This is a genomic window from Odoribacter sp. N54.MGS-14, from assembly GCF_000980295.1.
Taxonomy (GTDB): domain Bacteria; phylum Bacteroidota; class Bacteroidia; order Bacteroidales; family Marinifilaceae; genus Odoribacter; species Odoribacter splanchnicus.
Genome location: NZ_LARL01000007.1, coordinates 1 through 57,671, shown reverse-complemented (window position 1 = coordinate 57,671; position 57,671 = coordinate 1). Strand labels below are relative to the sequence as shown.

Below are 57,671 nucleotides of genomic sequence, written 5' to 3'. Positions count from 1 at the left end.
GGCAGTTGAATCCGGTCGCTATCTGGCTATTTGGGGGAGTTCTTCCCGGGATTGCCGTTTAAAACAATCTTTTACGCTTCGGCAAGCCGTGACGGGTGAAGAGGTGCATCGGGTTTTATTACCCGTACGACAACTCGAAGAGTTGTATTGAGTTCGACGGAGAAACGGGCCTGCCGTTTTTGGTTTTTCGTTTACTTTATTACCTTTGCTGTGATAATGAACGTTTTATTAGTTGAATAACATAATTTTATAACATTCCCGAATCGGAAAATTATTCTGTTTCTTTATCGGATTATTCCTTGGGTTTTCATCGTTTATTCTAATAAACCGTCTGATTATCAGTTTCCTTTCAGGGCTTCACAATAACGATGAATTCCGTGTATTACGATTTCAATTTCCTCGTCATCCAATACCTCCAGTATTTTGGATATCGTTTCATTAATCGAATCTGTTGCTTCTGCAAGCCGGGACTCCCCTGCTGCCGAGAGGGTGATCACTTTCCTCCGTTTGTCCTTTTCATCCTGATAGATATCCACCAAGCCGGCTTGGACTAACTTTTTTATATTTCTACTCATCGTAGAATGTTCGACATGAAGAAAATCTGCTAATTCCTGAATAGAAAGACTTATATTGTTCTTTATATGATAGAGGATATGCCGCTGACTGAATGATAAGCCCGCACGATGTTTGAATAAACCCAATTCCTTGACCAGTTCATAGTTCAGTTGGCGGAGTATATCGATATAGTTTTGCATCATGTCGTTAATAAAGGTATTTTTATATATGTATCAAACATGGATCTTCTCTCTGCAAATATATGTATTATGCATATAAATCCAAATAAAGTTTGAAAATTTAACACAAATAATTTAAAAAATCCAAATTTTCCGGCTCAATTGCGCGAAAGTACCCGGAATCGGTTGCGTTTACCGAAAAGAATAAACACATCGTTGGCGTTGACCACAAAGTCATCGGATACTTCTTCGAGAAGTTCCATGCGTAAATACCCCTTTTCTTCATCCCGGTCATAATGTTTTATAGCGATTAATTTGAGCGAGAAATCTTTTTCCAGTTTGATGTCTCCCAGTCGTCGTCCGACAAAAGCAGGGGGAAGCTTCATTTCATAAATATAATAATCCGGTGATACCTGATAAGAATAGATTAATGTAGTTAATTCGGTTTTTGTTGCGAAAAAATCGGCATATTCTTTTTCGAGTTGAATGATTTCCGTTATACCCATTGCTTCCAGAACCGTTTTATGTAAGGTAGAAATAGCCCGGACAATAATACGTTTAGCTCCGTTTTGTTTAAGAATAGCCACGGTCAGTATAGAAGCTCCTGCATCCTTACCTAACGAAACGATATTCAGGTCTGCATCTTTCAACGGTAAATTGCGGGCAGCCTGTTCGTTGTTGAGGTTCAGGCAGATCGTATTTTTAATACTATCTTTATATGCATTCACTTTATCTATATCTTTATCGACCCCGATAACTTCATATCCCATGGCCGTCAACCGTTGAGCCAGCGCCATCCCGAAATTCCCTAAACCGATGATAATACATTTCATAACAAAAAACAATAAGCAATAGGCTAAAGGCTATAAGCTATAAGCTAAAGGCTATAAGCAATAGGCTAAAAGTAAAAATGAATAACAATAACGTCTACGTATATTTTAAAAATGAGTTCCTTTTCTTTTCCCCCTTTTAGCTTCCTCCTTTTCTTCTCCTTGTCCCTCGTTTCTTGCCTTTTTCTTTTCGCTTTTCGCCTATAGCTTTTCGCCTATAGCCTTTGGCCTTTAGCTTATAGCCTTTCGCCTTTTTAAACAATCACATTCTCCTCCGCATAAGTATAACTTTGTGAACTTTGCCGGGGAATAAGTCCTGAAAGTAAAGTGATCAATCCCACTCTACCTACGAACATCGTCAGGCTGATGATGATTTTTCCGGCCGTATTCAACTGGGAGGTAAAGTCGAGGCTAAGGCCTACGGTACTTATCGCCGACGTTACTTCGAATAAAATTTGGGTGACCGATCCCTCCGGTACCCAAAAAGCCACCAGGCAGGTGGCGGTTCCGATCCACAGGATAGATAATAATATGATTGCATGAGCCCGTCGCACGTTTTCCGATGGGAGTTGACGTTTAAAAATTTCGATTTTTTCTTTGCCTCTCAGCGTATTGATGATATTCTTCAACGCAATAGTAATCGTTGTTGTTTTTATCCCCCCGCCGGTAGATAAGGGCGAAGCGCCGATCCACATCAATAGGAGAGTCAGGAACAAAGTCGACGGCAGGAGAGAAGTCAGATCGACTGTATTAAAACCCGCAGTGCGGGGAGTCACTGCACTGAAGAAAGACACCGCCAGCTTTCCTCTTAATGGAAGCCCTCTCAGGCAATTGTTGTTTTCAGACAACCAGAAGAGTAAAGTTCCTCCCACAAGGAGCAGTAAAGTTGCCGTAATGACAATACGGGTAGTGGTATTCACAATTCTTACATGCGACGGCATACGCTTCGAAGAGCCGGTAAGCCGGTAAAAAAGGTTTCTGACTTTATGATTTACCAGTTTACCGTAATTGAACAGGATGGGAAACCCGATCCCTCCCAATATAATCAGGGTGGCTATCCAGCACTGTAAGCCGTATAAATCCCGGATACCCGGATGGTACAAATTGCCCGTTAAAGTTGAAAAGCCGGCATTGCAAAAGGCCGATACGGCATGGAAAATAGCAAAAAATATCTTATTCGGTATAAGGGAGGGGGAGAGATCCCGGATCTCCCACCACAAGATCCAGGCTCCGATAGCTTCCACGATAATCGTCGTGAAAAGTGTGTAGAAAAGAGTTCGGAAAATATTGTTCATCGATTCCTCGCTCAGGATATTTTTTAAAGCCATTTGATCGTTAAAAGAGGTTTGGGTGAAAAAAGACAAAGCGATAAAACTGGTGAAAGTCATGACCCCGATCCCTCCGATTTGGATCAGCAAAAGGAGAACCACCTGACCTGTTGTAGTAAAAGTGGTGGCCGTATCGACAACCGTCAGGCCCGTAATACACACGGCACTCGTAGAAGTGAACAGGGCATCGATAAAACTCAGCGATCCATGATGCGCTTTCGGTAACATAAGCAGGAAAGTACCTGTCAGGATGATGGCCAGGAAACTGTAGACAAACGTCATTTCAGGTCTTATATGCCGTTGTAATCCCGTAACTACCACTTTCGAGAGATGGATGATGCTTATAAACAACAAGAGAATATGGGTCAGGATATGATCTGTTTTTTGTAACCAGTTGTCGGTGGGAAAATGAGCCGGTGTTTGGGTCAGGATAACGAATAACAAAAGTGCTAATACGATAATCTCTATCCAATATCCTTTCTCTTGCCAGATCTCTTTGGGATCCAGAAAGATCGTTGCGATACTGCCGAAAAAGAAAATCCGGATGATGATATTGAATCCCTCTGTAACGTATCTTTTCCCTGCCTCACTGATCGCATAACCGTATTCGTAGGCCATCAGTACGATCGTTGCCACTGAAGCGAGGATAAATAAAATACGGATCAGCTGGACGGTCGCTTTTTTCAGGATACGTCGGAGATTGTTGAGTTTATATCTGAATTCGGTAGAAAACATATATACTGGGATTTAATATAAAATGAACGGGATTATATCAGAAAGGTTTTCTTCCGGAATTGTTTTTCTTTGTCAAAATTTGAATGAGTATATATTATTACGTCATTCTTTCTGCTTTTAATCTATAGCTCTGTTTTTTTTGTTCTTACGGTATGGGGGAAAAACAGATCGTTTTATTGAATTCTGTTGCATTTAATTACCGGGTGCGTTTTTCAAGATCCTGATCAACTTTTTGAATAATGCCATAAAATTTACTGAACAGGAAAGTATCTCGATGGGATACTGCCTGTCCGATAACCGGGAACTTTATTTTTAGGTCAAAAACCGGTATTCGGCCGTTTGGTCAGACTCGATCCTTTTGTTCAGGGGATAGGTTTGGGATTGGCCATCTGTGAAATGATCGTCCGGAAAATGAAGGCCGGATCGGTGATGACTCCCAACCCGGCAAAGATGTCGAATTTTGGTTTACCTTACCGTATAAACCTGTCCAACCCTCCTGAAAATAGGCTTATTTCATAAATACAAAATATACGGCCATTACCAGACATACTCCCGCTGCCAGGTGATTCCATTTTAATGTTTCTCCCTGAAAAAAGATCATCGTGAAAATGGCAAAAATGATAAGGGTAATCACTTCCTGGATCACTTTCAGCTGAACAAGTGTAAACGGTCCACCATTGCCTTGAAAACCGATACGGTTGCCTGGGATTTGGAGCGAATACTCGAAAAAAGCCATTCCCCACGATATCAGGATAACACCGATGAGCGGCCAGTTGTTGATCACTTTCATCTCTTGCAACTTTAAATGTCCGTACCACGCAAAAGTCATAAAGATGTTCGAACAAACCAGTAATAAGACGGTATATAACCCTTTCATAGATTCAGGTAAAAATTAAAACTAAAAGATAATGAATTGAAATCGTTTCAAGCGCCGCAAAATTATATCTTTTCTGATTTACTTATTCTTTTTTCTCATCTGTTTTTCATTTTTGTTTTCTATCTTTGTTGAAGGGTCGATTGTTGCGGCTTGCTCTTTCCACCCTTTTACATTTTTACCTTTTACTTTAAAGTTATGTCGAATACGGTTCATAGTATCGAAATCCGGAATCTCTGGAAGAAATACGATTTTTTTTGGGAGAATCTCAATCCCGATGTGAATATATTGATTGGAATCAATGGAAGCGGTAAGACGACCTTATTCAATATCATCGATTCCATCATGATGGCTGATGTAAAACGATTGAGAATTTACGGTGTCGGGGTAAAGATTACCATCGACGATTATACCGTCGATTTCCAACAGAAAATGACTGCAGGAGAGTTGAAAACTGCATTGAGAAACGTAAAATATCAAAAAATCAGTACTTTCGACGTTCCGTTCCGGGACCGGCCGAAAGCCGGTAAAGAGTATAGCCAGTTATATAACGAGCTGCATACTATTGTATACGATATCGGCGGGTCCAATCCTTCTTTCTCGGATTATCGGTTGAAAGCGACTAATTTCCCTGAAGAAGCCGGCCGGATTAATCAACGCATCAAAACACTTTTTGAGACGGTCGACCGGCTTTTTGCCAAAACACAGAAGACCATTCAAATCGATCCGCATACCAATCATCTGATCTTTATCGACGATGGAGAAGTGATACCGCTTTACAAACTATCATCCGGGGAAAAGCAGTTGTTGCTGATTCTGATGCGTGTATTCCTGATGGAAGAACAGCCTTACATCCTCTTGATGGACGAACCTGAAATATCTTTACACATTGAATGGCAATATAAATTATTCGAAGAAATCCGCCATCTGAATCCCAATTGTCAGATCATCACTTCCACCCATTCTCCCAGCCTGTTCGGCGATGGTTGGGGAGATAAGCTGGTATTTGTGGAAGACTTGATAAAGGTAAAAAGCTAAAAGCCAGAGGCTATAAGCGATAAGCTAAAGGGTGGAAAGTTAAAGTAGAGAAGATATGATACCGTTATTAAAAGATAAAAGTTATTCTTTTGCTGTTGAAATTGTACGCCTGGTTCAGTACTTACAGCAGGAAAAGAAGGAGTATGTGCTAAGTAAACAAATTTTGAAAAGTGGTACGTCTATCGGGGCATTGATTCATGAAGCCGTTTTTGCTCAAAGTGATTCGGATTATTTAAATAAGTTGGCAGTGAGCTTAAAAGAAGCGAATGAAACGTTGTATTGGTTGAATTTATTACGGGATACCGATTATATTCATATTGATTTATATGAAAAATTAGCTGAAATTGTTAAAGAATTAATAGCACTTTTAGCTTCGTGTGTAAAAACTTTGAATAACAGACTAAAGTCAAAAAATAGTTAATAGTACTCAGCCTATAGCTCTTTGCTTTTAGCTTTTAGCCTATAGCTTTTTGCTTATTTTTTAACTTTTTACTTTATATTTTATGTTTGGTGCTCGTGCTGAGAATCCCTCTCGTGCTTCGCATTTTGCTAATGCGGCACGGCGTTTTGCTCTGGATGCGAAAATGTTTCGCTGTAGGGCGGCTGTACATGTTGAAAACAAAGACGATATTGCTTTCTGGGGAGCTGTACTGAAACATTTCCGGCCGGACGATAAGTTTCACTTCATTTCCGGTTCACGGAACGAATATGGACGGGAGACTTGTGGAGTTACCCAATGTTTGAAATATTTTGATTTCCTGAGTCCCGATTTCTTCATTTGTATCGACAGCGACTATCGTTATTTGTTGAGGGAAAGAAAGATTGATGTCAAACATTTCGTGCTTCAAACTTACACCTACTCTTTTGAAAACCACCACTGCTTTGCCGATGGCCTTGACGATGTGTGCAGCAGAGTCACCCACTTAAAAAATACGGTATTCGATTTCCGTCGGTTTCTGAGTGACTTTTCAGCCATCCTGTACGATCTTTTCATATGGCATCTTTACTTTCAGAATGCCGATCCCGTGCTTTTCAGCCAGTTCGAATTCGATGCTTACATCAGCTTGTCCAATTCCAAAGCTTTTCCTTTGGTATACGACAACGGGGCCCGGGCGTTGGATGAACTACGGATGAGAGTCGAAAGAAAAATCAATTACCTCGGACGTAAATATCCCCATGCCGATCTGGCTATTGTTCGTGAAAAATACCGCGAATTGGGATTAAAACCCGATAACGTGTATTTCTTTATTCGCGGTCACAACCTGTACGATTTGATTTCGATCGTATGTAAAGAAGTTTGTAAGGCTATGCTGCGCACAGCAAAGAAAAACAAAGTTGTCACCCACGATATGGTCAGTGAGTTGTATCGCAGACGTAACAATCTCGACTACGAATTGCGACAGAACATAAAATACGGAGCTTATTTCCCGATCCGTAAACTAGAGCAGGATATTCGGGAGTTTTTGGGAGAAAATTGACCGGTGCTTTGATAGCACTATTAGTTTTCCTATTTTTGGATGAAAATCTGTAAATACGAACCATGAGTGAATTCGATATAAGAAACACCGATTTAAAAGAAACCGAAAAAGAGTTCGAGAGGGCTTTAAGGCCGTTGAATTTCGGCGATTTCCAAGGTCAGAAAAAGATTGTCGAGAATCTCGAAATCTTCGTGCGGGCTGCAAAGATGAGGGGCGAATCGCTGGACCATGTCATCCTTCACGGGCCTCCCGGACTGGGGAAAACGACTTTATCCGCCATTATTGCCAACGAATTGGGGGTAGGCATCAAAATTACTTCCGGACCGGTACTCGATAAACCCGGAGATTTAGCCGGACTATTGACCAACCTGGAAGAGAACGACGTGCTCTTCATCGATGAAATACATCGTTTGAGTCCTGTGGTCGAAGAATACCTGTATTCTGCTATGGAAGACTACCGCATCGATATTATGATCGATAAAGGACCTGCAGCCCGTTCGGTACAGATACAAATCAATCCGTTTACCTTGATCGGCGCTACTACCCGTAGTGGGTTACTGACCGCTCCCTTGCGGGCTCGGTTCGGTATTAATTGCCATCTGGAATATTACGATACCGACATCCTTTCCGGAATCATTTCCCGTTCTGCCGCTATCCTGAATGTGGGGATTACCGGTCAGGCTGCTATGGAAATCGCTTCCCGGAGCCGGGGTACACCCCGTATCGCCAATGCATTGCTGCGCAGAGTGCGCGATTTTGCAATGGTCAAAGGTAATGGAAGCATCGATCGTGACATCACCCGTTATGCACTCGAAGCATTGAATATCGATAAATACGGGCTGGATGAAATGGACAATAAAATCCTGCTCACCATTATTGAAAAATTTAAGGGAGGACCGGTGGGCCTGACGACGATTGCTACTGCTGTCGGCGAAGATGCCGGTACCCTGGAAGAAGTGTATGAGCCCTTCCTGATCAAAGAAGGGTTTATCAAGCGTACTCCGCGCGGTAGGGAAGTGACCGACTTGGCTTATAAACATTTGGGGAAAACCCGTAGAAATGACGGTGGGGAACAAATGACACTTTTTTAAGGGCATAAGGGAAAAAACAAAGGGAGAAAACTAATATTTTAACATTTGTTTTAGAGACCTGCCACAGAGCGAATTTAACAAATCGACCTTCCCTCTAGTAAAGTGTTAAAATCGGCTAGTGTTATGAAGTAACGTTATAGGTTAAAGTGTGTTAAGTGTGCAAAGTGTTAAATTTGAAGTGTTAAATTTGTGGGTATGAGAAAAAAACAGATTATCATACTAGGTGTGGTTTTAGGTCTGTCATTGTTGGGATTGATCTTTACACAGGCGAGGTATTTTCAAACGGCTTTTCAGTTGAAAAAAGCACATTTTGATTATCTCGTCAATAAATCTATCGACCAGGTAACGACTTATTTAGAAGAGAAGGATAAGCAGCAGATGGCCGAAGAAAAGAAAAACGAAATCCACCATCTGGGGAAAAATGGAGTCGTCCATGAAATGCCCCGGGCTCTGGATTTACGTCCTGGGCTCAATGTAAAGAATGATATGAATATTGTCATCGATTACAGCCGCTTCCCCATCGGTTACGACGAAAGGATAGAGAATGTATGGGAACTGTTCGGACAGAAAGGCAATCGGAATCTCCAGAATTCTATCCAGAAATCCCGCCAGGAAATCAAAAACAGTCTGGGAAAAGAATATGATCTCGTGGTTAAAAAGATTCCCGAAATGCCCGAAAAATCGATCGAAGAACGATTGGATGGCAGCGATCTCAAAGAGATTATCGGTGAACGTTTAAGGAATAACGGTGTCAAAATTCCTTTCGAGTATGCGGTAAAAGAGAAAGGGGAATTTATCCTCATGTCACAAAACTTCTTCAATCAGCATTCCGATTACACCTACAACCGGAAAATGAGTTTTGGACAACAGCAGGAACCGGCCACCCTCTTTCTGATTTTTCCCGATCAGTCACATGATCTGTTGTCTTCTGTCGTCTTGTTATTGCCCAGTTTGATCATCACCATTTTGTTGGTGTTGTGTTTCGGATTCTGTATCGTAGTCATCGTTAAACAGAAAAAATTATCTGCGATCAAGAACGACTTCATCAATAATATGACACACGAATTTAAAACCCCGATAGCGACCATTTCTTTGGCTGCACAAATGCTTAAAGACGGGGCTGTGAACAATTCCCCCTCTACCATCGACCATATTGCCGGGATTATCCGCGATGAAAGTAAACGGCTCACTTTCCAGGTAGAAAAAGTGCTCCAGACCGCTTTGTTTACCGAAACCCGGATGAAACTGAAACTAAAAAATGTCAATCTCAACGAGGTTGTTGAAAATCTTGTGACAAAATTTAGCCTGCGTGTAGAAGATAAAGGAGGACAACTCTATAGTTATTTAGAGGCTGACCAGGATGAAGTTTATGCTGATGAGGTACACATCACGAACGTAGTATCCAATTTATTGGATAATGCGATAAAATATTGTACTAAAGTTCCGGAGATCAGTGTTTACACCCGGAATAAAGGTCAGGAAATAATTATTAGTGTGATAGACAATGGCATAGGAATTGCTGCGAAAGAGCAAAAGCTGATTTTCGAACGTTTTTATCGGGTTTCGACCGGTAATTTACATGACGTAAAAGGATTCGGCCTCGGATTATCCTATGTAAAAACTATCGTGGAAGCACACGGAGGGCGTATCGAAGTGGAAAGCGCTGAAGGAAAAGGAAGCCGATTTGATATTATTTTACCATTAACCTCAAAAAAACAAAAAGTAAAGAGAACTTTATTTTTCTAAAAGCGTATATTTTTCAGAGAATTTATTTAAAAACTAAATAGTTATGGAGGAGAAAATAAAAATTTTATTAGCAGAAGATGATACGAATCTGGGTATGCTCCTGAAAGAATATCTGAGGGCAAAAGGATTCGAGACTGTTTTATGCGAAGATGGGGAGGTAGCTTATGAAGCCTTTCTGAATCAGCCTTTCGATATATGTATCCTGGATGTGATGATGCCTAAAAAAGATGGCTTTACCCTGGCTAAGGAAATTCGCCAGATCAACAGCGAAATTCCAATCATTTTCCTGACGGCTAAAAATATGAAGGAAGATGTCCTGGAAGGCTTCAAATTAGGGGCTGACGACTATATGAGCAAACCTTTCAGCATGGAGGAGTTATTACTCAGAATCGAAGCCGTACTGCGTCGTTCTACCGGACTCAAACCTGAAGATGAACAGGAAATCTTCAAAATCGGTAAATTGACCTTCAACTCTAAAAAACAGACCCTGTTCGATGGAGAAGAAGAACAAAAACTGACGACAAAAGAGTCTGAGCTCTTGAAATTATTATGCCAGAATGTCAACAAAGTGCTCGAAAGAAATTATGCACTCAAAAACATCTGGGCCGACGACAATTATTTCAATGCCAGAAGTATGGATGTTTACATCACCAAATTACGTAAACACCTTAAAAAGGATCCTTCTGTTGAAATCATCAACGTTCACGGTAAAGGATATAAGCTTATTCTCTAAAAAAGAAATATTTTCTTTGCGGGTATTCGGAAGAATACCCGTTTTTTATTTGCTTTCCTTAAGGATAAAACTTTAACTTTGTATTTCAGAATAATCACATCGTTGTAACAGTTTGCACGTTGCGACTCTAATAACAAATCGATAGAAATGAAAATAGCTATTGCCTGTGACCATGCCGGTTACGAATACAAAGAAAAATTAGTGGCATTCCTTCGCCAGAAAGGTTATGAAGTAAAAGATTTCGGTACACATTCTGCTGAAAGTATGGATTATCCCGATACTGCCCATCCGATGGCTGCTGCTGTTGAATCCGGCGAGTTCGAGAGAGGAATCGCGCTCTGTGGGAGTGGGAATGGGATTTGTATGACTGTCAATAAACATCAGGGTATCCGGGGTGCACTCTGTTGGACGACCGAAATCGCCTGGTTGGCACGCCTCCATAACAATGCCAACGTATGTTGTATCCCTGCCCGTTTTATCTCCTTCGACGATGCTCAGGATATCGTCGAGCGTTTTCTGTCTACCGAATTTGAAGGTGGAAGACACCAGAGAAGAATCGAGAAAATTCCCCTAAAATAAGGATTTATATTCTGTTTGAAATAAACAACTAGCGGCTGTCTATCGGATGAGGCAGCCGTTTCTTTTTCATAAGGGTATTGTTTTTTGCCCGGTTAATTATATTTTTGTGATGGATAACGGTAGATAAATGAACGGTTTAATCGAAGATATAAAACAAGGTGACAGGGCAGCTTTCCGGGAGTTGTTTGAAGATTATTATCCGATATTGTGTGTATTTGCTATGAAATATATACGGGATGAGGAACAATGCAAAGACGTTGCTCAGGAAACCTTGCTGACCTATTGGCAGAATCGGGCCGACTTTGAGGATATCTTTAAAGTAAAAGGATACCTTTATCGGGTTGCACGGAATCGTTGCCTCAATATGATCAGACGCGAACAGGTCGATGAACATTTTGTCAAAGAAGCTTTGACAGAATCTGAAGCGTATTTCGAAAATGAGGTTATCCGGCAAGAAACTTATCTTTTGGTGAGGAAAGCGGTCGGAGCTTTACCGGTACAGATGCGTAAAATTATTGAGCTGGCCATGCAGGGAAAAAAGAATGCTGAAATCGCTGCCGAATTGTCTATATCCGAGGGGACCGTCCATACCCTCAAGAAAACTGCCTATAAAAAACTTCGTGACCGGTTGCAGGAACATTTCTATCTTTTACTTTTCTGGATTTAAAGCGTTGGCATATTTCTTACAGGAGTATCTTAAAGAATCAATTTTTTTTCTGTATATGAGAGTTTGATATTTGAATAGACATGTTTTATTTGTTTATCATAAAAATTGAAGGTGGTGATTTTATTTGATTTTTTAGGATTTGATTTTAAATATTCGGCATTTGTAAAATGGTGACAGGGCTAAAAAGAATGGTTTTAATCCTTCCGGTGAATGGAAGTAAAGCACTGGTGATTACGGAAGAGAGTGGTTAAATAAAGGTTAAAGCTCCCTATTTTGATCCGATCACAATCGCAGTTTATTAAATTCGCTCATCTTAAACTAAAATTATAGTAATATGATGAAATTCTCTTTCCTTGCTATTCTTATAATGGCTCTCATGTCATGTAATAATGCATCTAAAACTACTGTACGGGTTCATCTCGACAAACCCCAAGGTGAAATCAAACCTCAGTTGATAACCAAGGATTCTACTTACGTGATGGCTTTGGATTCGACGAATACTGCCCTTTTTGTGATGGCTGAAAACCTTAAGCCGGGTTACGCTACCGTTGTATTGGGTAGAATGCAGGTGCCGGTTTATGTTGAACCGGGCAAAAGTTTCGACGTTTCTGTAAAATTCGAAGGTCGTCGTATGATTCCTGCATTCACCGGTGAAGGCGCTAAAAAAAATGAATACCTGAATAGTCCGGCTTTACGGTTTAGCCCCGATTATAAGTTGGAAGAAGCTGAATTTTTGGCCTCTTTAGACGAACAAATAAAGAAATTGAATGAAAATTTGGATACCCTGGGATTCGACCCGCAGTTCAATCAGTTAGAGAAAAAAAGATTGGCTTATATGGTTTATGGACCGCTTCCTATTTATCCCCTTTATCATCCCTACTATGCACAGGCTCCTGATTTCAAGCCTACCGATGCTTTCTACAATAAATTGGTTTCTGCAATTACCGAAGATGAAGCTTTGATTGGTATGAATTGGTATCAGGAGGCGTTGATCGGTCGGGTTCAGGCGATGGCTGCTAAAGATCTGGAAGATCGCGATAATCTGACTTTCACGAAAAAACAATTGGATTACGTTGAACAAAACTTCAAAAATCCTGCAGTTGTTGAATATTTGGTCGATCAAATCGTTACCGCTTATGTGAAAGATTCCGGTGTCGATCATTTGGCTGAAGTTGCTCCGGTATATAGTGCTAAAGTTACCGATCCTGCAAAAAAAGCTAAATTCGACGAATTGTGTGCAAAATGGGCTAGAATTGCTGTTGGACAGCCTTCACCGTCTTTCAAATATCTCGACATCAATGGCAAAGAGGTTAGCTTAGCCGATTTGGCCGGAAAATATGTCTATATCGACACTTGGGCTACCTGGTGTGGACCTTGCCGGGGTGAATTGCCTCACTTGAAAACTTTAGAAGAAAAATACGGAAAAAAGAATATTTATTTCGTAAGTATTTCTTGTGACCGCGACAAAGCAGCCTGGGAAAAGATGGTAAAAGAAGATAAATTAGGAGGTATCCAGTTGCACAACGGTGGCGACAATACTTTTATGGATGCTTATATGATTACCGGAATTCCTCGTTTTATCCTTTTGGATAAAGAAGGAAAAATCATCAATGCAAAGATGACCCGTCCTTCAAATCCTGAAACAGCTAAAACTTTCGACGCTCTGGAAGGAATCTAATCAGCCGTTTTTCAAATCGGTTGTCCTCGAATGAATACCCCCTGAAAGTTTTATTACAAGCTTTTAGGGGGTATTTATATGTCAAAATAAATGAGTTGGTGTATTTTATAAACTCATTCTATTTATCTTTTAAGTTACTACCATTGACTTATCTTCTACATTTTTGTAACTGTTCAAACCTCTGTAATTATTTAAAAACCTACATTACCATGGATTAGTGTCACTTCGTTCCGGATCCGTATCTCCTTTTAGGTTGGCAAGCCTTGGATTGTGGTTGGTAATCTCGATCCGGAATGTAGTTTCGTCAACCGGTATCGAAGATGTGCCGATCTGCACGGCGCTGATCGGTCATCTCCGGCTACGTTAATCTTTTCCCGGCTTTGCCGGAAAATTCTGTGTATATCGGTGGAAAATATCTTCCAGCTGATAAACTTCTGTATGCAATGCGATAATCGGACAGCGGCGAACGGCAGCCTCGAAAAACAAGGCTTCCCGTGGATCTTTCCCTTGGGGGGAAGTTAAACGCCAGCAGTTCGGAGCCTGTTGTGAGGTGTGAGTGAACAGTTCGCTTTTACTTAGCCAGTGTGTATCGCTTCCCGGGCTGAATTCAACGCGAAGTACCATCCCTTCGTCTGCATGTGTACAGATCTCTCCGATCGGTCGGTCCGCAACGATTTTTCCCTGGTTAATGATTATTACCCGGTCACAAATCGCTTCTACCTCCTGCATAATATGGGTCGATAACAACACCGTCTTCTTTTTTCCGGTTTCTTTGATCAAATGCCTGATCTCTTCCAGTTGGTTCGGATCGAGTCCCGTCATCGGTTCGTCCAGGATCAGAATCTCGGGATCGTGCACCAAAGCTTGCGCTAATCCCACTCTCTGCCTGTATCCCTTCGATAATTGTCCTATTTTTTTTTGAATTTCCGGCTCGAGTCCGGTTCGCTCTATGATCGCATTCACCTTCGCTACAGGCCGGCCGACACGATAAAGCCGGGCCACGTGAAGCAGATATTCCCGGATATACAGATCCGGGTAGAGTGGGTTTTGTTCGGGTAAATAGCCGATAATAGCTTTGATTTTCAGTGGATTTTCACGCAGATTCATCTCCTTGATCCTTACTTCTCCCTGATAGTCGTTCAGACAGCCGGTAATGATTTTCATGGTAGTAGATTTACCGGCTCCATTAGGTCCTAGAAAACCGCATATTTCACCTTCTTCCAGCCTGAAACCGATATCGTCCAGCGCCTTTTGCCGGCCATATGCTTTACTGACATGCTCTAATATTACCGACATATTCTTTTCGATTAAACGCGACTCTGTTTTTATTTAAACCAACTGTTCACATCCTCATAATTCAGAATGTGGATGATCGTTTTGCCGTCTGCAGTGAAATTATGATGTTTACAGGCAAAAAGATTACCGGTCATTTCATTCATTTCCTCACAGCTGAGTGCCGTATTGTAACTGATTGCCGAGGCCTTTGCCAAAGCCAGTACCACCCGTTCTTTCATCTTCTCCCGGATACTGCCCTCCGTGTTTTTATAATGTTCGATCAGTTTGATCAGCACTTCCTTCGCCCGGGTATAAGATAAGTCCGGTGGGGTGGCATGTATGGCATAACCGTTTTTACCGAAAACATTTAATTCGAACCCTAAATATTCCAGGTCTGCAAGAATTTCTCCTACCAGCATAAAATCGCCTGCCGACAACTCCAGTATTTCCGGGAACAGACTCTTCTGCCCCGTTACCTTTTGCGTATTCAGGGTCGTCATATATTTTTCGAATAAGATGCGTTCGTGGGCTCTTTTCTGGTCGATCAGCATCAAACCGCTTTGTACCGGCGTAACGATATACCGGCCTTTCAGTTGGAAATAGCAATTCGTATGCGGTACCACCGGATTGATATTTTCGGTCATTTCCGGTATCGAAGTCTGAATCGATTCCTCCTTTTCCTTTAAGCCGTCGAATAAGATATCCCAGTTGGCCGGTGCTTTTTCCTGGTGAAAACTGCTTGCCGTGCGACTGGGATGTTCGAAATCCGAATCCTGTGGATTAAGCTTACTGCTGCTGTAATTGAAAGGATTATAGTTCGGATTATAGTTGATTCGCGGAACATAGGGGGCTGCTGGCTTCTCCGTAGGAATGAGTTCGATACTTCCAGCCGTATCGAAGTCCAGGGGAGGAGTGATATTGAATTTTCCCAGGGCTTCCTTGATACCTGCCAACAAGATTTGGAAAAAATCCGTCTCATTCTGGAATTTGATCTCCGTTTTCATCGGATGTATATTGATATCGATTAAAGACGGATCCACCGTAAAATAGATGAAATAGGAGGGGATACAATCCACACCGATCAGTCCCGAATAGGCCTCCATCACTGCTTTATGAAAAAACGGATGCTTCATAAAACGGTTATTGACGAAAAAATATTGTTCGCCATAAGTCTTTCGGGCTTGTTCCGGACTGCAAATGAAACCTTTGATATCTACCAGACCCGTGGCACAATCGATATTGATCAGTCTTGAATTGATCGACTTGCCGAAAATATTTACGATCCGCTGACGTAGTCCCGAAGGGGATAAGTTGTAGATCACATTTCCGTTGTTCGACAAACAGAAGCTGATCTCCGGATTCGTCAAAGCTACCCGCAGAAATTCATTGGTAATATTGCGCAATTCCGTCGTATCGGATTTCAGAAACTTCCGGCGGGCAGGGATATTATAAAAGAGGTTCCTGACCGAGATGTTCGTACCTTTCGGACAGCTGACAGACTCCTGATTTTTTAGTTCCGAAGCCGCGATAAAGATAGAGGTGCCCAATTCATCTTCTTCCTGCCGGGTTTTTAATTCCACCTCCGATACCGAAGCGATAGAGGGAAGGGCTTCTCCCCGGAATCCTAAGGTGTTGATACTGAATAAATCCTGTGCCGAAGCGATTTTTGAGGTCGCATGCCGTTCGAAAGCCATCCGGGCATCCATGTTCGACATGCCTTTCCCATCGTCGATCACCTGTATGATCGCTTTCCCGACATTCTTCAACACTACCTGAATATGCTTAGCTCCTGCATCGATCGCATTTTCCATTAATTCCTTGACAACAGAGGCAGGACGTTGTACGACTTCTCCTGCTGCTATCTGATTGGCTACTGAATCGGGTAAAAGATGAACGATATCCATATTGATTGATGTAGTTAAGCTAATGTGCCGTTATATGATAGGACAAAGATAATGGATATTTGTCAAAGTCCCAGAAATCGCAGGATACCGTCCGGATTCTTTACAAACACATAAAAGGCCATGATGAACAACAACGTCAGGATCATAAACAAACGCAGCGCATAATTGCTATTCAGCCCGTTACGGTTCGCCTTCCGTTTTTCATACTCCTGTCTGAATTGCCCTTTTATATTCGGGATATAAGTTTTATCGTCGTCCTTTAAGCCGAGTTCTGCTTTTACCCTGCGCTCCCGTTCTTCCCGTTCTTCTTTGGCAGGATCCCAGTAGCGGGGTTTCAGATTGAATCTTCTGTATTCCGGTTTTTTAAATATCAAAAACATAATTACTACTGATTTTCAAGGTTATGATTTAAATCGTCCGATGGGGTAGAAGCTGCCGATGGCTTCGGACGTCCGCCGAAATGTTGCCCTATCCATTTCGGTACGATAAAAACACCTACGAACAGATAAGGATAATAAGTGATCAGACGCCATACGATGGCCATAGCGATCGCTACACCGGCTCCTCCTCCTATAATAAAGGAACCCAGATATTCTTTAAATACGAATTCGGCAAAACCGCTTCCTCCCGGAGTCGGACTGATCAGCATCATGATCCACATAATCAGTTGCCGGGCAAAAATCAGAAATTGAGTCGCCCAATCCGTATCCTTCAATACAAAAAAGGCCATTAAGATCGCATTCACTACCCAATACCGTGCCGTCCATGAAAAGAAAGTGGCTCCGAAAGTCTTCAGCCAGAAAGAAAACGGCATATGACGCAATTCGTAAGAGTTGCGGATGATATCCGAACCTGCTTCGTTGGCACTGTGCCGCCATTTACGTAAAAGCTTTAATTTGAAACATTTCATCAATAGATATTTCAGCCCCCGGGGATTCTTGAAAAGTCCGTAGCTCAGAATTAAAAGATACACCAGCTTGATCGAATAGCCGCCCACTGCAAACCAGATCAGGCTTTTGCTTACTCCTGAACTCACTCCCGACATCTCCCACAACCCGCTCGAATCCACACAAAGCAAAATAATCGGAAACATCAGAATAAAATAAAGCTCGTCCAGAAAAGAAGTAGCCATGACAATAGCCGAGCTACGTCCTACTTTGATCCCCTCTTTATTGACAAAAAGAATAGCGAGACTGGTACCGCCGATCGCTGAGGGAGTTACCGCCGAGGTAAATTCCCAAAGAAAAATAATCCGGATCGACTTGATCCAGCTCAAACGATCCCCCGAAAGAACCCGGATACGGATAACATACCCCAGATCACGGATAAACATACACATCACTGCTACGAAAAGCCAGAACACCGAGCTCCAGCCGAAAGAAATTTGTTCGAAAGCAGTGAGATCGAATTCCCGGTATAGCATATACGACACAACGCCCAGACCGATAATGACCGGGTAAATGATCTTATAGGGACTGATCTTACGGGTTAGTTTTTTATCTGATTCTTCCATAAAACGAATAATAAGAATTCGATAAAACAATAAAGTCCATAAAGTTAATGGAAAGTTTCCTGATAAGGAATACCTTCGGTCATAAACTTTATGAACTTTACAAACTTTAAGAACTCTGGAGTGGAGAGTATCGGGGTCGAACCGACGACCTCTTGCATGCCATGCAAGCGCTCTAGCCAACTGAGCTAACCCCCCATAATTTTCTTTAACGCTACAAAAATAGAATAATTCCCCAAATCCACCAAATAATCTTCAGAATTTTCTGATAAATCAACTTCCCTTCCTTATCTTCACCTTGATCGGATAATGATCCGAAAGCGTGATATCCTCCCGGGTATAACCCACCGTATATAGTGTCGGGGAATGTAAGACATAATCGATGCGGAAAGAGGGAAACTCTCCGATGTAAGTATTGCCGATGCCCCGGCCTTTTTCAATAAAACTATCCGTTAACTTCCTGCTTAATTGCCTGTAAGTATAGGAGAGAGGAGTATCGTTGAAGTCGCCGCACAATATCACAGGATAAGGGCTTCCGTCGATATGCCGTTGAATTTCCTCCGCCTGATGCGCCCGGTTCTTGTTCGCTATCATTAAGCGTGTCGTGAGATTCTTCACCCCTTCGGGGATATCGTTACCCTTCAGCCCTGAACTGATTTCTTTCATAAATTGCCGCTCCTTCTTGCCCAGCTTGTAGGATTCCAGGTGAACACTGTACAACCGCACCGTATCTTTTCCTAGCTTGAAATCTCCGTAAATACAAGAACTGCTGTAACCAGGGGCGAAAGTCAGGTGTCCTTTGTGCAGAATCGGAAGCCTGGAAAAAATAGCCATATCCTTCTCGATATAATAATAGGGGTAGGTATGCAATTGTTCGATTACCGTTTTCCGTCGGTCCGGATTCCCGTTCATTAGAAATTCCTGCAAGCAGATCACATCCCCGTCGAATTTATTCAGATAATTGAATAATTTTTCCCTCGTGTTCTTCTGATTACTCCAGCCATACACATCGAAATAACGGATATTGTACGACAAGAGCGACAAATCGTACGAAACATCCCCCGTTTCGGTTTTCGCTGTCCCGTAGTAAGTCCTGAAAGTCGGATACCCGATCGCAATCACGACTACGATCTGCCAGGCCCTCCGCTTCCAACGGAAAATCCAGTACAGTAAAAGGATAAAATTGCCGATCAGAAGATAAGGATAAGCCAAACCCAGTAACGAAAAAAAGACAAAGGTATTGGGGTTGATTATAGGGGAAAGATATGCTCCTATTAACCCGAACGCAGCGATCAAACTGACGATATATACAATCTTATCCAATATTTTCAGCATAGTAGGGAAAGCACTTCTGGTTTGATAAAGAACCGGTATCTGGTTTACTTACCTCCATAAAATCAGTTTTTAGCCTTGAAGAGGATTGCTTTTTCTTCCCGGGTCAGGCTTTCGTAACCCGAACGCGAGATTTTATCCAGAATCTCGTTGATCCGTTCTTGCTCATTCTTCTTATGGGCATTGTATTCCCGGTCGTTCATTTCCGAGACATGCTTCTTATACCTCACCCTCATCTTCTTCTTCCGCTGGAAGAGCCGTCCGATCCCTTCGAAAAAATTCACGATCCCTGAAGCAAAGTCCCGGTTTCTTCTCACTCCCACGATAAAGAACCATCCGAACAGGGCTCCGCCTAAATGGGCGATATGTCCCCCCGCATTTCCCGAAGATATACTCATAATATCGATCAGGGCGGTAAACAACGCCAGATAAACCAGTTTCACCGGTCCGAGCAGGAAAATATAGACCTTATGTTGCGGCAGATAAGTACATACCGCAAAGACGATTGCCATCACAGAAGCCGACGAACCGATAGCCCACGAGGTCAGCCGTAGCGCCGGGTGGGGGAAAGGACTGATTTGAGGCTCACTGAAATAAGGGAAAATATTATAGGCCGCAATATACAGCAAACCTCCGAATAGGCCACCCAGAAGATATACACCCGTTAATTTACGTTCCGTAAAATAATTCAGGAAAAAACTCCCGAACCAATAAAGCCATAACATATTGAACAACAGATGTAAAAAATCGAACTGAGTAAACATATAGGTGAAGATCGTCCACGGACGGCTCAATAAATACTCCGGATCTGCCGGCACGCCGATCCATTCCAGCAATGTCGGATAAAATTCTTCTCCTTTCCCCAACAACAACATCATGATATATATCAACTTCAAAGCAAGAAAAATCCCGCAATTGATATAAATCAGACGGGTGAGAGAAGAACCCTTCCGGAAAGAATTTTTGATCCCTTCCCGGATTCCTTCTGAAAAATTTCCGCCGTAATTGTTGTAATACATCATCTCTTAATAGAACCTTCGCCTGTTTTTACTCCAGTATTTGACCATAAAGAAACCGAACAACATCCCTCCCAGATGAGCGAAATGGGCTACATTGTCCGTTGCGCTATTCTGCATGCCCAGGAAAAGCTCCAGCAGACCGTATCCCAATACAAAATACTTTGCTTTGATCGGAATAGGTATAAACATCAGATACAATTCCGTATTCGGAAACAGCATTCCGAATGCCAGCAAGATACCGAATATCGCTCCCGAAGCCCCGATCATCGGGACATTTACTTTCAGTTCTACGATCTGACGGAAGAGTTGTTTTCCTGCTACAATGTATTGTTGCGAATCCGGATTGTTGGTCCAATTATCCACCACCTCCCACACCCACTGGGCCGGATGGCCTAGCTGACGCTCCACAAGCTGCGCTAAAAGCGCAGGAGAAGGCGCATTCTGGAAGGCATAATATTGCTCCATCAGCCGGTGGATTTCCAACCAGCCGACCGCACTATTCAGCAAGCCCGCCCCGATACCGCAGACAAAATAGAAAATCAGAAAACGCTGCGTTCCCCATACCGACTCCAGTATCCGGCCGAACATAAAAAGAGCGAACATATTGAAAAACAAATGCCCGAAAGACCCGTGCATAAACATATGTGTAACATATTGCCATGGGCGCCAAAAGACAGATTGCGGCAAATGAAGTCCTAATAGATGGGCTGTATCCACATGCATCCGGCTATCGATAAACATACTCAGAAAGTACATCACGATGTTCAGAATCAATAAAATTTTGACAGCAGGGGTAATACCGGTAAAAGGACGATAGTTTTGCATCATTGTTCAGTTTTGGATTGTGAATGCTGATCGGTTCGTGGCTTGGGCCTTTGTATAGGTCTCGAATCTCTGCGCTGATCCTGTCTCGGGCCGTTACGGAAAGGCCGTTGTCCTCCCCGTTCTCCGTTTCTTTCATTTTTTTCGTTACGGGGAGTGTTAGAGTTTCCATTTTCACGATTATTATTATTTCGTTGCCTGGAATGACGCTTCTTCTGCTTCTTTTCGTCGAAACGGTTCAGGCTTTCTTCTCCCACGCCGTCCGTATATTTTATATCTGTCGGGGTATTTCCGCTTTCTTCTACCGCTTTTGGAGGAATAATTCCTTTCCGGTTCATCGCGATGATTTCCTTTACCCGTTTCACCGGAATCTGGATAAAAATACCCTTCCCTTCTTTATCCGTACTATAAGACATCATCTGACCGAAGATATCCGTTTTTTGATGGTAAAGCAAACCCTCTCCCGTATTTAAAGTAATATTGGTCGAAGGGAAATCTTTCTGCGCATCGACGTACGCATCCACTTCATAGTTCAGACAACATTTCAGTTTCCCGCACTGTCCGGCCAGCTTCTGAGGATTCAGCGAAATATCCTGATAGCGGGCGGCTGAGGTCGACACCGAAATAAAATTCGTGATAAAAGTCGAACAGCATAATTTGCGTCCGCAGGGACCGATACCCCCGATTCTGCCTGCTTCCTGACGTGTCCCGATCTGTTTCATTTCGATACGGATATGGAAAGTCTCCGCCAACACCTTGATCAGCGTCCGGAAATCCACCCGGTCGTCTGCGATATAATAAAATATAGCTTTTGTTTTATCTCCCTGATACTCCACATCACCGATCTTCATATTCAGTTTCAGGTCGGCTGCGATTTTCCGCGAACGGATCATCGTATCGTGCTCTAAAGCAATGGCTTGTTGCCATTTCTCGATGTCGTGGGGTTTGGCCTTCCGGTATACCTTCTTCAGCGGATTCCGCTCGAGATCCACCCGTTTGATCCGGATTTGTTCCTTTACCAGTTCACCCGATAAAGATACTACCCCGATGTCGTGTCCCAAAGCTGCTTCGACCGCCACGATATCTCCTGCTTTTAAAGCTAGTTTCGACGGATTACTGTAAAACCCTTTCCGTGTATTTTTAAACCTTACTTCTACGATCTCCGGGGCACAATCCGTTGCAGGCAGATCTTCCAGCCAGTCGTATACCGTCAATTTCCCCGCTAGCAAACGATGGTCGATTACCGGCACATCCCGCCGCGGATGCTTCGTATGAAGTTCCTGAATTTCCTCTTCTTCCTCTTCTTTTTTCGGGACTGTAAATTCCCCGGCTTCGATAATTTCTATCTCTTCCGTCTCTTCGATCTCTACGGCTTCCTCCGTCGGTTCCCCCGGTTGTTCACGGGGCTCCCCGGTCGAAGGCCCCGATTGCTCAGGCGTCGCTTTGCCGTTTACTTTTTCTTGCCCGGGCGAAACGAATTCTTCTTCCTGGCTTATATTTTCGTTATTGTGTATATCGTTCATAAATTGATTTTTTCATTATATATTATTGTACGTGAAAACAGTTTCAATTGGGTCTGATATTTTGCATGACTTTTATGCAGAGATCCGTAAAAATGATTTTTGCATTTCCGTTCCGGCTGATGTCGCTATAAGCACGCTCGAACTCGTTACTCAATGGAATGACATTTCCTTCATGTACATAAGGGGCAAAGCGTTGTGAGAAATTTTTCTCCCGTTCCGTCATATAATTCAGTTGCTCCAAACCGAAATTCCGGACAAAATTTTCCCGGATCATCCGTGAGGCATGCGCTAAGAAATTCTTTTGCCTTTCTCTTCCAAGGCTACATATTTCATTGACCCATTCATTCACCGGAAGCATTTTTCTTTCCCAGCACAGCCGCATGAGGCTGATAAATTTTTCCTGGTTGTAAATTTGCTCTTCTGTTTCGTCCAGCAACCGCAGGGCTTTATACCAGTTTCCCGAAGCTACATGGGCATATTCTTCCGCTTTTTGTGCAGCGATTCCTTTTTCAGCTATCAGCTGTCGTTGTATTTGCTCCTGATGCAGGGGAGGAATGTGAATACGCTGCAAACGCGATTGTATCGTATTGATGATCTGTTCCGGATGCTCCGAAACCATCAGAAACAATGTCTTGTCGAACGGCTCCTCGATGATCTTTAACAGTTTGTTCGAGCATTCCGGATTCATCTTTTCCGGCAACCACATCACCAGAATCTTATAATCCGATTCGAATGATTTCAGGTTCAGCTTACGGAGAATATTGGCACTTTCTTCGGTATATATCGCGGCTTGTGCATTATCCTCTACTCCCATTTCCGTATACCATTCTTCCAGACCGAAATAATTCGTCCGCGTCAGCAGACGCCGCCATTCGTTGATATATTCATCACTGACCGGGCTTTTTGTTTTCCGGACAACCGGAAATACAAAGTGCAGATCCGGATGGATGTATTTCTGTATTTTCCTACACGAAGGGCATTCTCCGCAGGCATCTTCTTTTTTATCACCTGTGCAAAAGACATATTGGGCGAATGCCAAAGCCAAAGCCAGAGAACCGTATCCCGTTTCTCCGGCAAATAGTTGGGCATGACTGATCCGCCCCGTCCGGAGAGAGGTGATCAGTCTTTGCTTGATATCTTCATGTCCGATTACATCCTTAAACACTTGTATGAATTTAGGGGTAAATCATTGATTCAGTTTAATGCCTAATTCCTTGAATTGCTCGGCCGAAATCTCCGACGGAGAATCGATCATCACATCCCGGCCCGAATTGTTTTTCGGGAAAGCGATGGTGTCTCGAATGCTGTCCAGGCCTGCAAACATAGAAACCAAACGGTCGAAACCGAAGGCGATACCACCATGAGGAGGAGCGCCGTATTTGAAAGCATTCAACAGGAAACCGAATTGTTTTTCAGCTTGCTCCGGGGTAAATCCCAGACATTTGAACATCCGTTGCTGCAATGCTGTATCATGGATCCGGATAGAACCTCCCCCTACTTCCACGCCGTTGATCACCATGTCGTAGGCATTCGCTCTCACATCTCCCGGCCGTGTTTCCATCAAATCGATATCCTCTGGATTCGGAGAGGTGAACGGATGGTGCATCGCATAAAAACGTTGTGTCTCTTCATCCCATTCCAACAACGGAAAGTCGACGATCCATAACGGTTTGAATACATTTTTATCTCTCAATCCCAGCCGGTTTCCCATTTCCAGACGAAGCTCACACAACTGGGGTAAAGTTTTGTTTTTCGCTCCGCATAAGATTAGGAGCAGATCGCCCGGTTGAGCTTGGCAGGTGTCTAGCCATACTTTCAGCTCTTCGGCCGTATAGAATTTATCTACCGACGATTTTATGCTGCTGTCTTCATTGTATTTGACATACACCAATCCTTTCGCTCCTACCTGCGGACGCTTCACGAAATCGGTCAGCTCGTCCAGCTGCTTACGGGTATACGAAGCACAACCCGGGACACAAATCCCTCCGATATATTCTGCACTGTTGAATACTGCAAAGTCCTTGGTTCGGGCCAGACGGGTCAGGTCTACGAATTTCATACCGAAACGGATATCCGGTTTGTCACAACCATATTGCTCCATCGCTTCATGCCACGTCATCCGCGGAAATGCCGGGATATCGATGCCTCTGATTTCTTTAAAAAGATGGCGGATCATATCTTCGAAAATACCGAGTACATCTTCCCGTTCTACAAACGACATTTCACAATCGATCTGAGTGAATTCAGGTTGACGGTCTGCCCGAAGGTCCTCGTCCCGGAAACATTTCACAATCTGATAGTATCGGTCGAAACCGGCGACCATCAACAGTTGTTTGAAAGTCTGCGGGCTTTGCGGTAATGCATAAAACTGTCCCTGATTCATCCGCGAAGGCACCACAAAATCACGGGCTCCTTCGGGAGTACTCTTGATCAATACCGGCGTCTCTACCTCCATAAATTGCTTGCCATCCAGAAAATTACGTACCAAATGCGCCATCCGGTGACGCAATTCCAGGTTCCTGCGCACCATTTGCCGGCGTAAATCGAGATAACGGTATTTCATCCGGATCTCGTCACCCCCGTCCGTATTGTCTTCAATAGTAAAAGGAGGTATCTCCGAACGGCTCAGAATCTTTACCGTATCTAAGATAATTTCGATCTCTCCTGTAGGTATTTTATTGTTTTTACTGGCTCTCTCCACCACCTTACCTTGAATTTGAATCACAAATTCCCGTCCTAACTGTGCCACTTGTTTTTTTATCTCTTCAGAAGCAGATTCTTCTGCCACCAATTGGGTAATTCCGTATCTGTCGCGGAGATCGATAAATGTCATGGCTCCCAGGTTTCTGATTTTCTGAACCCAGCCACTCAAACAGACATTCTCGTTTACATTTTCAATCCGAAGTGCTCCGCATGTGTGTGTTCTGTACATTATATTTTGTTTTTATAAAGTGATATGTTAACAAGGGGGTATAAGAACCCTATTTACCAATTGGCGAAAATACTAAGAATTTATCAAATAATAGAAAATGAAAGGAAAAAATGCTCCCGATAAATTCGTATCTTTGAAACCCGTTTAAATCGGATTTGCCATGAACTATATTGACATTGTTATTCTCTTGTTTTTACTATACGGCGCTTTCCGTGGATTCTCGAAAGGATTGATTATCGAGGTCGCCACTTTAGCCGGGCTGATATTGGGGGTTTTCATTGCCATACGTTACAGCCCTTTTACCGAAGGGATATTGAAAGACTTCCTGAATATCACGTCCCGTTACTTGTCTTATATCGCTTTGGCCGTTACCTTCCTGTTGGTTGTGATTGTTGTCTATTTGCTGGGGAAGATGTTGACCAGACTGGTCGATATTATTTCGTTGGGGTTGGTCAATAAACTGCTTGGCACCCTCCTCGGTATCGCAAAATATTTCATTATGGTTTGTGTACTTTTAATGATTGTCGATGCTTTGAACGATAAATTCCATTTTATCAGCGAAGAAACCAGGGAGAACAGTTTGTTATTCGATCCTTTTCTTAACTTTGCACAACAGATGTACAACACGATCCGCTTTTGAAACGATATAAAATAGAATACGATGAATTTTGTTGATGAATTAAAATGGAGAGGCATGATTCATGATATCATGCCGGGAACAGAAGAACTATTGGCTAAAGGACAAACTACGGCATACGTAGGTATCGACCCGACTGCCGATTCTCTGCATGTCGGACATCTGGTCTCTGTGATGATGATGAAACACTTTCAGATGGCCGGGCACAAACCGATTTTTATTATCGGTGGAGCTACCGGTATGATCGGCGATCCTAGTGGCAAATCACAGGAAAGAAACTTGTTAGACGAAGAGACTATCCGTAAAAATATGGCCGGGATCAAAGCTCAGTTATCCCGGTTTATCGATTTCAACTCCACTGCTTCCAATGCTGCTATTATGCTGAATAACTACGATTGGATGAAACAATTCTCATTTCTGGATTTCATCCGTGAAATCGGTAAGCATATTACCGTCAATTATATGATGGCTAAAGATTCCGTAAAAAAACGCCTCAGTAGCGAGTCGGCCCAGGGTATGTCGTTTACAGAATTCACCTATCAGCTGGTGCAGGGATACGATTTCCTTCATCTGCGTAAAAACTACGGTTGTATGTTGCAGATGGGAGGTTCCGACCAATGGGGAAATATTACTACCGGAGGCGAATTGATCCGTCGTAAAGAAGGGCTCGACGCCTATGGCTTGACCTGGCCGTTGATGACCAAGAGCGATGGAAAAAAATTCGGGAAAACCGAATCGGGGAATATCTGGTTAGATCCCGAACGTACTTCTCCTTATAAATTTTATCAGTTCTGGTTGAATACCACCGATGAAGATGCCGCACGTTATGTCAAAATCTTCACCATCCTGCCTCCCGCTCGGATCGATGCTTTGATCGCTGAACACCGGGAAGCTCCGCACCTCAGGAAATTGCAGAAAACCCTGGCAAAAGAAATTACTTGCCTGATCCATGGGGAAGAAGCTTACAACCTGGCCCTGGAAGCCTCCCAAATCCTCTTTGGGAATGCAACCTCCGAGACCTTGAGGAAAATCGATGAAAATACTTTCCTGTCCGTATTCGAAGGGGTTCCCCAATACGAAATTGCGGCGGCCGATTTAAAAGCAGGTATCTCCATTGTCGACTTCTTAGCCGATAAAACAGCCATCATGTCTTCCAAAGGAGAAGCCCGCAGAGCTTTGAAATCCAATGCTATCGGTATCAATAAAGAAAAAGTACAGGGTGAAGAAACCATCATCGGTGAATCTCACCTCATCGACGGAAAATATATCCTCGCCCAAAGTGGCAAAAAGAATTATTTTCTCGTAATCGTTAAATAACGGCTCCATAAAATACAAGGCTACAAAAAAGTTTATTCTTTTTTGTTGCCTTGTATTCTTTAGGCAGTTATATACATGTTTATACTTATAAACTTACATTTAGGGTAAATTATGTATATAAACACCTTTTTTATTTCAACTCTCCCCCCCAACTCATCAACTCAGTAACTCATCAACTCAGTAACTCATCAACTCAATAACTCATCAACTCAATAACTCAGTAACTCAATAACTCCCTATCTGAAATGCAATCGGAAGCGTATAAGCCACCCTCACCGCTTTGCCTCTTTGTTTACCGGGTTTCCATTTCGGCATCACCGACACCACTCTCACCGCTTCCTTATCCAAAGAAGCATCTACTCCGCGCACCACTTTGATATTGCTCACACTGCCGTCTTTTTCAACCACAAACTGAACGAATACTTTCCCCTGTACCCCGTTCTCAAGGGCAATTTGAGGATACTTCACATGCTTTGAGAGCCATTTTTGTATATTCTCCGGAAATACCGGCATATCCTCGCTCGGCACGAAAGCGATTACTTCGTCTGTGTCGTATTCCTCATCGTAATTCAAATTATTCAGGTCGAAAGATTCTTTATTATTACTTTCGTCATCTGCATCGATGATATCCAGATCGTCCGACAAAGGATCTATTTCATCCACAATTTCCAGTAAATCGAAAGGCTTCGGGGCTGGGGGAGGAGGTGGGGTAATCTGATGCATCATGGTGATCGGTACCATCTCGATTTCGGTCGGGATTTCAGATACCGTGACGAAATCAGCGGGTTGACGCCCGGAAACTTTCCATTCGAATGCGAATAGAATAGTACCCAGGGCAAGCATAAGACCTATTTCCAAAAAAATATTTTTCTTGTTTTCAAGGTCTGCCTGAGGTGATTTTTTTACTTCCATAATCTTTCATTTTAATGTTTCCAGACTTTTCCGGTTCATTAAAAATAAAAGAATATGTTTAAAAAACAAAATTATGAATGATTGATTTTAAGTATTTGTTAATATTAAAACGTTTTCGTTGAAGTATTGTCTTAATATTAACAAATAGTAAAGAAACCTACTCTTCTGTTTCCGGATTGTTTTCGGTATAATCCTGGTATAAAAAGTCATTATAGGGGAATCGTGCCGAATGGATCTCTTTGACGATACCGTAAAGCTTTTCTTTCAGTTCTTCTATATTCTCCTTTTTAACGGCCGATATATATACGGTTTCACTTCCCTGTCGCGACATCCACATTTGTTTCAGGTCGTTCAGACTATAGTTTTCTCTGGTCACAGGGGTTAAATCGTCTTCTTCCTTCTGTACATAATGAAAAGCGTCGATTTTATTGAAAATGATAATCGTCGGTTTGGGTTCTTTGATCAATTCTGCCAGAGTAGCATTGACCACCTTCATCTGATCTTCGAATTGCGGATGGGAGATATCCACGACATGAAGAATAACGTCTGCCTCGCGCACTTCGTCCAACGTAGATTTGAACGATTCCACCAGGTGATGGGGTAATTTACGAATAAAACCTACCGTGTCCGCCAGCAAAAACGGCACATTTTTAATCGCAATTTTCCGCACGGTCGTATCTAGTGTAGCAAACAATTTGTTTTCTGCAAATACATCCGATTTACTCAGCAGGTTCATCAACGTCGATTTTCCGACATTCGTATAACCTACCAAAGCGACACGCACCAGTTTACCCCGGTTTTTCCGTTGAATGACCTTTTGTTTGTCGATCTTGGTTAGTTCATTTTTCAAACGGCTGATTTTATCCCGGATGATCCGGCGGTCGGTCTCGATTTCCGTTTCTCCCGGTCCTCTTAATCCGATACCTCCTTTTTGTCGCTCCAGATGTGTCCACATTCCGGTCAGACGCGGAAGTAAATACTGGTATTGAGCCAGTTCCACCTGGGTTTTGGCATGTGCCGTACGTGCCCGGCTGGCAAAAATGTCCAGAATCAGGTTCGTCCGGTCCAGCACTTTGATTCCCGGAAAGACAGATTCTATATTTCGTAACTGTGTCGGGCTCAATTCATCGTCGAAAATAACCATATCTACCGGGTTTTCTTCGGTGTAAGCTTTGATTTCTTCCAGTTTCCCTTTGCCGATAAAAGTGGCATGTACCGGTTTATCTAAATTCTGTGTGAAAATTTTTACCGTTTCTGCTCCCGCTGTCTCTGCCAGAAATGACAATTCGTCGAGATATTCGGTCATCTGCTCGTAGGTGATCCCTTCCGATTGAAGGGCTACTCCTACTAATATCGCTTTCTCTGCTTCCTGATCCGTATAATACATATAAAATAATAAAATTTGAAGGCTGCTGCAATAACGTAAAACAGAGGCCTGCTGTTTCGGCATTCACCTTTTTCATGACAAAAGAAAGGGCTGACAAAAGATGACAGCCCTTTATAAATTTGATCGATAATCTGCTAATTGTTCGATAACTGGAAGTTGATCGGCAGAGTGTAGGCTACACGTACAGGTTTACCTCTCTGCTTTCCTGGTTTCCATTTCGGCATCGACTGCACAACACGTACAGCTTCCTTATCCAAAGAGGCATCTACTCCTCTCACTACTTTTACGTCGGTAATAGAACCGTCTCTCTCGATCACGAACTGAATGAAAACTTTCCCCTGAATACCGTTTTCCATGGCCAGAACCGGATATTTTACATTCTTCGCAATCCATTTCGATACATTACCACCCGGGAAGCTCGGCATATCTTCAACTACCTGGAAAATCTCTGACTCTCCGGTATTCTCTTCACCATATTCTCCAAAATCGGCGACATTTTCTATCACCTGGTTCTCCGATTGGTCTTCTGCGTCTAAAATTTCAAGATCATCGTCGATATTGGTGTCATCCTCTACAATATCGATCAAGTCCGTCAATTTCGGGGCTGGAGGAGGAGGTGGTGGAGGTTTTAGCATTTGTTGCGTAATCGGAATAATCTCATCTTCTATCTGTTCTTCAGCGGGAGTCTGAAATGGAGTTACTTGTTCGGTGGAAGATTTCCATTCAAAAGCAAATAACAGCACCGCTAAAGCCAGAGTAAGTCCGATCTCGAAGAAAACGCCTTTCTTCCCTTCCAGATCTGCTTTCGGTGACTTTTTAATTTCCATGATATTAAATTAATGTATTTATGTTGTCTTTTTTCTAGGGGGTAAAAGTAAAGAAAATCGGATTAAATACCAATATTTCAAACGTTTTTTTTGAATGAAACGTTAAATTTTCAAGGAACTGTTTTGTCAAATCTTAAGGATTTTAACAATTTTACGATTTTTTTTCTCCAAGCTTATCGTATTTTTGTAATCTTTATTTCAACCGACATGCTTAAAATTTATTATTTACGGATTTCCGATTTTCAGCATCTCTCCGAAGATGAACTGTTTCCGTTAGTAGGTGAAGACACGGTCCGGAAAGTAACCGGATACAAAAATCCCGGAGTCAGGCGTACAAAATTATTGGGTGAGGGGATGATTCGGCGGTTATTGTTCCGTTTGTGGGGACTGCACAAAGAAGATTACCTCATCCGTATAGGTGAACATGGTAAACCATTGGTGGAGAGCCGGTTTACGGTTTGGTATAATTTATCGCATTCCGGTGATTATATCGTGGCGGCTTTTTCGCATCTCGAAGTCGGAATCGATATCGAGCAAAAAAGGAAAGCCCGCATGGAAGTGGCCCGGCGTTTTTTCCATCCTGCAGAAATTCAGTGCCTGCAAAATCTTGCCGGAGATGCGCAGGATGAACTGTTTTTCCGTTATTGGTCCGTGAAAGAAAGTTTTTTAAAATACACCGGTAGCGGCTTATCCTCCCCCTTGTCCGGTTTCGAAGTCCGCTTCGACGATCATCGGCCCCGCATATTTCAGTCAGAAAACCTTCGAAATCTCTCTATCTCTGCCTGTCCGGTCGATCCCGCATACAAATGCTTCGTTTGTGCAGAGACTACCGAAGAACCCGGGATCTTTCCATTCCTCGTCCCGGATCTCTTCCTGCCGGATGAATAACCGTTGTTATTCGCTTCCTTCCGTTTAAAGTCCTTTTTTACACAGATATTCGGCAATCTGTACTGCATTCAGAGCGGCGCCTTTTTTGATTTGGTCACCTACTAACCAGAAAGTCAATCCTTTTTCGTCCGCCAGGTCTTTGCGGATACGGCCTACATACACCGGATCTTTGCCTGATAAGAAAAGAGGCATCGGATAATCCTGTTCTGCCGGATTGTCTTGCAATACCAGACCTTCGGCACGGGAAAAAGCTTCCCGGACTTCCTCTACCGAGAGCGGGCGTTCTGTTTCGATCCAGATACTTTCCGAATGGGCCCGTAAGGCCGGTACTCTCACACAAGTAGAGCTTACCCGGATATCCGAATGCATGATTTTCCGTGTCTCGTTGAACATTTTCATTTCCTCTTTGGTATAGCCGTTATCCGTGAAAACGTCTACCTGAGGAATCAGGTTAAAAGCCAGTTGATAGGCGAATTTCTCCACCGTAGGTGTTTCCCCTGCCAGGATTTGCCGGTACTGATTATACAGTTCGTCCATAGCTGCTGCGCCTGCGCCGCTCGCTGCCTGATAGGTCGATACACGGGCCCGGGTGATGTGGCTCAATGGTTCGATGGCTTTTAAGGCAACCACCAGCAGGATAGTCGTACAGTTCGGATTCGCGATGATGCCACGGGGACGGTCGAGAGCATCTTCCGGGTTGACCTCCGGTACCACCAAAGGTACCTCTTCGTCCATTCTGAAAGCACTCGAATTATCGATCATTACAGCCCCGTATTTGGTGATCGTTTCGGCAAATTCTTTCGAAGTACCGCCTCCGGCCGAAACGAAAGCTATGTCGATGTCCTTAAAGTCGTCGTTGTGTTGTAAAAGTTTTACAGTCAGCGGCTTACCACGAAACAGGTATTGGGTGCCGGCGCTCCGTTTCGAACCGAATAACACCAACTCATCCATAGGAAAATTTCTTTCTTCCAATACGCGCAGAAACTCTTGTCCTACTGCTCCACTTGCCCCGACGATAGCTATTTTCATATTTTCAGGTTTTAAAAATGTATGATTATTGGATTGCAAAATTAATGTTTTGATGATCTCTAAAAAATATCCCGGTCGTTTTTTTCATCAAACATACTGTGTGTTTAATTTTAAACATCGGCTTTCCCGATAAACCTGTGTTTCCTCGGAGATTCCGGTTGTTAGCGTTTACCGGTGGTCCAGATGATTTTTTTCGATCATAGCTTTATCTTGCTTCTTCAAGCCCGAATTATACCAGAAAATAGGTTGATCGTGATCGGTCAGATACATCCTTCGCCGGGCTTTATAATCAGGGCTGATCAGTGAGTAACCGGTATTCAGTAATGGGGTCGTGATAGAGGCCATGTCCAGCATCGTGTGAAAAGCCACGATTGTAGATACCGGTTGTGTCTGGTTGGCGAGTGCCGTTGCATATCGTTCCGGGAATTCCTGCCGGTACTGATCGGAAAACCATAAGAATAGTGGTATGTGCAATTGATAATACGTCGGATGGGGCGAAGCATGCAGGAAGCGTTTCCGGTCGTCGTCCAACAAATCTTCCCCGTGGTCCGGGCTATAGTAAAGTGCTGTCGTATGATTCGTCGAATCCAGAATCTGGATCAGATGGTGCAGAAAATAGTCCGTATAACGGATGCTGTTATCATATGCGTTGATCAGTTGTTGCCGGTTTTTCACCTCCACTTCTGTCGCTTCGTCCGGGGTAAAATGGGCGAACTCCCTTGGATAACGTTCAAAATAGTTGAAATGTGAACCATAGGTGTGCAACACAAAAAATAAGTTATCCGGTAATGAATCGATATAATGCTGCACCAACGGAAGCATGGCATCGTCGTAGTTATTGACGGTATAGATCCCTCCTGCCGATGCCGGGCGGATATTGTGGTGGAAATCCGCTTCTGCTGCAAAATAGTCGGTAAAAGTACGGTTAGGCGTCTGATTCGAGAGGAAAATCGTTTTGAACCCTGCTTCTTTAAAGGCTTCGACAATACTTTTTTGCCCATAGATGTCTTCGAAATGCTCGGCATTGGCGGCGGATAAAATCAGGGGAACACTTTTATGTGTAGCATTTGCCTGTGTAATGGCATCTTTATATAAAGCCAGGCCCTGAATCTGGGATAACAGGGGGTTCGTTTCCCGTTCATATCCCCAAAGGCTCCAGTTCACCGCCCGGCTGGCTTCTCCTACTACCAACACATAAATCTCCCTATCCGCCGATTTTACACTTTTATGGGCCTGGAAAGTGAAGTCTTTCGACGTGAGAGGATAAATCATACTCCGTTGCCATTTTTTCACGGCAAAACGAAGATTATAATAGATATTCACCGGGAATACGTCGTATTGCAATTTATAGCTTCCCGTATTCCTGTTCGTAGCCGTGAAGGTCAAACCGTACGAAACCAGCCCGATAATCAACCCGGTACAAGCCATCTTTTTCCGGAACACAGGCGTCAGATGCACCCTCTTTTTACAACCGATAGCTGCAATCACAATCGTAGGGATATAGATCACACAAACCAGGATGATCGCCGGCCACAGATTATTCAGCAATTCACTGGCTTCCGTCACGTTGGTCGTCGCCAGGTTCAGAAACATATCGACAGCGATCACCGATTCGCCGAACAGGTAGAATAAAACGATCTGAAAAGCATTGAAGATCAATTGCGGGATCAATATCAGCTGCATCAATCCGATATTTTTCAACCACGAGAATACAAAAAGATACATTCCCAACGGAAAAGTGACCAGGATCACCTTTCCCATAAAAGAATAAGGTTCTGTAAATACCAGCAAAATACAGGGAATCAGGTTGACGATAACGAAGAAACGGAATAACTGACGTGCATCGGTCAGAAAACGTCGGAATAACAGATTTATTTGATGTAACATAGTCATTGTTTAAAAAGCTTCGTCGATATTAAAATAAAAAGCACTTTGCCCTTTTCCGAATCCATAATCCAACCGGACATTTACCCGTTTCTTGAATTCCCACCGGTAGCCGATGCCGTAAGTAGGCAGCGTTTCCTTCCATTTGAAGTACTTGAATTTCGGAAACACATTTCCTGCACCTCCCCAAAGGGCGATTCCATGCCGGTTGTAGATATGTTGTCTTAGTTCTACCTGAGTTTGTATCAGGTCGTTGTCCCGGTATTGTCCTTCATAATAGCCTCTCATCTGATAAGAACCTCCCAATAGGGCGACCATACTCCAGGGGGTATTACCGTAATTGAATGTCCCCTGCAAATCGGATGCCAGAATGGCTCCTTTCCACAACTTATTGTATTGCCTGAAGAATACTTCTGTCCGTTTGAATTTGTTTCCCCAGAAATCCGGGAAAAAGAGCTGGTCGATTCTGGCATAAGTTCCCCGGTATGGATTAGGAAGAAAATCCCTCGAATCATAAGTCAGAAACAGACCGAATCCTTGTGTGGCGATATTTGCTTTTTCACCGTCCAGAAAACCGGGGTCTTTAAAATCTTTACCGTTGACATGCCTGAAAAGTCCCGTCACCCCCAGATAGGTGTTGGGAAACAGACGGCGTGAGAAATCCACCCGGATTTGTTTCTCCAGGCGTTTGTAAGTCGTGTAATGATCCTTCTGATTTCCGTTTGTATAACCGATACCCCAGTATTTACTCGGAAAAGAAAAGAAGTAAAAATTGATCCCGAGCCTGTATTTGTCTTCTTTAAAAATGGTCGTCCCCCGGATGCCTAACAGATAAAAACCGGTGGTGGTTACGTCCCCGTAAAAAGAAATGTTGGAAGGCGGAAGGGTCAGATGCTCCCGGTCTACCCGGTACAGTCCCGAAGCTACCAGACCTAGTCCCAATTTGGTGTCGCTCGAAAAATGCGGTCCGCCGATAACCGAGAAATCGAATCGTTTGGTTTCTTTCTCCTGGTTTGCTTCTGTGAAATAGCGGTATACATTTTTATACATCCTTTTGAAAAAGGCAGGACGTGACTCCAGGCTATCCACAGATAATGTGTCTGTAGTTGGGGTATTTCCATGGCTTATCGAGTAAGACAAGAGGAAGAATAAGATGAGGAGTACGCATTTTTGCATGCTTTTCTTTTTATTGACTTTATTTTCAAATGTTTAATGCACTTTTTTTCGTCCTGTACAAACCATTTTCGTACAAACTGTAAAACATTTACGCAAGAATGATGCCAAGGTTCAATAAATGAAAATGAATTTGAGATGAAAAAGATTTTTATTCTATGTTTAGGAATAGGACTCCTCTTCTCGTACCGAGGGTTCGGACAAGTGGGAGAAAAAGTTTTTTCTGTAAATATCCTGAATATGAATAATGACACTGTTGCTTTGCCGATGTTGGGACAGAAAAATTTGCTGATATTTTATGCTGATCCTTCACATCCTGGACAGAACAAAACCTTCCGCGATTATTTCAAGACTCATCCGGTGTCAGGGCTGGAAATTACATCTTATGGTATTGTCAATTTAGCTGCCGCTCCGATGCTTCCGAATGCTTTGATTAAGAGAATGGCTTTGAAAGAGGTAAAAGGAACGGATGGAAAAATTTATTTTGATCCGGATGGGATTTTAGCTACGGCTTGGAAATTACCAGGAGCGAATAATAATTTTACAGTGATCTTTATTAATAAGAATCAGGTAATTGAGTTTTATAAAGCTGGCCAGTTGACACCTGAAGAACAAGAACAGGTGATTGCTTTAGTACGAAAATATAGTAATTAGTTTTACTTTTTGATATCTGATTCGTACCCTTATTTTGTATATTTTGTAATTTTACGTTTGTTTTTTTTATATTTGTGCAATTATCATTATTTGTACAACTATCATTTTCGACGTAAGTGAGTATACAGAGTGATACATATCTTTTGAAATCGGGCGATACTGCGGCTTTTGAACGGGTATTCCAATATTACTCCCGAAGTATGTTTTATGTGGCGATGGGGTTAGTCGAGGACCGGCAAATTGCCGAGGATGCTGTACAGGAGAGTTTTATAAATTTATGGGCTCATCGGGAACAGATTAATCCGGATTATGACCTTCAATATTACCTGAATCAATCTGTCCGGAATTATATTTATAAGTATTTCCGGCATTGCCGGGTCAGGGAGAAGCATGCAGAAGCTTTGATCCGGGAGTATAAATTTTGGGCAGATTACAAATCCGAAGATTTGGCCGAGAAGGTAGAAAATGTCCGGGAATTACTTCTCTCTTTACCGGAAAACTGCCGGAAAATTTTTGTCATGGCTGTTATTGAGGGGACTGGTTATGCAGAAACCGCATCGAAACTGAATGTGTCAGTTAATACAGTCAAGTCACAGGTCAAAATTGCTTACCGTAAATTGAAGGGGATGTGGGGTATATCTGAAAATGAATTGCTTTTGTTTCTAATTTTTATTTATTTGAAAAAATTTTAATAATCTTTTCACCCTTTTAAATGTCTTAGGGTTATTAAAGACAAATTGATTTCGATCGACTGTTTTTAATACTATAGTTTTGGAAGGATGAAGGAGATTTTTACGAAAATATGGAAATTTCTTTGGGAAAGAACCGGAAGAAAAGAGCTGGATTCAGACGAAATCTGGTTGTTGGAGCGGATGGATCGTATTGCAGCTATTGAAGAACCGGATTATGACCGGATGTGGGAACGGATTCGCCGGAAAACGATTTGTAAAAACTCACCACGGGTAAAACTCTGGCGGGGAGTGGCTGCGGTGGCATTGCCTATGGCTGTCATTTGTACAGCAGTTTATTTTTTCCGGGAAAAAACGCAACAACCGTCCGGGCAATTTCTAGTGGAAAACCAGAAGGAGACTTCTTCCCGAATCAGTCTGACTTTGGGTAATGGAAAGGTGCTGAAGATTCCGAAAGATTCTGTCGGGGAGGTTTTGAAGACCGGACAGGTTGCTGTGCATCAGGATTCTTTGAAAGGGATTGTGTATGTTGTTTCCGGAAAAGAAGACGAAAAATTACATTATCATACGATAGAGATACCGGTAGGGGCTGATTACCGGCTAACCTTGTCCGATGGTACAGTTGTATATCTTAATTCTGCAAGTAAACTGACATTTCCTGCAGCTTTTGTCGGAGATGAACGACGGGTATTTCTGGAAGGGGAAGGTTATTTTGAAGTGGAGAGTGATAAACAGCATCCTTTCCGGGTGGAAGTGAATGGTACTATTGTCGAAGCTGTAGGGACAATTTTTAATATCAATGCTTATCCTGAAAAAGACGGAGTAGAAGCCACTTTGGTATCTGGTAAAGTGAATGTTGAAAACGGACAAGACCGGGTGTCTCTGATCCCCGGACAACAGGCCCGTTGTGGGATGAAGAATATTGAGGTTTGTGAGGTTGATACCCGGGAATACATCAGTTGGAAGAATGGAATGTTTATTTTCAATGAGATGACTTTGGAGAATATCATGGTGCAGATGCAACGTTGGTATGGGCTTGATGTCTTTTTCCAGAATGAAAGTGCTAAATCTCATGCTTTCAAAGGAATGATTGACAAGCACTTGTCACCCCAGGAAGTTTTCCGTATCATAGAAAAAACTGCAAATGTACGGTTTGAGATGAAAGGGAATACGGTGGTCATTGAGTAAGAACAAAAAAAAGTCCTTATTTCGGGCATAAAATTTCCGGAAAAAGTGAAAGCGAACTGATGTAAATTGAATTAAATGAGAGTAAAATTCAGGCTTGAGAAAACAGAAAATGGAATCTGTAAAATTTGCAGTAAATATTTAGTAATTAAAAGATAAAAATAGTGTAAGATGATAAAAAACAGAAATGAGTGATCGGGAATTTGTGGTTTCTACCCGATTTTATTTGAATTCATTTGATTTCACTCAATTCAACTTAAATAAAGGACCCTTTTTTAATCAAAATAAAAACCGGCGATTGCTGGACACAATCACCGGAAGATAACGTCCCGTTACTCTTTGGACGGAAATAACGGGAGATGTTGGATTTCAAATACAAACTTATGAAAAAAAAACAATTTTTTGTTGTACATCAGCGGCAATTGCCCCAAAAAACATTGCGTGTTATGAAATTAACGCTGATTTTGTGTTTGGTATTTCTAATCAAAGTAAATGCCAGAGGTTTTTCACAGGATATCCGGGTTTCGCTCGATTGTCAGAATGAGCGACTGGGAGATGTCTTTAAGGAGCTGGAAAAGCAGACCAATTATTTTTTCTTTTTCAATGTTAAAAGCATAGATACTGAAAAGAGAGTTTCCCTGTCTTTCAAAGAAGAAGAACTTGAACGTGCCTTGAAGAGAATTGTAGGCGATCGTTATCAGTATGAACTTTCTGGCAATCTGATCATTGTTACAGAAAGTAAATTGGGTACTCCCACAACTCCTCAGGCTCAGAAGAGGAAAATTACGGGAACTGTCAAGGATAAAAAGGGAGAGCCTTTACCGGGAGTGAATGTATTGGTGAAAGGAACATCTGTTGGAGTCGCTACTGATATCAATGGTAAATTTATAATTGAGAGCCCTGTGGTGAAGTCGCCTGTATTGGTTTTCTCATTTGTGGGAATGTTGAATAAAGAGGTGACTGTAAGTTCGGATGCTCCGCTGAATGTGGTGCTGGAAGACGAAGAAAAGGTGTTGGATGATGTTATTGTAACCGGTTACCGGAGTATCAGTAAGACTACCTTTACCGGTTCTTCAACTAAATTGCAGCAGGATGACATCAAACTGAAGGGGGTAATGGATGTCAGCCGTATGCTGGAAGGGGCTGTCGCTGGTGTGAGTATACAGAATGTGTCCGGAACTTTTGGTGCTGCCCCGAAAGTGCGTGTGCGTGGTGCTACCTCTTTGTCGGGTGAGAATAAGCCTTTGTGGGTGATTGACGGGATTGTACATGAAGACATTGTAAGTGTTAGTAATGATGATTTGACCAGTGGCGATCCTACGACCTTATTGGGATCGGCAGTGGCAGGTTTAAATGCCAATGATATTGAAAGTATTGATATCTTGAAAGATGCTGCTGCGACAGCGCTTTATGGAGCCCGGGCTATGAATGGGGTGGTGGTGGTAACTACCCGGCGGGGGGCTGAAGGGCGCCCTGTTTTCCGCTATTCCGGAAATTTTACCGTGCAACTTCGTCCTACTTATGCTGATTATGACATTATGAATTCCGGTGATCAGATGTCTGTATATGCTGAGCTTGAAAGAAAAGGGTTTTTGAATTCGGACTTGGTGAATGCGTCGAATTCCGGAGTGTATGGAAAAATGTATAAAATGATTAATTCCTTTGATCCGGAAACCGGAAAGTTTCAGTTGGAAAATACCCGGGAAGCCAGGAATGCATTTTTGAGACACTATGCCAATGCCAATACTGACTGGTTTAAAATTTTATTCCGGAATTCGCTGCAACAGGAGCATTCTATCAGCATTTCAGGAGGTAGCCAGCGTAGCCGTTCATATGCCTCTCTGAGTTTCCTGAATGATGAGGGCTGGACTGTGGCTGATAAGGTGAGACGTTATACCGCAAATCTTCGCAATAATTATAAATTGGCTGAAAATTTGGATTTAGGCGTACAATTGATAGGGTCACTACGGGATCAGAAAGCTCCGGGATCTTTGTCCCGCCGGAGTAATACGGTGGAAGGCTCCTATGACCGGGATTTCGATATTAATCCATTTAGCTATGCTTTAAATACCAGCCGTGTGCTCACCTGTTTTGATGAGGCTGGAAATCCGGAATTTTTTACCCGGAATTATGCCCCTTTCAATATTATCAATGAATTGCAGAACAACTCCATCCATTTGAAAATGGTGGATGTAAAGGCACAATTGGAATTAGGTTGGGAAATCATTAAAGGACTCCGCTATGAGTTTATGGGAGCTGTGCGTTATGTAAAATCCGACCGGGAACATATGATTACTGAAAATTCGAATATGGCAGAAGCCTACCGGGCTGATTATACTTCAACCATCCGTGCTAAAAATAAATTTTTATACAAAGATCCTGAACATCCGGAAGCAGAAGCCATATCTGTATTACCCTATGGTGGTTTTTATAACCGGTCCGAAGATCAGTTAACCAGTTATGATGTCCGCAACTCTTTTAAATACAATAAAAAATTCGGCTTGCACGATCTGAATATGATTGCGGGTGTGCAGGTGAAATATGCTGACCGCCAGAAGTTTTCAAATACCGGTTACGGTTATCAATACAATGAAGGAGGGAAAGTCACTGTGGATTACAGGATTATGAAAATGATGATCGAAAGTAATTTTGATTATTATGGAATGGGAACTACCCGTGACCGTTTTGCTGCATTCTATTTTAATGCCGATTATGGTTTTGATTCCCGTTATATTTTTTCCGGAACAGTCCGGTATGACGGAACAAATGCTTTGGGAAGCAATCGTAGTGCCCGTTGGTTACCGACTTGGAATGTTAGTGCCAAATGGAATATCAGTAATGAACATTTCATGGAATCTACCGAATGGATCGATCAATTGTCGTTGCGTGGATCTTATGGCTTGACTGCTTCTATGAATTCTTCCGCTTCTGCTTCTGCTAAGTTTGTCAATGAAAATACCAAACGTCCTTATGGTAATGAGATCGAATCGGTAATTACTCTGGAAGCACTTGAAAACTCTGAATTAACGTGGGAAAAGGGACATGTGCTCAACTTGGGTATTGATATCGGTTTGTTTAACCGGCGTCTGGATGTAATCTTTGACTATTGGAGAAGAAATAGTTTCGATTTGATTGCCTCTTTGAAGAATTCAGCTATCGGAGGTACGCTTTATAAATATGCCAATTATGCCGATATGGAATCCCGGGGTTATGATTTGGCTATCGGTATTACCCCTATCCGTACAAAAAACTGGAATTGGAAATCAAACCTGACCTTGGGGTATACGACAACCAAAATTACAAACTCCAAGAACATGCCTTCTATTTATAATATGATCAATGCCAGTGGTGGGAACCGCGAAGGATATCCCGTGGGGAGCTTGTTTTCTATTCAGTATAAGGGATTGGAGCACGATACAGGCGTTCCTCTGTTTATCAATGAGAGCGGAGTGATTGCTAATTCAGTTTATTTCCAGAGTACAAATCTGGATTATCTGAAGTATGAGGGACCGATTGATCCGGAGTATACCGGAGGATGGTCGAATACATTCCGTTGGAAAGATCTTTCATTGAATGTGTTCCTCACTTTCCAAGCCGGCAATAAAATCCGTCTGGCTCCGGCATTTAAGACCAGCTATAGCGAACTGGACGCAATGTCGAGTGTCTTTTTTGACCGTTGGATGCAACCCGGGGATGAAAAATATACCAACGTGCCTTCTATTGTCGATGTGTTAACAGCTGACGGTTTTAAAAGTAAATACCCTTATAATTCTTATAACTACTCAACGGAACGGGTGGCTAAAGGTGACTTTATACGTCTGAAAACTATTTCGCTGACCTATAAAGTTCCTAAACATTATTTGCAGAGAACTAAAGTTCTGAGTGATGTGTCCCTAACTGTTGCCGGTTCTAATCTTTGGTTGATTTATGCAGATAAAAAGCTGAACGGACAGGATCCTGAGTTTTATAATACCGGAGGTGTGGCTCAGCCACTTTCCCGTCAGTTTACGATTGCCTTGAATATTGGTTTTTAAATGATATGATTATGAAGAAATACTTTAGAAATATAGCGGTTGGGGGATTGGTACTATTAACTGGTTGTAACAATTTCCTGGATGTGGTTCCCGATGACCGGACAGAGATCAATACTACCGAAAAGTTGGCAAAACTGGTAGCCGATGCTTATCCTAAAGCTTCCTATGCTGCCATGCTGAATTCCCGTGTAGATTTTGTGACTGATAAAGGTTCTGGTAAACAAGAAAATAATTCGAATACAGATCCTTTTTTCTGGCGGGATGTAGAGGATGAGACTCAGGATACTCCAACCTGGTTCTGGAGAAAGTTTTACTACAGTATCGCTGAAGTGAATCATGCCCTGAAAGCTGCAGAAGAAATGGGGGCTCCGAAAGAGCAGGAACCCTATATCGCTGAAGCAAAAATGATCCGTTCGTTTTCGCATTTTATGCTGGTGTCTTTGTTTGCTAAGTTCTATGATAAAGATAGTGACAATAGTAGTCCCGGTGTTCCTTATGTAACGGAACCGGAAACAGTGGCTTTAGCGAAATATGACCGTGAAACTGTAGCTAAAACTTACGAAAAAATTGAAAAAGATCTGATTGAATCCATTGATAAATTGGGATCAGATGCGATTTATACCGTTCCCCGGTATCATTTTACCCGGGCTGCTGCCAATGCTTATGCTTCGCGTTTTTATCTTTATAAAGGAAATTGGGGAAAAGTAATTACTTATGCCAGTAAAGTGTTCCCTATGCCATCCGTATTTGTCGGCCAGGAAGGGGCGAAAAATGTTTCGGATAGAGATAATGCAAATATTTATGCAAAAAATAATTTCCAGCCTTGGTTAACTACCTATGCTGTGGCGCCTGGTTCCAGTGATGTGAAAATAGCCTATACCAAGTCGGATAATACCTCTAACCTGTTGTTGACGGAAATGTCATCCCGGATGTCCCGCTATGCCAATACCTGGAGATATGGTTGTGTGAAATCGGATTTGGAACAGACGCTGACCAGTTCGACTCTGAATGTGACAGGAGGTCAATGGGCTTATCGCAACTGGTATAGTGGGGATAACTATTATGTACCCAAATATTATGAATTGTTTATCAAGACAGATATTAACGCTTCCTCCGGGATAATTTATACGATCTTCCCGACTTTCCGGAACGAAGAGGTGTTACTGAACCGGGCGGAAGCTTATGTAATGCTGGAGGATTATGAGAAGGCACTTGCAGATCTGAATATTTTCTGCCGGCAGAGGATCAAGAATTATAATGAAGAAAAGCATGTGATTACAGAACAGACTGTAGTTAAATTTTATAATGCGACTTTGTCAAACGAAGATCATTTTATGAAAAAATATAATGCTTATGGTTCTGCTTCCTGGAGCGATGTGAAAAAAGCATTGATTCTTTGTATACTCGATTTCCGTCGTAATGAATTTATGTGGGAAGGACTCCGTTGGTGGGATATGATGCGCTATCGGATTCCTATCACCCATACTACGAAAGAGGGCGACAGTAATACCCTTTATCCGGGCGATGACCGTTGGTTGTTGCAGTTGCCTGAAACTGCTGAACTGGCAGATGTACAGTTAAATCCCCGAAGTAATTTTCTGAGTAGACAATGGTAAATGAGAAAGATGTTATGAGAAAACTAAAATATTTTGCCGGCATAGCCGCAGCTCTGATGCTGTGGGGGTGTTCTGAAGACAAATTTGTGCCCGACCAGTATTTGAATGGTTTGGGAGGCGATGAGTATGTTCTGAATGAAATCGACGAGTGGATTATCGATAATTATACGCGTCCTTACAATATGGAAGTGAAATATCGCTGGGATCAGTCGGAGCTTGACCTGAACCGTACATTGGTACCGATTAAAGAAGAATTGGTGGTTTCTGTTATGAAAGTGGTGCAGGAGATCTGGATTAAACCTTATGAACAATTGGCTGGAGCCAATTTCATCCGTTCCTATTCACCTAAAAAATATGTACTCGTGGGTAGTCCGAAATATAATCCGAATACCGGGACTATCACTTTGGGTGAAGCTGAAGGAGGAAGAAAGATTGTGCTGTACCGTCTGAATTGGTTCGATCTGAAAGACCGCGATTTGATTCAGCAGATCATGAAAACCGTCCATCATGAATTTGGGCATACTTTGCACCAAACGATTTTGTACCCCGAAGAGTTTAAAAACATTACCCCGGGTGGATATACGACTTCCTGGAACAATATGAGTGAAGAGGAAGCCTTGAAACTGGGATATGTCAGCAGTTATGCCTGTGCCGGGCCTGATGAGGATTTCGTAGAAATGATCGCGCGGATTGCAGTATTTGGGCCGGAATGGTATGAGAAAAAAGTGGCCCGGGCTAAAGAATTGTATCTGAATGCGACTTCAGCTTTAGATTTCGCATATGATCCTTCCGAAGCTCTCCGGCAGAAGGAAACAATTGTGGTAAGCTATCTGAAAGATATCTGGGGAATCAATTTCTACGATCAGGATGGAGAAAAGGGATTGGTTACTCTGGTTCAGGAAGCAATCGACTATGTGACAAGTGATGATTATAAACAGTAAATTTTATCCCTATGAACAGATATCTTTTTTTCTTCATTATAGTCCTGTTTATTGGTTGTGATAAAACAGAGGACAATATTTTTACCCAGACTCCTGACGAAAGGTTAAAAGCAACTGCCGATGAATACCGGGAAGCCTTATTTTCTGCACCTAACGGATGGTTTCTGGCTGTGGATACAAAGAAAGACGGAGCTTACCGGCTGTGGATGTCGTTTGAAGAGAATGAACGGGTAGGTATGCTTTCTGATATGGATGCAACTTTCAGCAAAGCCGGGGAGACTTCTGTTGTTCCCTGTATTTCTTCGTGGCGTTTGAAAGCTTTGCTAGCTCCTTCCTTGATATTCGATACCTATAGTTATTTACATATTTTGGCGGATCCTCAGGGGGCGAATAACGGAGGAAGTAATTCTGAGGGGTTGATTTCCGATTTTGAATTCCGGATCGTAGATACTGATAATGGAGGAATTAATCTGATTGGGAATTATAATGGTCGTCTGGCACGGATGGACCGGGCTACTCCCGAAGAGGCAGAGAAAGTTGTACAGGGAGGATTGAAAAAAGTGATTGAACATCATGATGAATTCCTGAATTCCAATAAATTTCCGACGGTTGAAGTCGATGGGAAAAGATACCTGATGCGTCCGAATTTCAGGAAAACGGAGTTTGCTTATGTAGATGAAGAGGGGGTATTGACAGAGCTTGCTGTCGGTTCCTATCTGGATTTTCAGGGAATAACCCAGGAAAATGCGCAAAGTAATGTTTATTTCTTTGAACCTGCAGAAATTAATGGTATGAAAGTGGATGGTATGAAATGGATAGGAAATAAATATCAGGTTGAAATTAATGATAAAACTTATGAATTGGTAGATAATCTGGTTCCCCCCTATCCATTGAATTTTGGTTATAATCAGACCTTTTCCCAATTGTATATGAATCCTTCAGCTATGGTGGGTACTTTAACAGATCCTTTTATGAGTGAAGTGTATACTCCGGCTTATAATCGTTTGAATGGCAGGACACGTGCTATTCAGGAAATGTATTGTAAGTTTGTGATGAATGCGACTATCGGTAAGCCTGTTATGGAATTGGGTATCACATATTTAAATACTTCCACGCAGAAAAGTTTTACTGCAAAATGGCAATATCCCTATACTTTGAATGAGGATGGTACGATAACATTTACGGATCGCGAACAGACAGGGTCAACGAATGAATTTTACTACGAAATGTATATGAAAGAATTGCCGGATTTCTTTTGTAGTTTAGAATATTCACATTACGATACAGGTGAAAGCTGGGCAAATGTAGAGAAATCTAAAATCATTCCTCATACTTTTAAGATTGATTGGGCTGAAAACAAGACTCAGGGATTAACAGGGAATATCGGTGGTATGTTCCGGGCTGACCGGGAGGAAATGTATCTTGCCGGGCAGTTAAAGCAATAGTAAAATATTTATAAAATGACATGTTATGGAAAAATATAGATTTTTGTGGTCATTGCTACTGGTCAGTTTGTCAAGCATCCTGTTTTCTTGTTCAGATGATGATGAAGTGACCGGTCCGCTGACAATAAAGACCGGATTATTAAAAGAGATTGGTTATACAACGGCTGTTTGTGGAGGGGAGATCAGCGGGGGAAGTGGGATTGGTAATCGTGGAGTGTGTTGGTCAACTGATGTCCAACCGACTGTCAAAGACAAACATACCACTGATGGCAGCGGACGTGGTGAATTCCGGAGTGAGATAACCGGATTGACCGAAGGTGTACAGTATTATGTCCGGGCTTGGGTGGAAACAAGCGATGGTGTTAAATATGGGGAAGAAAAAACCTGTGTAACATTGGCTCATGGACGGCCTACGATGTTACTGATGGGGATAAATAATATAAAGGAGACCTCGGCAGAAGTACAGGCTCAGGTGTTTACGGACGGAGGGGTGGACATAACAGAAAGAGGTGTCGTTTATCGTTTGCAATCAGCTGGAACAGATGAACCTGCTTTGGAAAATGCGACGAAACTGAAGGTTGAAGGGAAAACAGGACTTTTGGAAGGTATCTTAAACGGATTGACCGATAATGAAACTTACATTTGCCGGGCATATGTCGTTTATGCAGAGGGGACAATCTATACGAAAAGTGAGACCTTTACCACTGAAAAATACACAGCACCGAAAGCAGAGATAGAGGAGGTAAAAGATATTACCAATACTGCATTTACAGTTACGGTGAATATAGCTTCCGGTACTCCTCTGCCTGTGCTGGAATATGGTGTAGTTTGGGGGATTAAGTCAGGACCGACGATCGAGAACAATAAGCTGAAACTGGGAGAAGGAGATGGACAGACTTCGACGACTGTCGGCGAGTTGCAGGAAGGTTCTGTATATTATGTACGGCCTTATGCCGTAAATAAAAACGGAATCACTTATGGTGAAGAAGAAGTAGTCGCAACTTTAAGTTATAAAGCGGCTATTACAACCCGGATGACTGCGTATGTTACTGCCCACCGGGCTTATGTCGGAGGTGAGATCCTGAATACAGGTGTTTTGAATGCAGCCGTAACAGAAGCCGGCGTTTGTTGGGGAATGGCTGAGCATCCGACAATTGCTGATAATAAATTGAAAGCAGAGGGTATTGGAAATGATCACACCGAATTCGATTCATTGATGCTTTTTCCTTTAAAACCGGAGACAAAGTATTATGTTCGTACGTATGTTATAAATGAATATGGAACTAATTATGGGGATGAGTACTCTTTTACTACCCGTGAACCGGTGGCTGATTTTTTCAAGGCAGAAGGCAGTAGTGGGGATAATCCTGTGTTTAACGGCTTAAATCTTACTTCCACCTATCCGGGAGGAATCGCTTCCGGAGATCAACAGGATGCTTATGAAAGATTGAGCAATATTCTGACTACTTATGGTAAACGCGTCCTGACGGCTTACCGGATTTATCTGGTCCCGGATAAAAGCCAGCAACCTCGTTATATCTATACTACCATTCAATATCAGAATAGTGCCGGAAATGCATATGTGGGGATATGGCGGGATAAGATAGATTGGGATGCTGATTATGTATACACGGTATCTCATCATCAGAGTAACGGAAATAATGCGACGAATATTTACAACAGTGCTGTGAAAAATGGACAGGAAGAAGATTTATTGCGGAGTGTGGATTATTTGAGCCAAAGTCCTTTTGTTATAGATTGGGATAATGAAAATTCTACTACAATAAATAGTGCTTTCTACATTATTCCGATTAAATATCCGGATAAGTTTAAACGTATGGGCGTATTCCGCTATACGAGCTTAACACCGGCTGAGGACTGGTGGTAAAAAAAAGCCCCGACCGGGGCTTTTTTTAATCTTCTACGCTGGTAATACGTTTACTTTGGCGTTTCCGTTCTGTTTCATCGAGGATGATTTTACGTAAACGCATGGAATGAGGGGTTACCTCAACATATTCATCTTCCTGTATGTATTCCAATGCTTCTTCCAGACTGAATTTAATAGGGGGAGCTATGTTTACTTTGTCATCTGACCCACTGGCGCGCATATTGGTCAGTTTTTTAGATTTGCATACATTGATCACGATATCGTCCGGACGGGTACTTTCACCGATCACCTGGCCGGCATACACTGTTTCGCCCGGTTCGATAAAGAATTTCCCTCTATCCTGCAATTTGTTGATAGCATAAGCAAAAGTATCTCCCGTTTCCATAGCGATCAACGAACCGTTGATCCGCATTTCGATATCTCCTTTATAAGGTTCGAATCCTTTCAGACGGTGTGCAATGATGGCTTCTCCTGCCGAAGCCGTCAGCAAATTGCTACGCAAACCGATGATTCCGCGTGAAGGAATGTCGAAATCCAGGTGAACACGGTCGTCGCGGGTTTCCATATTGTTGAGGACTCCTTTTCGCTTCGTAACCATTTCGATGGCTTTCCCCGAAAATTCTTCCGGGATATCGATCGTCAGTTCTTCTATCGGTTCGCATTTCTGACCGTCGATTTCTTTAATGATTACCTTCGGCTGTCCCACCTGAAGCTCATAGCCTTCCCGCCGCATCGTTTCGATCAAAACACTCAAATGCAATACACCACGGCCGTAAACGATGAATGAATCCGCGCTTAATCCCGGTTCTACCCGCAGGGCCAGGTTCTTTTCCAGCTCTCTGTCCAGCCGTTCCTTGATGTGGCGTGAAGTGACGTATTTACCGTCTTTACCGAAGAAGGGCGAGTTATTGATCGTAAACAACATACTCATCGTCGGCTCGTCGATAGCGATCGGGGTCAGGGCTTCCGGATTTTCAAAATCGGCGATAGTATCTCCGATCTCAAATCCTTCGATACCTACGATAGCACATATTTCTCCGGCCTCTACTTCCTCTACCTTTTGTTTTTCCAGTCCCTCGAACAACATCAAATCTTTGATCCGGCTTTTGATCTGTGTCACCCCGTCTCGTTTGCAAAGGGTGACCGGCATACCGGATTTCAGTTTTCCCCGGGTCAGTTTACCGATAGCGATCCGCCCGATATAAGAGGAATATTCCAATGAAGTGATCATCATCTGAGGAGTTCCTTCGGTTGCTTCGGGTTCGGGGATATCTTCGATGATTGCGTCCAAAAGGGCGGTAATATCTTCTGTTTTGTTTTTCCAGTCCGTCGACATCCAGCCTTGTTTGGCACTTCCGTAAATCGTTTTAAAATCCAGTTGTTCTTCACTGGCTCCCAGTGAGAACATCAGATCGAAGACCTCTTCCTGCACTTCGTCCGGTCGGCAGTTCGGCTTATCCACCTTATTTACCACCACGATAGCTTTCTTGCCTAATCCCAACGCTTTCTGCAATACAAAGCGGGTTTGGGGCATCGTGCCCTCGAAAGCATCCACCAGTAACAATACGCCGTCGGCCATGTTCAATACACGTTCCACCTCTCCGCCGAAATCCGAGTGGCCCGGAGTGTCTATAATGTTTATCTTATAGTCTTTATAATGAACAGAAACGTTTTTTGCCAGGATAGTAATTCCCCGTTCACGTTCTTGATCATTATTATCCAGAATTAAATCTCCACTTTGTTTTTCGTTTTCTCTGAATTGTTTGCCCTGCAAAATCATTTTATCCACGAGGGTTGTTTTTCCGTGGTCGACGTGCGCAATAATGGCAATGTTTCTTAATTTCCGCATTTGTGTATCTATAATTTTAGGGGGACAAAAATACAATAAATTATTGACAATGAAAATAGTGGAGGTGAAAATGCGGATAAATCGTTGAAAACGTGTGAGAATACGTTACGAAGACGAATCTGTGTCATCGGGCGGAGTTCGTTTTGTCTTAAAGATCAGCCGGATTGCCTGATCGTAGGTCAGATAATTCCAAAACCAGTTGAGTAGGATTTCCAGTCGGTTACGGACACCCAGGATCGAGCGCAGATGGACAGCCATCCAGAGAAACCAGGCGACGAATCCCTGGGTTTTCAGATGAGGGAGGTCGGCTACGGCCTTATTGCGTCCGACGGTTGCCAGAGTACCTTTATCACGATAATGGAAAGGTAGTGGCGGTTGATGATGTTCGAGCAGGCACAGGTTGCGGGCCAGTAATTTTCCCTGCTGTAAAGCTACCTGGGCTACTTGTGGATGGCCGTTGGGATAAGCGGGTTCGTTTTGCTGTGCAATGTCCCCGATAGCGAAGATATTGGATTGATTTTTCACCCGGCAAAATTCGTCTGTCAGTATTCTGCCCCCTTTGCCGGTCACCGCTTCGGGAATACCTTCGAACAGGCGGGCTGTAACCCCGCTTACCCAGATCACTGTTTCGGTCGGAATACTTTCGCCGTTAGCCAGTACAATGGCCCCGTCCCGGTAATCCGTTACCCGCGTATCCAGTAAGAGTTTAACCCCCATCCGGCTGAGGAAACCGCCCGCCTTTTCGGATGCTTCGGGCGACATGTTACCTAATACCTTCGAAGTCCCTTCGACGAGGTAAATGTGGAGTGTGGCAGAAGTGAGGTCGGGATAATCTTTTTGCAATACATAGCGTTTCATTTCGGCTAGTGCTCCCGAAATCTCTACTCCGGTAGCCCCTCCTCCTACTACCACCAGATTGAGCAACCGTTGCCGTTTCGTGGCATCGTCTGCGGTCAGGGCTTCTTCGAATTTCGTCAGAATATGGTTCCTCAATGCCATGGCCTCGGTGACGCTTTTCATCGGTAAGGCATGAGCCTGTATATTTTGCATCCCGTAGTAGTTGGTAGTCGTACCTGCTGCAATGACCAGATAGTCATAACCGAGGCTACCGATCGTCGTTTCGATCTGATTTTCCCGGGGAACGATCCGGGTGACCCGGGCCATGCGGAAATGAAAATCCGGTATATGCCGGAAATCTTTTCGGAAAGGAAAAGCAATAGAGCCGGGGTTCAGGCCGGCTGTCGCCACCTGATAGAGCAGAGGCTGGAATTGGTGATAATTGTTCTGGTCGATCAATACAAGCTGAAACCCACTCCGACGCAGGCTGTCGATTAATTTCATGCCACCGAAACCTCCTCCGATGACAACTACACGTTTACGGGTTGTTGCAGGTATATTCAGGCTCATGGGTTATTCTTATTACATCCGTTGTATACGGACCGGGCCTGATATGGTTATGTCAGGGGCGGTAGAAAAGAAAAACACCGGCTCGGCGGCCGGTGTTTGATAGGCATTTATTTTACCGTATTGGCACTTCCCAGTACATCTGTCAGTTTGTGTTTATACAGTTCTCTCAGTGAGTCACGGGCCGGGCCCAGGTATTTCCGCGGGTCGAATTCGGCCGGTTTGGTAGCGAAAATTTCACGCACAGCAGCAGTCATCGCTAAACGGCCGTCGGAGTCGATGTTGATTTTACAAACAGCCGATTTAGCCGCTTCCCGTAACTGATCTTCCGGGATACCGATTGCGTCTTTCAGGGCACCGCCGTATTTGTTGATGATAGCCACTTTGTCCTGAGGTACGGATGAAGATCCATGCAGTACGATAGGGAAACCCGGGATACGTTTTTCAATTTCCTTCAGAATATCGAAACGTAATGGAGGAGGAACCAATACGCCGTCGGCGTTCCGTGTACATTGTTCCGGTTTGAACTTATTCGCTCCGTGGGAAGTTCCGATAGAGATAGCCAGTGAGTCTACCCCTGTCTTTTTAACGAAATCTTCTACTTCTTCAGGACGGGTATAAGTGTGGTGTTCGGCAGACACTTCGTCTTCTACGCCAGCCAGTACACCGAGTTCTCCTTCTACGGTTACATCGAACTGATGAGCATATTCCACCACTTTTTTGGTCAGCGCTACGTTTTCATCATACGGAAGATGTGAGCCGTCGATCATGACTGAAGAAAAGCCCATGTCGATACAACTTTTGCAAAGCTCGAAGCTGTCACCGTGATCCAAATGTAAGGTAATCGGAATATTTAAACCCAGCTCTTTAGCATATTCTACAGCCCCTTGAGCCATATAACGAAGCAGGGTCTGGTTGGCATATTTACGAGCACCACTGGAAACCTGAAGGATTACCGGTGATTTACATTCGACAGCTGCCTGGATAATGGCCTGCATCTGTTCCATGTTGTTAAAGTTAAAGGCTGCAATTGCATATTTCCCTGCCATTGCATTTTTAAACATTTCTCTGGTATTCACCAGTCCTAAATCTTTGTAGTTGACCATAACTTATATATTAAAAATTGTATTTTGCTTCAAATGTAGAAAATTATCCACAAAGTATCAATCGGGTATTGAAAAGTTTTAACAAATAATCGTCGTACACGATAGCGGAAAATTATGGGAACGGATTCCTGATTATGAAAATTACGATTATCGGAGCCGGAAATATCGGCGGGGCTATCGCTCGGGGATTGGTAAGGGGAGGCGTGTTCAATGCTTCGGATATTACTTGTACGGATTTGATGCAGGCGAATCTCGACCGTTTATTATCGGCAGATGCTTGTTTTAACGTATCACAGGATAATCCGACGGCTATTCAGGGAGCCGATTTAGTAGTTATCGCGGTAAAAACCTGGCGCGTGGAGGCTGTGATCGACGAAATTCGGGGTACACTCGATTATGAAAGACAATCGGTTGTTTCCGTCGCTGCCGGGATTCCTTTCGAGCGGTTATTGCGTTATTTTACGAAAGATGCAGAGGTTCGGCCTGCCTTATTCCGGGTAATTCCGAATATCGCTATCGAGGTTTCCAGTAGTATGACCTTTGTCGCTTCCTGTAATGCCACTCCTGAACAAGAGAAAGTGGTGGTCGATATTTTCAATCAATTGGGAATGGCCATGTTGATCAAAGAGGAGTTGATGATGGCCGGAACAGCTTTGGCATCCAGTGGAATCGCTTTTGCCTTGAGGTACATCCGGGCGGCTAGTGAAGGCGGGGTTGAACTGGGTTTTTATCCCGATCAGGCCAAAGAGATCGTACTGAAAACGGTAAAAGGTGCCGTAGATTTACTGCTTACTCATGGCTCCAATCCCGAAACAGAAATCGATAAAGTTACCACCCCTGGAGGGATAACCATTCGTGGCCTCAATAAAATGGAAGAAGAGGGCTTTACCTCAGCCGTGATCAAAGGCCTCAAAGCCAGTAAATAAAAATTAAAGCTAAAGGTTATAGCGGGAAAAGATCAGCGTATCCGGAGGGCTCTGATTAGTGCTTTGCTAATCAGCGTATCTGCGATACTGATCAGTGGACCTTCGGTTCTGATAAACATTCCCTATCAGAACCGAAGGTTCGCCGATCAGGCGCCTGTAAAGCAACATTGATCAGGAATAAAAAAACGCTGATTTTTTTCTGCCTTTAGCTTATAGCCCATAGTTTTTAGCCTGTCGAATTTTAATGCATAAAATAGCAGGTAGTTTTTATCCGATTCTGTCTCCGGTAATTGTTGACCTTTGGCTTTCAAATATTTTTCGAGATATTCTCCCCGGCAAGTTCCGATGAGTCGGTTTCCGCATTGCCAACGGGGAAAAAAGGGAGGTAAGGTTTGCGAATCCTTGATTCTTCCGGTATATATAATTTCCCTCCCAGATGAGAACAGGGTGTAGTAACGGGTATTTTTTTCCAAAAAACTCATCATTTTAAAATGATTGAAATCAAAAAACTCTTCAATATAAATAAAAGGAGATCTGCCCGGATTAAAGTCTTTCTCTCCGATACGATCCGGAATCGTTTTGTTTCCGAAGTCTATTTCAAAACTTAATCGTAATTTTCCTGCAGGGGTGAATTCATATATCTGATTGGAAAAGGGGCGTACTAAAAAACTTTGTTTTGTACTTTCATTCCACGTGAACATTTGTCCTGTCGTGCCTCGGCCATGTAACGTATGTCCCCATTTGGGTTTATAAGGAATGAAATGATCCACTTCGTTCATATCTCTATCTCTATAAAGGTAATAATAATTTCCGTCGATGTCTTCTAAATTGTTGAAAAGAAAATGCTTGTCTGTGATTTTAAAATCCGAGGACGTATAGGATAAATTTTTTGCAATAACAAAATTCATTGAGTGGTCGTAGTATATCAGTTTTTTCCCGGGCATATCCAATACGTATACGAATGAAGAATCACATTCTATTGAACAAGCATGGATATATTCTCCCGGACCCCTTCCTGAACGACAAGTTTCTTGAATGAAATTTCCCTGCATATCGAAAATGAATAAGGATTGTTTTATATCATCTAAGATATAAATTGAATCCCTGTATATGGCAAGATCTTTAATTTGGCCGATAAAGGTTGTATCGGGTATATTTAGTCGGAGTATCTGAATATCCGAAAGTATACGATCCATTTCAATTTCCTGGGAAAAATTCTTTATGGGTATCACTGTGTACCTGGTGTTTTCTTTTTTACAGGATAAGGTAAATAAGAATAGAAAGAAGATAAGGGATAATTTCATATTTAGTCGCTTTGGGAATTTAAATTTTAGGTTAATTAAAGATGAACTCTTATTTAATGTGAAAACTGTCAAAAATCTTTCTTTCTTGTCATATTCAAATTTTATCATGAAAATTATGTTTAATATTATTAGTAATGTAATAGTTATTGTTGTCATTTTTATAATTTGTATTTTCTGATAAAAGAATATTCCAGGTCATTATAATTATCTATTGTGGCAAATAAATAGGTATCATTGGCATCGACACAAATGGAATAGAGGAGTTCCGGACAAGGGTAGATATTTTTAATATTTCCTGACCAATCCATGACAATTAATTGTCCTGATAATTTCTGAGGCTGATTTTGCAATTGTATCCCGGTTTTATTTGCTCTTAAGATATAGCAATATTTGTTTGTACCACAAGTGCTTAGATTATAAAAAGAGGCTTCTGGTGCCATCCCGGAAGCTACGGTAGATAATAAAGGTTTCTGGATTTTAGAAAAACAGCATTCTTGTAAGAGTTTACCTTCATCATCGTACAACTGGATGAGATCAAAATAACGATAGGCTACTATGATTTTTTTCTTTTGCGGGTGAACGCAAATGGAGTTCAGGTAAGATTGATCTTCATATTTTTTATCGGGATATCGGAATTTGTGATTAAATTTTATCCATTTTTTTTCTTTACTCGTACTATTATATATAAAGAAAGATCCATAATTCATGTCAATGCTTTTCCCGACAAAAGTAGAGTCGTTTAATATATTCAAATTATCGGTAAAATACAATTTAGTAGGTAAATACCGTCCTTTTATTTCTTTTTCAGGCTGAGGATTTTGTATGAATTTTTTTAAGTTGAAATATTTTTCTTGAAGTAGATTAATGTCAAACATGTGAATAATGGAGTCGTGGCAGTCGATAAAGTTAGTATTAAAAAATTGGGGCATATTGAATTCTGAAAAAAGTTTACCTTTGTCGCCCACACTGAATTTAAAATTGAAAGCTGTGTCATAGACATGAATGAATTTTTCATCAGCATCTCCATAAGCGATCATAATTAATAAAGAATCCTTGGTAATACTGTAACCAAAGCTATTATTTGTAACTTGTTTCTCTCCGATCAAAGTTAATGATTTTGTAATATTTAAAGGAGTGATCGGTATTTCTTTGCAAGAATGTAGAGAAAAAACTATGACTAATGATGATATTATTATTCTCATTTTTCTATGTTCATTAAAACTATACTATATTAAGTCCTAATTTATATTTTTTGAGGATAAATTCATGTGAATTGCTTTTTTATATAAATCCCATATATTATCGTTTCTAATGGGATTTCCAATTAAAATTATATGATTATTTTGATCGATCAGAAAACATTGTAATAAAGAAGAGGTTGGAAAATTATTAATTTTATTCATGTCATTTGTTTTGTCATAGAAAATAGGATAATTAAAAAAATTTTTTTTGCATAAAAATTCTAGATCAGTATAATCTTTTTGATATGCAATAAAAATCACCTCAATTTCGGAACTTAAGGATTTTATTTCTTCTATTTTTTTACTCCATTCATAAAGTTCAAGTCGACATTCCGTACATCCACTTGTGTCAATATAATTGATAATCTTTAATTTATTGTTATCTATTTTTATTATCGTATCTTTTCCTAAGATTTTTGCTTGTAAATTTGGAGAGAATATGATTTCTTTGTTTTGCCAACTTTGTAATTCTCTGCTTAATTTTCTTTTTCTTTCATTTTCACATGATAATATGAACAAAATGAATATACAGAATATTAATATATAGTTTTTCATAGATTAGTTTTGGAAAATGAAATTTCAGAAACTACGTAAGTCAAATCTTCATTTCTCAAAGAAGTTTTTATATTATAAAGCTTATTGTCATAGTTTGCATATCTTTGGATATTATAGTTCGGATTATATAATTCTTTAACGGAATATAAATAGTTTTTGCCTGAGTCAAAAATATAATACTTAAGGTATCGTTGCGAGTGGTCTATGCGTTTATCGATAATTTTCGATTTTCCTACTTCGCTTTGTATGATCAGATAATTATTGGCATAGAATAAGTTCGTAATAATACTATTACTCAATAAGTAATCTATGACTTTGTCGCGTTCGTTATTCACTAATATATTGGCGTCTAAATTTAATTTATTAACAATAAATTCCGTATCCTTGAAATAGGAAGATGTGTTGTGCGTTGTGTTTTTTATATTTGTACAATAGATATGAAGTGCGTCTGCGCTTGTATAATAGAGGCTGTCATTGACTAAAATTAATCCGCCAGATCTTTCGGTTAAATTTAAAACGAGATGTTCATTACTGGGTTTGCCGATATAATCGATATTGTTTCTTTGATGTATATGATGAATTTCTAATAAAGCTTCATTAAAACCTCCTGCTATATAGAATATGAGATTTTCATTCCAAATGCTAAAATCTTTTATTGCTTTTTTAAAGTTTTTGTACTCTTCAATAAATCTTCCTTCCAGATCTAATTTGATTAATTTTAGTTGTTTACTGCACCATATATAAATATGATTATTAAATACATGTACAATTGCCGGTTCAATATATTCACCTGGCCCTCTACCGAGACGATTTATTTTTTTTTCTTGAATGCCTTGAGAATTATAAATGAATAACGATGGGGCAGGAGAAATAGTACTTATTATAAAATGGTTGCTGTCAATAAAGTTAAAAGAATTGATATTTCCGAGAATATCGATATTTTCTTTTAAAG

The 57,671-nt window shown here is 42.1% G+C and carries 50 protein-coding genes and 1 tRNA gene (1 of these 51 running past the window's edge); 23 read left to right on the top strand and 28 right to left on the bottom strand.

The window, feature by feature from the left end; genetic code table 11:
- Nucleotides 1-151 carry the final stretch of a beta-glucosidase gene (locus WS42_RS02880; RefSeq protein ID WP_022160424.1) on the top strand. It extends 2,186 nt beyond the left edge of the window, so the window shows 151 of its 2,337 coding nt (coding positions 2,187-2,337); its start codon lies beyond the left edge, outside the window; the stop codon is at nt 149-151.
- A 187-nt stretch (nt 152-338) separates the two neighbouring features.
- Here WS42_RS02880 and WS42_RS02875 read toward each other — a convergent pair whose 3' ends face one another.
- The 3 genes from WS42_RS02875 to WS42_RS02865 all read right to left on the bottom strand — a co-directional run bounded on the left by WS42_RS02875 (nt 339) and on the right by WS42_RS02865 (nt 3,627).
- Nucleotides 339-758 (bottom strand): MarR family winged helix-turn-helix transcriptional regulator, encoded by a 420-nt coding sequence (locus WS42_RS02875; protein WP_041556885.1) that lies wholly within the window; start codon nt 756-758, stop codon nt 339-341.
- A gap of 134 nt (nt 759-892) precedes the next feature.
- The gene (locus WS42_RS02870) at nt 893-1,567 is read right to left on the bottom strand and encodes a potassium channel family protein (RefSeq protein WP_013613007.1); all 675 of its coding nucleotides are present in this window, start codon (nt 1,565-1,567) and stop codon (nt 893-895) included.
- 251 nt (nt 1,568-1,818) lie between these two features.
- On the bottom strand, nt 1,819-3,627 hold the full coding sequence (locus WS42_RS02865; RefSeq protein WP_022160425.1) for a TrkH family potassium uptake protein: 1,809 nt from the start codon (nt 3,625-3,627) through the stop codon (nt 1,819-1,821).
- A gap of 339 nt (nt 3,628-3,966) precedes the next feature.
- Between WS42_RS02865 and WS42_RS02860 the strand changes: the two genes are divergently transcribed.
- A complete protein-coding gene (locus WS42_RS02860) occupies nt 3,967-4,146 on the top strand; it encodes a hypothetical protein (protein WP_041556887.1) in 180 nt (59 codons plus the stop codon).
- On the opposite strand, the gene WS42_RS02855 is transcribed toward WS42_RS02860, so the two are convergent.
- Entirely contained in the window at nt 4,136-4,504 is a 369-nt protein-coding gene (locus WS42_RS02855) for a DMT family protein (protein ID WP_013613009.1), read from the bottom strand. The two genes, WS42_RS02860 and WS42_RS02855, sit on opposite strands and share 11 nt — an antisense overlap.
- 195 nt (nt 4,505-4,699) lie before the next feature.
- Between WS42_RS02855 and WS42_RS02850 the strand changes: the two genes are divergently transcribed.
- The 9 genes from WS42_RS02850 to WS42_RS02810 all read left to right on the top strand — a co-directional run bounded on the left by WS42_RS02850 (nt 4,700) and on the right by WS42_RS02810 (nt 13,511).
- Nucleotides 4,700-5,539 carry an AAA family ATPase gene (locus WS42_RS02850; protein WP_013613010.1) on the top strand — a complete coding sequence of 280 codons (840 nt, stop codon included), beginning with the start codon at nt 4,700-4,702 and terminating at the stop codon, nt 5,537-5,539.
- Between the two features lie 55 nt (nt 5,540-5,594).
- Nucleotides 5,595-5,960, top strand: coding sequence for a four helix bundle protein (locus WS42_RS02845; RefSeq protein ID WP_013613011.1), 366 nt, complete (start codon nt 5,595-5,597; stop codon nt 5,958-5,960).
- A gap of 82 nt (nt 5,961-6,042) precedes the next feature.
- A complete protein-coding gene (locus WS42_RS02840; RefSeq protein WP_013613012.1) occupies nt 6,043-7,017 on the top strand; it encodes a DUF4435 domain-containing protein in 975 nt (324 codons plus the stop codon).
- A 62-nt stretch (nt 7,018-7,079) separates the two neighbouring features.
- Nucleotides 7,080-8,108: a Holliday junction branch migration DNA helicase RuvB gene (gene ruvB / locus WS42_RS02835; protein WP_013613013.1), complete on the top strand. Its 1,029-nt coding sequence runs from the start codon at nt 7,080-7,082 to the stop codon at nt 8,106-8,108.
- A 195-nt stretch (nt 8,109-8,303) separates the two neighbouring features.
- Nucleotides 8,304-9,854: a sensor histidine kinase gene (locus WS42_RS02830; protein WP_013613014.1), complete on the top strand. Its 1,551-nt coding sequence runs from the start codon at nt 8,304-8,306 to the stop codon at nt 9,852-9,854.
- 43 nt (nt 9,855-9,897) lie between these two features.
- Nucleotides 9,898-10,587 carry a response regulator transcription factor RprY gene (rprY, locus tag WS42_RS02825; protein ID WP_013613015.1) on the top strand — a complete coding sequence of 230 codons (690 nt, stop codon included), beginning with the start codon at nt 9,898-9,900 and terminating at the stop codon, nt 10,585-10,587.
- Nucleotides 10,588-10,734: 147 nt separating this feature from the next.
- Complete coding sequence (gene rpiB / locus WS42_RS02820) at nt 10,735-11,166, top strand: ribose 5-phosphate isomerase B (RefSeq protein ID WP_013613016.1); 432 nt, start codon at nt 10,735-10,737, stop codon at nt 11,164-11,166.
- Nucleotides 11,167-11,293: 127 nt separating this feature from the next.
- Entirely contained in the window at nt 11,294-11,833 is a 540-nt protein-coding gene (locus tag WS42_RS02815) for an RNA polymerase sigma factor (protein WP_022160426.1), read from the top strand.
- Nucleotides 11,834-12,167: 334 nt separating this feature from the next.
- A complete protein-coding gene (locus WS42_RS02810; protein WP_022160427.1) occupies nt 12,168-13,511 on the top strand; it encodes a TlpA family protein disulfide reductase in 1,344 nt (447 codons plus the stop codon).
- Between the two features lie 363 nt (nt 13,512-13,874).
- Here WS42_RS02810 and WS42_RS02805 read toward each other — a convergent pair whose 3' ends face one another.
- The 11 genes from WS42_RS02805 to aspS all read right to left on the bottom strand — a co-directional run bounded on the left by WS42_RS02805 (nt 13,875) and on the right by aspS (nt 25,828).
- Nucleotides 13,875-14,807, bottom strand: a complete 933-nt coding sequence (locus WS42_RS02805) for an ATP-binding cassette domain-containing protein (RefSeq protein WP_046403866.1) — start codon at nt 14,805-14,807, stop codon at nt 13,875-13,877.
- 29 nt (nt 14,808-14,836) lie between these two features.
- Nucleotides 14,837-16,690 carry a DNA mismatch repair endonuclease MutL gene (mutL, locus tag WS42_RS02800; protein ID WP_046450727.1) on the bottom strand — a complete coding sequence of 618 codons (1,854 nt, stop codon included), beginning with the start codon at nt 16,688-16,690 and terminating at the stop codon, nt 14,837-14,839.
- Nucleotides 16,691-16,752: 62 nt separating this feature from the next.
- The gene (locus WS42_RS02795; RefSeq protein WP_013613021.1) at nt 16,753-17,070 is read right to left on the bottom strand and encodes a hypothetical protein; all 318 of its coding nucleotides are present in this window, start codon (nt 17,068-17,070) and stop codon (nt 16,753-16,755) included.
- A 5-nt stretch (nt 17,071-17,075) separates the two neighbouring features.
- The gene (locus tag WS42_RS02790) at nt 17,076-18,203 is read right to left on the bottom strand and encodes a lysylphosphatidylglycerol synthase transmembrane domain-containing protein (protein WP_046403869.1); all 1,128 of its coding nucleotides are present in this window, start codon (nt 18,201-18,203) and stop codon (nt 17,076-17,078) included.
- 121 nt (nt 18,204-18,324) lie between these two features.
- Nucleotides 18,325-18,398: transfer RNA gene (locus WS42_RS02785), tRNA-Ala, on the bottom strand.
- Between the two features lie 75 nt (nt 18,399-18,473).
- On the bottom strand, nt 18,474-19,535 hold the full coding sequence (locus tag WS42_RS02780; protein ID WP_022160432.1) for an endonuclease/exonuclease/phosphatase family protein: 1,062 nt from the start codon (nt 19,533-19,535) through the stop codon (nt 18,474-18,476).
- A gap of 62 nt (nt 19,536-19,597) precedes the next feature.
- Nucleotides 19,598-20,551, bottom strand: coding sequence for a rhomboid family intramembrane serine protease (locus tag WS42_RS02775; protein ID WP_022160433.1), 954 nt, complete (start codon nt 20,549-20,551; stop codon nt 19,598-19,600).
- Between the two features lie 6 nt (nt 20,552-20,557).
- Nucleotides 20,558-21,379 carry a rhomboid family intramembrane serine protease gene (locus tag WS42_RS02770; protein WP_013613024.1) on the bottom strand — a complete coding sequence of 274 codons (822 nt, stop codon included), beginning with the start codon at nt 21,377-21,379 and terminating at the stop codon, nt 20,558-20,560.
- Nucleotides 21,376-22,896, bottom strand: a complete 1,521-nt coding sequence (locus WS42_RS02765; RefSeq protein WP_022160434.1) for a PSP1 domain-containing protein — start codon at nt 22,894-22,896, stop codon at nt 21,376-21,378. The genes WS42_RS02770 and WS42_RS02765 overlap by 4 nt, the downstream gene beginning before the upstream one ends.
- A 43-nt stretch (nt 22,897-22,939) precedes the next feature.
- Nucleotides 22,940-24,061, bottom strand: a complete 1,122-nt coding sequence (locus WS42_RS02760; RefSeq protein ID WP_013613026.1) for a DNA polymerase III subunit — start codon at nt 24,059-24,061, stop codon at nt 22,940-22,942.
- 21 nt (nt 24,062-24,082) lie between these two features.
- Complete coding sequence (gene aspS / locus WS42_RS02755) at nt 24,083-25,828, bottom strand: aspartate--tRNA ligase (protein WP_046450726.1); 1,746 nt, start codon at nt 25,826-25,828, stop codon at nt 24,083-24,085.
- 160 nt (nt 25,829-25,988) lie between these two features.
- On the opposite strand from aspS, the gene WS42_RS02750 reads away from it, so the two are divergent.
- The gene (locus WS42_RS02750) at nt 25,989-26,468 is read left to right on the top strand and encodes a CvpA family protein (RefSeq protein WP_046403876.1); all 480 of its coding nucleotides are present in this window, start codon (nt 25,989-25,991) and stop codon (nt 26,466-26,468) included.
- 21 nt (nt 26,469-26,489) lie between these two features.
- Entirely contained in the window at nt 26,490-27,782 is a 1,293-nt protein-coding gene (tyrS, locus tag WS42_RS02745; RefSeq protein WP_013613029.1) for a tyrosine--tRNA ligase, read from the top strand.
- 225 nt (nt 27,783-28,007) lie between these two features.
- Here tyrS and WS42_RS02740 read toward each other — a convergent pair whose 3' ends face one another.
- The 3 genes from WS42_RS02740 to WS42_RS02730 form a co-directional block, all read right to left on the bottom strand.
- On the bottom strand, nt 28,008-28,694 hold the full coding sequence (locus WS42_RS02740; RefSeq protein WP_046403877.1) for an energy transducer TonB: 687 nt from the start codon (nt 28,692-28,694) through the stop codon (nt 28,008-28,010).
- Nucleotides 28,695-28,851: 157 nt separating this feature from the next.
- Complete coding sequence (gene hflX, locus WS42_RS02735; RefSeq protein ID WP_046403890.1) at nt 28,852-30,081, bottom strand: GTPase HflX; 1,230 nt, start codon at nt 30,079-30,081, stop codon at nt 28,852-28,854.
- A 134-nt stretch (nt 30,082-30,215) separates the two neighbouring features.
- Complete coding sequence (locus tag WS42_RS02730; protein ID WP_046450725.1) at nt 30,216-30,908, bottom strand: energy transducer TonB; 693 nt, start codon at nt 30,906-30,908, stop codon at nt 30,216-30,218.
- A 207-nt stretch (nt 30,909-31,115) separates the two neighbouring features.
- On the opposite strand from WS42_RS02730, the gene WS42_RS15250 reads away from it, so the two are divergent.
- Entirely contained in the window at nt 31,116-31,796 is a 681-nt protein-coding gene (locus WS42_RS15250; RefSeq protein WP_256316317.1) for a 4'-phosphopantetheinyl transferase family protein, read from the top strand.
- Between the two features lie 24 nt (nt 31,797-31,820).
- On the opposite strand, the gene WS42_RS02720 is transcribed toward WS42_RS15250, so the two are convergent.
- From WS42_RS02720 to WS42_RS02710, 3 genes are all read right to left on the bottom strand, one after another.
- On the bottom strand, nt 31,821-32,825 hold the full coding sequence (locus WS42_RS02720; RefSeq protein ID WP_046450724.1) for an aspartate-semialdehyde dehydrogenase: 1,005 nt from the start codon (nt 32,823-32,825) through the stop codon (nt 31,821-31,823).
- 168 nt (nt 32,826-32,993) lie between these two features.
- Nucleotides 32,994-34,712 (bottom strand): phosphoethanolamine transferase family protein, encoded by a 1,719-nt coding sequence (locus WS42_RS02715; RefSeq protein ID WP_022160438.1) that lies wholly within the window; start codon nt 34,710-34,712, stop codon nt 32,994-32,996.
- 9 nt (nt 34,713-34,721) lie between these two features.
- The gene (locus WS42_RS02710) at nt 34,722-35,885 is read right to left on the bottom strand and encodes a BamA/TamA family outer membrane protein (protein ID WP_013613036.1); all 1,164 of its coding nucleotides are present in this window, start codon (nt 35,883-35,885) and stop codon (nt 34,722-34,724) included.
- A 237-nt stretch (nt 35,886-36,122) separates the two neighbouring features.
- On the opposite strand from WS42_RS02710, the gene WS42_RS02705 reads away from it, so the two are divergent.
- The 8 genes from WS42_RS02705 (at nt 36,123) to WS42_RS02670 (ending at nt 48,334) form a co-directional block, all read left to right on the top strand.
- Nucleotides 36,123-36,536 carry a YtfJ family protein gene (locus tag WS42_RS02705; RefSeq protein ID WP_229032308.1) on the top strand — a complete coding sequence of 138 codons (414 nt, stop codon included), beginning with the start codon at nt 36,123-36,125 and terminating at the stop codon, nt 36,534-36,536.
- A 116-nt stretch (nt 36,537-36,652) separates the two neighbouring features.
- Nucleotides 36,653-37,228: an RNA polymerase sigma-70 factor gene (locus WS42_RS02700; RefSeq protein WP_013613038.1), complete on the top strand. Its 576-nt coding sequence runs from the start codon at nt 36,653-36,655 to the stop codon at nt 37,226-37,228.
- Between the two features lie 87 nt (nt 37,229-37,315).
- Nucleotides 37,316-38,413 carry a FecR family protein gene (locus tag WS42_RS02695; protein WP_013613039.1) on the top strand — a complete coding sequence of 366 codons (1,098 nt, stop codon included), beginning with the start codon at nt 37,316-37,318 and terminating at the stop codon, nt 38,411-38,413.
- A 380-nt stretch (nt 38,414-38,793) separates the two neighbouring features.
- The gene (locus WS42_RS02690; RefSeq protein ID WP_236252579.1) at nt 38,794-42,444 is read left to right on the top strand and encodes a SusC/RagA family TonB-linked outer membrane protein; all 3,651 of its coding nucleotides are present in this window, start codon (nt 38,794-38,796) and stop codon (nt 42,442-42,444) included.
- Between the two features lie 11 nt (nt 42,445-42,455).
- Nucleotides 42,456-44,060 carry a RagB/SusD family nutrient uptake outer membrane protein gene (locus tag WS42_RS02685; RefSeq protein ID WP_046450723.1) on the top strand — a complete coding sequence of 535 codons (1,605 nt, stop codon included), beginning with the start codon at nt 42,456-42,458 and terminating at the stop codon, nt 44,058-44,060.
- 14 nt (nt 44,061-44,074) lie between these two features.
- Entirely contained in the window at nt 44,075-45,001 is a 927-nt protein-coding gene (locus tag WS42_RS02680; RefSeq protein ID WP_083813784.1) for a putative zinc-binding metallopeptidase, read from the top strand.
- Nucleotides 45,002-45,012: 11 nt separating this feature from the next.
- Nucleotides 45,013-46,446, top strand: a complete 1,434-nt coding sequence (locus WS42_RS02675; protein WP_013613044.1) for a DUF4302 domain-containing protein — start codon at nt 45,013-45,015, stop codon at nt 46,444-46,446.
- Nucleotides 46,447-46,471: 25 nt separating this feature from the next.
- On the top strand, nt 46,472-48,334 hold the full coding sequence (locus WS42_RS02670) for a fibronectin type III domain-containing protein (RefSeq protein WP_013613045.1): 1,863 nt from the start codon (nt 46,472-46,474) through the stop codon (nt 48,332-48,334).
- 25 nt (nt 48,335-48,359) lie between these two features.
- On the opposite strand, the gene typA is transcribed toward WS42_RS02670, so the two are convergent.
- The 3 genes from typA to WS42_RS02655 all read right to left on the bottom strand — a co-directional run bounded on the left by typA (nt 48,360) and on the right by WS42_RS02655 (nt 52,693).
- The gene (gene typA / locus WS42_RS02665) at nt 48,360-50,183 is read right to left on the bottom strand and encodes a translational GTPase TypA (protein WP_013613046.1); all 1,824 of its coding nucleotides are present in this window, start codon (nt 50,181-50,183) and stop codon (nt 48,360-48,362) included.
- A gap of 105 nt (nt 50,184-50,288) precedes the next feature.
- Nucleotides 50,289-51,590, bottom strand: coding sequence for an NAD(P)/FAD-dependent oxidoreductase (locus WS42_RS02660; RefSeq protein WP_022160444.1), 1,302 nt, complete (start codon nt 51,588-51,590; stop codon nt 50,289-50,291).
- Nucleotides 51,591-51,697: 107 nt separating this feature from the next.
- Nucleotides 51,698-52,693, bottom strand: a complete 996-nt coding sequence (locus WS42_RS02655) for a class II fructose-bisphosphate aldolase (RefSeq protein ID WP_013613047.1) — start codon at nt 52,691-52,693, stop codon at nt 51,698-51,700.
- A 134-nt stretch (nt 52,694-52,827) separates the two neighbouring features.
- On the opposite strand from WS42_RS02655, the gene proC reads away from it, so the two are divergent.
- Nucleotides 52,828-53,619, top strand: coding sequence for a pyrroline-5-carboxylate reductase (gene proC, locus WS42_RS02650; RefSeq protein ID WP_046404342.1), 792 nt, complete (start codon nt 52,828-52,830; stop codon nt 53,617-53,619).
- Nucleotides 53,620-53,765: 146 nt separating this feature from the next.
- On the opposite strand, the gene WS42_RS02645 is transcribed toward proC, so the two are convergent.
- From WS42_RS02645 to WS42_RS02625, 4 genes are all read right to left on the bottom strand, one after another.
- Entirely contained in the window at nt 53,766-55,031 is a 1,266-nt protein-coding gene (locus WS42_RS02645) for a DUF4934 domain-containing protein (protein ID WP_181990572.1), read from the bottom strand.
- Nucleotides 55,032-55,081: 50 nt separating this feature from the next.
- Entirely contained in the window at nt 55,082-56,125 is a 1,044-nt protein-coding gene (locus WS42_RS02635; protein ID WP_286728165.1) for a TolB-like 6-bladed beta-propeller domain-containing protein, read from the bottom strand.
- Nucleotides 56,126-56,161: 36 nt separating this feature from the next.
- The gene (locus WS42_RS02630; RefSeq protein ID WP_113028161.1) at nt 56,162-56,719 is read right to left on the bottom strand and encodes a redoxin domain-containing protein; all 558 of its coding nucleotides are present in this window, start codon (nt 56,717-56,719) and stop codon (nt 56,162-56,164) included.
- Nucleotides 56,716-57,671 (bottom strand): 6-bladed beta-propeller (locus WS42_RS02625; protein WP_046450720.1); only part of this gene is annotated, 956 nt, incomplete at its 5' end. The genes WS42_RS02630 and WS42_RS02625, both read right to left, overlap by 4 nt.

Bases quoted from the DNA above. Each gene is read 5' to 3' on its own strand.
- WS42_RS02845 (WP_013613011.1), top strand. From the start codon at position 5,595: ATGATACCGTTATTAAAAGATAAAAGTTATTCTTTTGCTGTTGAAATT.
- WS42_RS02870 (WP_013613007.1), bottom strand. From the start codon at position 1,567: ATGAAATGTATTATCATCGGTTTAGGGAATTTCGGGATGGCGCTGGCT.
- WS42_RS02850 (WP_013613010.1), top strand. From the start codon at position 4,700: ATGTCGAATACGGTTCATAGTATCGAAATCCGGAATCTCTGGAAGAAA.
- WS42_RS02855 (WP_013613009.1), bottom strand. From the start codon at position 4,504: ATGAAAGGGTTATATACCGTCTTATTACTGGTTTGTTCGAACATCTTT.
- WS42_RS02680 (WP_083813784.1), top strand. From the start codon at position 44,075: ATGAGAAAACTAAAATATTTTGCCGGCATAGCCGCAGCTCTGATGCTG.
- WS42_RS15250 (WP_256316317.1), top strand. From the start codon at position 31,116: ATGCTTAAAATTTATTATTTACGGATTTCCGATTTTCAGCATCTCTCC.
- ruvB (WP_013613013.1), top strand. From the start codon at position 7,080: ATGAGTGAATTCGATATAAGAAACACCGATTTAAAAGAAACCGAAAAA.
- WS42_RS02805 (WP_046403866.1), bottom strand. From the start codon at position 14,807: ATGTCGGTAATATTAGAGCATGTCAGTAAAGCATATGGCCGGCAAAAG.
- WS42_RS02720 (WP_046450724.1), bottom strand. From the start codon at position 32,825: ATGAAAATAGCTATCGTCGGGGCAAGTGGAGCAGTAGGACAAGAGTTT.
- WS42_RS02780 (WP_022160432.1), bottom strand. From the start codon at position 19,535: ATGCTGAAAATATTGGATAAGATTGTATATATCGTCAGTTTGATCGCT.
- WS42_RS02775 (WP_022160433.1), bottom strand. From the start codon at position 20,551: ATGTATTACAACAATTACGGCGGAAATTTTTCAGAAGGAATCCGGGAA.
- aspS (WP_046450726.1), bottom strand. From the start codon at position 25,828: ATGTACAGAACACACACATGCGGAGCACTTCGGATTGAAAATGTAAAC.
- mutL (WP_046450727.1), bottom strand. From the start codon at position 16,690: ATGGATATCGTTCATCTTTTACCCGATTCAGTAGCCAATCAGATAGCA.
- typA (WP_013613046.1), bottom strand. From the start codon at position 50,183: ATGCGGAAATTAAGAAACATTGCCATTATTGCGCACGTCGACCACGGA.
- WS42_RS02730 (WP_046450725.1), bottom strand. From the start codon at position 30,908: ATGGAAATTAAAAAGTCACCGAAAGCAGATCTGGAAGGGAAGAAAGGC.
- WS42_RS02670 (WP_013613045.1), top strand. From the start codon at position 46,472: ATGGAAAAATATAGATTTTTGTGGTCATTGCTACTGGTCAGTTTGTCA.
- WS42_RS02710 (WP_013613036.1), bottom strand. From the start codon at position 35,885: ATGCAAAAATGCGTACTCCTCATCTTATTCTTCCTCTTGTCTTACTCG.
- WS42_RS02840 (WP_013613012.1), top strand. From the start codon at position 6,043: ATGTTTGGTGCTCGTGCTGAGAATCCCTCTCGTGCTTCGCATTTTGCT.
- WS42_RS02810 (WP_022160427.1), top strand. From the start codon at position 12,168: ATGATGAAATTCTCTTTCCTTGCTATTCTTATAATGGCTCTCATGTCA.
- WS42_RS02765 (WP_022160434.1), bottom strand. From the start codon at position 22,896: ATGAACGATATACACAATAACGAAAATATAAGCCAGGAAGAAGAATTC.
- WS42_RS02685 (WP_046450723.1), top strand. From the start codon at position 42,456: ATGAAGAAATACTTTAGAAATATAGCGGTTGGGGGATTGGTACTATTA.
- WS42_RS02690 (WP_236252579.1), top strand. From the start codon at position 38,794: ATGAAAAAAAAACAATTTTTTGTTGTACATCAGCGGCAATTGCCCCAA.
- WS42_RS02815 (WP_022160426.1), top strand. From the start codon at position 11,294: ATGAACGGTTTAATCGAAGATATAAAACAAGGTGACAGGGCAGCTTTC.
- WS42_RS02695 (WP_013613039.1), top strand. From the start codon at position 37,316: ATGAAGGAGATTTTTACGAAAATATGGAAATTTCTTTGGGAAAGAACC.
- WS42_RS02635 (WP_286728165.1), bottom strand. From the start codon at position 56,125: ATGAGAATAATAATATCATCATTAGTCATAGTTTTTTCTCTACATTCT.
- WS42_RS02865 (WP_022160425.1), bottom strand. From the start codon at position 3,627: ATGTTTTCTACCGAATTCAGATATAAACTCAACAATCTCCGACGTATC.
- proC (WP_046404342.1), top strand. From the start codon at position 52,828: ATGAAAATTACGATTATCGGAGCCGGAAATATCGGCGGGGCTATCGCT.
- WS42_RS02770 (WP_013613024.1), bottom strand. From the start codon at position 21,379: ATGATGCAAAACTATCGTCCTTTTACCGGTATTACCCCTGCTGTCAAA.
- WS42_RS02795 (WP_013613021.1), bottom strand. From the start codon at position 17,070: ATGTTTTTGATATTTAAAAAACCGGAATACAGAAGATTCAATCTGAAA.
- WS42_RS02660 (WP_022160444.1), bottom strand. From the start codon at position 51,590: ATGAGCCTGAATATACCTGCAACAACCCGTAAACGTGTAGTTGTCATC.
- rpiB (WP_013613016.1), top strand. From the start codon at position 10,735: ATGAAAATAGCTATTGCCTGTGACCATGCCGGTTACGAATACAAAGAA.
- tyrS (WP_013613029.1), top strand. From the start codon at position 26,490: ATGAATTTTGTTGATGAATTAAAATGGAGAGGCATGATTCATGATATC.
- WS42_RS02790 (WP_046403869.1), bottom strand. From the start codon at position 18,203: ATGGAAGAATCAGATAAAAAACTAACCCGTAAGATCAGTCCCTATAAG.
- WS42_RS02750 (WP_046403876.1), top strand. From the start codon at position 25,989: ATGAACTATATTGACATTGTTATTCTCTTGTTTTTACTATACGGCGCT.
- WS42_RS02875 (WP_041556885.1), bottom strand. From the start codon at position 758: ATGATGCAAAACTATATCGATATACTCCGCCAACTGAACTATGAACTG.
- WS42_RS02740 (WP_046403877.1), bottom strand. From the start codon at position 28,694: ATGGAAGTAAAAAAATCACCTCAGGCAGACCTTGAAAACAAGAAAAAT.
- WS42_RS02830 (WP_013613014.1), top strand. From the start codon at position 8,304: ATGAGAAAAAAACAGATTATCATACTAGGTGTGGTTTTAGGTCTGTCA.
- WS42_RS02675 (WP_013613044.1), top strand. From the start codon at position 45,013: ATGAACAGATATCTTTTTTTCTTCATTATAGTCCTGTTTATTGGTTGT.
- WS42_RS02705 (WP_229032308.1), top strand. From the start codon at position 36,123: ATGAATAATGACACTGTTGCTTTGCCGATGTTGGGACAGAAAAATTTG.
- WS42_RS02630 (WP_113028161.1), bottom strand. From the start codon at position 56,719: ATGAAAAACTATATATTAATATTCTGTATATTCATTTTGTTCATATTA.
- WS42_RS02645 (WP_181990572.1), bottom strand. From the start codon at position 55,031: ATGATAAAATTTGAATATGACAAGAAAGAAAGATTTTTGACAGTTTTC.
- hflX (WP_046403890.1), bottom strand. From the start codon at position 30,081: ATGTATTATACGGATCAGGAAGCAGAGAAAGCGATATTAGTAGGAGTA.
- WS42_RS02715 (WP_022160438.1), bottom strand. From the start codon at position 34,712: ATGTTACATCAAATAAATCTGTTATTCCGACGTTTTCTGACCGATGCA.
- rprY (WP_013613015.1), top strand. From the start codon at position 9,898: ATGGAGGAGAAAATAAAAATTTTATTAGCAGAAGATGATACGAATCTG.
- WS42_RS02655 (WP_013613047.1), bottom strand. From the start codon at position 52,693: ATGGTCAACTACAAAGATTTAGGACTGGTGAATACCAGAGAAATGTTT.